This window comes from Paraburkholderia pallida (assembly GCF_004524855.1).
Lineage (GTDB): Bacteria > Pseudomonadota > Gammaproteobacteria > Burkholderiales > Burkholderiaceae > Paraburkholderia > Paraburkholderia oxyphila.
The window spans coordinates 228,851-286,521 of record NZ_CP038148.1; the positions used below are offsets into that span (position 1 = coordinate 228,851).

Here is a 57,671-nt window from a genome sequence, read left to right on the forward strand (position 1 = left end):
TGCGCCGAGCCGTCGAGCAGCGCGCCCGGCAAGCCGACGATCTCGTCGGCGCCGGAACGCAATTTCGCTTGCGGCTGCGAGCGGCCGGCGGCAGGCGCCGCCTGAGCGTGCGCGGCGGATTCAGCGGCTGACATGGCGTCGGCGCTCTCGAAGCGCTCGGCAAGATTCGGGGACATCGCTTTGTTCATGGCGAGGCCGATCAGAATGACGGGAATAAGCGCACGGCGTCAAACGACAGCCAGCGGGCCATGGTTCGGAGAGCAATCACGCGCTTTCGCGCTTGAGGGCGGACGGCACGAGGCCGCGCACTTCGCGGGCTGGAACATGGCTGACGTCTCCGATTTTTGCCCGCTGCAGCGTGCATCTCACGCGACCGTGGGCTTTTGTATGTGTGCAGCCGACAGCGCATTGCGTGCTCGTCTGAAGCGCATGGCGCGTCATGTCGGATGGATCGGATTGTAGGGCGGTTTTTCCGCGATCTCCAATATGTGAGTGCTCGTTCAAATATTGGGAATTTCACCCCTTGGCCGGATGGCTAACGGGGCCTGGAAACGCGTCGAGCGTTGATGTAATCGGGGGCGCAAAGCCACGTCCGTTCAGAAACTTGAGCCACATCACTCCCGGCGTGCGCCGGGCGGCTCAAACCTCTTGAGGACATATAAAATTTTATATAATCTCAGCAATGTAAAGCCGTTGGAGTTTCGCGGCAGTGCGTTAGCCGATCTCAAGCGTTTTCCCGAGAAGGCACGGCGCGAAGCCGGACGTCAGCTGCGCCGCATCCAGCACGGGCTCGAACCGCACGACTGGAAACCCGCGAATCCCGTGGGTCCTGGCGTGCGCGAGATTCGCATTCGCGACGAGCACGGTGCGTTTCGCGTGTTCTACGTGGCGAGCATTCGCCACGCCATCCACGTGCTGCACTGCTTCAGCAAGAAGACGGAAAAGACGGCGTTCACCGACCTTTCCCTCGCCAGGCAGCGTTACCGCGCGGCCCTAATACAGGAATCCGAACCGTGAAGATCCAACAATTCGACAGTGTCTGGGACGCCATCGAAGACACGCCCGAAGCCGCGCAAAACATGACGCTGCGCAGCGACCTGATGATCGCACTCGAGGAATACATCAAGCGCAACAAGATGAGCCAGGCGCAGGCGGCCCAGCTTTTCGGCGTGACGCAGCCGCGCGTGTCCGATCTCGTGCGCGGCAAGATCGAACTGTTTTCGCTCGACTCGCTCATCAACATGGCCGTGGCCGCCGGCATGAAGATCGAGTTGCGCATCACGCAAGGCACGCCACGCGGCGGCGACGCGAATAAAAAAACGGCCGCCAGATAGCCCGGCAGCCGTTTCTCCACAGCATCCACGAGGCGCTCGCACGCCCCAGCGCCAATCAAGGCCAGCCTTTACTTCCCGGCCGGCGCCTTGTACGCGACGCAATCGACCTCGACCTTGCAGTCCACCACCATGCTCGACTGCACGCAGGCGCGCGCCGGCGGATGCTCGCCGAAGTATTCGCGGAACACCTTGTTGAACGACTGGAAGTCGCGCGCGTCGTCGAGCCATACGCCACAGCGCACCACGTGCTCCGCGCCGTAGCCGGCTTCCTTCAGGATGGCGAAAAGATTCTGGATGGCCTTGTGCGACTGCTCGACGATACCGCCGTTGATCACCTCGCCGCCTTCCATCGGCGTCTGGCCCGAGACGTACAGCCAGCCGTCGGCTTCCACTGCGCGCGCGAACGGCAGATGTTGTCCGCCCTGGCCCTTGCCGCCTTCCGCTCCAATTCGTTTCATCGTTTGCTCCTTTGAGTTCGTGCGGCGCATGCGGCTTCGCGACTGACGCAGGAAACCGCGCACGCCTGGGGTCGAAATTGTATGTGCGTAAAAAAACCTGGCACGCTTTACCTAGAATGCCTGTGCATCGCGCGTGCCCCGCGCAACGAAGTGGCCCGCGCGCTCGCCCGTCGGCTGGCCGTCGCGGTACGAGAGCACGCCGTTCACCCACACCGCGTCGATGCCTTCGGCCACCTGCTGTGGCTTCTCGAAGGTCGCGGCGTCGCGCACCTTCGCCGGATCGAACAGCACGAGGTCGGCGTGCCAGCCCACATGAACCTCGCCGCGCTGTGTGAGGCCGAAGCGCCGCGCCGACAAGCCCGTCATCTTGCGCACCGCCTCTTCGAGCGGCAGCAGCGCCACGTCGCGCGCGTAGTGACCGAGCACCCGCGGGAACGCGCCCCACAGGCGCGGGTGCGGCAGCGGGTCGTTCGGCAGGCCGTCCGAGCCCACCATGGTCGCAGGATGCGAGAGGATGCGGCGCACGTCGTCCTCGGACATGTTGTGATAGACCGCGCCCGCCGGCTGCAAACGCTTGCCGGCCTCCTGCTGCGAGACGCCCCATTCGGCCGCGATGTCCTTGATGAGCTTGCCCGCCTGCTCGGGATGCGGCGTCGACCACGTGATCGTGATGTCGATGTCGCCCGTCACCTGCTTGAGGTCCAGCGTGGACGAGCTACGGCTGTACGGATAGCAGTCGCAGCCCACCGGCTGATACTTGCGCGCGCCTTCGAGCGACGCGAGCACTTCCGCGCTGCGCCCCCAGTTCGACGGCCCCGCGCACTTCAGATGCGAAATGACGACTGGCACGCGCGCGTGCTTGCCGATGTGGTACGCCTCGTCCATCGCTTCGAGGATGGCGTCGAACTCGGTGCGCATGTGCGTCGTGTAGAGCGCGCCGGCCGCGGCGAGCGGCTCGGCGAGCGAGGCGACCTCCTCGGTCGAGGCCGCGAAGGCGTTGCCATAGGCGAGCCCGGTGGAGAGCCCGAGCGCGCCGTGCGCGAGCGCCTCTTCGAGCTGCGCGCACATCGCTGCGATCTCGTCGCCGGTGGCGGCGCGCTTGAGATCGTCCATGTGGTTGTTGCGCAGCGCCGTATGGCCGATCAGCGCGCCCACGTTCACCGCGGGCCGCACCGCGTTCACGGCATCGACATAGGCGGCGAAGGTCGGGTACTGGAACGCATCGCGCTCGCCAAGCAAGTTCATCGGATCGGGCGGCTCGCCCTTGAGCGAGACCGGCGAAGCGCTGATCCCGCAATTGCCGACGATCACCGTCGTCACCCCCTGGCTGATCTTCGGCAGCATCTGCGGCGAGCGGATCACGTGCGTGTCGTCGTGCGTGTGCACGTCGATGAAACCCGGCGCGAGCGCGCGCCCGTTGGCCTCGATCACCTCCTCCGCGAGCCAGTTCGACAGATTGCCGATGGCGGCGATACGACCGTCGCGCAGTGCGACGTCGCGCTCGACACTCGGCGCGCCCGTGCCGTCGTAGAGCGTGGCGCCGAAGATCAGGGTGTCGGCAGCTTCCGGATGCGAATGCATGGCTTGTTCTCCTGTCGATCCGGAGTGTGTGCTCCGGTCCCGTCCAATGTTGTCGATCTGGTCGATCGGCTCGATTTGCTCAATCGCCGAGCGGTTGGCGCGCGCCCCCACGTCCGGCGATACCACGATGCGTGTCGAGCGTGAGCTTCATGCGGCGCAGCAATTCGCGGCTCGCTTCGGGCTGCGCGAGCGCAAGCTCCGTCACGAGCACGTCCAGCGCCATCATCATCGCGTAACGCGATGACGACGGCTTGTAAATGAAATCGGTCTCGCTCGCGACGATCGGCACGAGCCAGTCGGCAAGCGCGGCAAGCGGCGACGCCGGCGCGGTGAGCACCACCAGCTTCGCGCCATAGCCGCGCGCGATGCGGCACGCATCGAGCAACTCGGGCACGCGCCCGGTCACGGAAAGCGCAACCACTACGCAATCGGGCGAGAGCGTGCTCGCGACCATACGCTGCAGCAGGCTGTCCTGATACGACGCCACGGGTCGGCCGAGGCGCACGAGGCGAAAGCGCATTTCGTCGGCGAGCGCGCTGGAGCCGCCGCCCATGCCGAACACGTAGATCATGCGCGCCTGTGCCAGCGCAGCGGTGGCCTCGGCGAACGGCGCCTGGCGCAGCAGTTCGTGGTTGCGCGCGAGCGCGGCATGGATTTCGTCGTAGACCCGCGTGGCAAGCGCGTCTTCGGCTGGCGCCTGCGCGCCTTCTCCGTCATGCGCGTTGCCTCGCCCGCCGTTGCCCGCGCGCGCGCCGCCGCCATCGTCCGGCGCGGCGCGCAAGAAGCGCTCGCCCACGGCGGCCGCCTGAGCAAGCCGCAGCTTGAGCTCGCGCACGTCGTGGCAACCCACCGCCTTCGCGAAGCGCGTAACGGAGGCCACGCTCACACCCGCGCGCCGCGCCAGCTCGCCGATGCTCGCGCGCGCGGCGGCGGCGAGGTCGTCGAGAATCAGGGCCGCGACATCGCGCTCGGCCGGACGCAGATCCGGCACGCATTGCGCGATTCGGGCAACGATATCGAAACGACCCGGTTCGGCTGCGGAATTCATGAAGGGTGCAAAGTGCTTAACGTAGGGCTCAACCTGGGGCTCAGGGCAGCAAGCGGATGAACCAGCGTCGAAGCGCTGTTAATAAATAACATTTCCCGAAGAGATGGTACTTTGTGTACTATCTCCGAGTCAACGCCGAACCTGTGATACACGCGCAGTTTCCCTGCAGGCAGGCGCAATGGAGAGTAGATGGAGCGAACGGAAATGAAAGTTACAAACTATCAGAGTGCGACGATCGACCCGAACAGCAAGGGCCTCGGCAACCTGCCGGGCGCGAGCGTGCCGCTGGGGGACGCGTCGCGCCTCGAGTGGAATCTGCTCGCCGAGGACGTGAGTCTGCCGGCTGCGGTCCTCTACGCCGACCGCGTCGAGCATAACCTCAAATGGATGCAGGAGTTCGTCACGCGCTACGGCGTGAAGCTCGCACCGCACGGCAAGACCACGATGGCGCCGCAGCTCTTTCGCCGCCAGATCGACACGGGCGCGTGGGGCATCACGCTCGCCACGGCGCACCAGACGCGCGCCGCGTATCGCGGCGGCATCACGCGCGTGCTGATGGCGAACCAGCTCGTGGGCCGCCACAACATGACCATCATCGCCGAGCTGCTGAGCGATCCCGACTTCGAGTTCTTCTGCCTCGTGGATTCGGTCGAAGGCGTCGAGCAGCTCGGCGAATTCTTCCGCGCCTCGCGGCGCACGCTGCAGGTGCTGCTCGAACTGGGCGTGCCGCGCGGGCGCACCGGCGTGCGCGATCCGGATACGCGCCGCGCCGTGATCGACGCGATCGCGCGCTATCCCGACTCGCTCAAGCTCGCGGGCGTGGAGATCTACGAGGGCGTCCTCAAGGAAGAAAGCGAGGTGCGCACCTTCCTGCGCGACGCCCTCAACGTCACCGAGGAGCTCGCCGCGGCGGGCAAGTTTGCGCGCTCGCCGGCGCTGCTGTCGGGCGCGGGATCGGCATGGTACGACGTGGTGGCCGAGGAATTCGCGAAGGCCACGCAGGCAGGCAAGATCGACGTCGTGCTGCGCCCCGGCTGCTATCTGACCCACGACGTGGGCGTCTACAAGCAGGCGCAGTCGGAGATCCTCACGCGCAATCCGGTCGCGCGCGAGATGGGCGTGGCGCTCCTGCCGGCGCTGCAGTTGTGGGCCTGTGTGCAGTCGATTCCGGAGCCGGGCCGCGCGATCGTCGGCTTCGGCAAGCGCGACGCCGCGTTCGATGCGGGCTTTCCGGAGCCGAGCCGCCACTATCGTCCGTCGACCGGCGCGGGCAGCATGCCGCGCGAGATCGCCGCGAGCGAGGGCTGGGAAATCTTCCAGATGATGGATCAGCACGCCTATCTGCAGATCCCGGCCGGCGCGGACATCAAGGTCGGCGACATGATCGGCTTCGACATCTCGCACCCCTGCCTCACGTTCGACAAGTGGCGCCAGGTGCTGATGGTCGACGGGCAATATCGCGTGACGGAAGTGATCGAAACGTTCTTCTGATCGTTCTGCCGTTCGATCGACGGCCTATGCCACGCGGATGCGTACCGGCCAGGCGCTTGCAGCCTGGCCGTGCGCCATGCGCTTCCCTCGCCGGGGCGTTCTCTTTACGTCCCGTCCTTTGCTTCGGCGCTCGCAGCCATTTCGGCTTGCGCAGCCACCGCCACGCCGATGCGCTCCTCCATCATCCGCAACGCCCCCGAAAGCGCCGTGAGCGCGTCATCGGGCAGCGACATGGTCTGGTTCAGGAACGCGTTGCGCCGCGGCAGGCCCGCCTCGACGGCCTCGTGCCCCGCCGGCGTGAGCTGCACGTTGGTGATACGGTTGTCGCGCGCGTCCGTGCTGCGCGCGATCCAGCCGAGCGCCTCCAGCGACTTCAGTTGCCGCGTGAGCGCGCCCGGATCCACGCGCAGGCGCTCGACGAGCCGCTTCTGCGACGACTCGCCATTCTGGTCATGCAGCGCGAGCAAAATGCGCCAGCGCGGCAACGGATGCCCCACCTGCGCCTCGAACGCCGACATGAACGTGCGATAAGTGCGCCCGAATTGCTGGACGATCGCGATGCGGTCCTGTGTTTCCATGCTGTGTCTTCCTGCCTGTCTTCCTGTCTCTCGCAGCGTGCCTTGCGTGCCTCACTGCCTTTTTCTGCATATCGGGCCTTGACCGCGCAGCGCGGCGCTCGCGCTCAGTCGGCGTGAATCACGGTCTCGACCTTGCGCTGCAGCTTGATGGGCGGCACGCGGCGCGTGCGCCAGATCGACACGACCGCGATGACCGCGGCGACCGCAATGCCCAGATGAATCGCGCCCACCAGCGCCTCGCGCGCGGCTTCCAGCAGCGGCGCGCCATTGTGCCCGGCCTGCGCGAGTTCGCCAATGAGCGCGTGCTGCGCGTCGCGGTTGATGAGAATCTGCGGGTCCGAGAGCTGGGAGAACCAGTGCATCGCATGATCGGCATCCAGCGCCTTGTGCACGCCGCTCGTGTAGAGCTGCGTGACCATCGTGCCGGTCAGCGCCGTGCCGAACATCCCGCCGATCATGCGCAGCGATTGCAGCAGCGCCGTGGCAATGCCCAGATGCTCGCGGCCCGCGGTCTGCTGCGCGAATACCGTGAGATTGGGCATCACGAAGCCGAGCCCGAGGCCGCCCACGATCATGACCGCCATCAGCAGCGCGTGCGGCGTGTTGTGCGAGGCGAGCGCGACCGCGAAGCACGCGAACGCGAGCATCGCGAAACCGATGTAGAGCATCCGGTTCGGGTTGCGGATGCGCGAGACGATGCGCCCGTTCGCGATGCTGCCGATCGTGATGAACACCACGAGCGGCGTGATGACCATGCCAGCCTCGTTCGGCGTCATGCCGAAGCCGCCCTGGAACAGCAGCGGCGCATAGAACAGCAGCGAAAACATCGTGAAGCCGCCCAGCACCGCCAGTGTGAACAGCGCATTGAGGCTCGCGTTGCGGAACATGTCGACGGGCAGGATCGCCTGCGGGCAGCGCCGCTCCCAATGCCAGAGCGCCCAGCCCGCGGCCCCGGCCAGCGCGAGCAGTCCGAGTGCGGAAAACGTTATGCCGTGCTGCGGCAGCCGCTCGACGAACAGCTGCAGGCTGCCGAGCGTCACGGCGATGAGCAGCGCGCCGGGCCAGTCGAGCCGCATGCGCTCCTTGTGCGCCACATGGCGCAGATGCGGCAAGTAGCGCCAGACAAAGACGAGTGAAAGCAGCCCGACCGGCAGGTTCACGTAGAACACCGAGCGCCAGCCGCAGTACTGCGTGAGGAAGCCACCGAGCGAAGGCCCTACCGCATTGGCGATGCCGAACGCCGAGCTCATCAGCACCTGCCATTTCAGGCGCACGACCGAATCGGGAAAGAGATCGGGAATGCAGGCGAACGCGGTGCCCACCAGCATGCCGCCGCCGATGCCCTGCAGGCCGCGCGCGAGCACGAGGAACATCATGCTGTTGGCCGCGCCGCACAGGACCGAGGCCCCGGTGAAGACGACGATCGACGCGATCACGAAAGGCTTGCGCCCGTAATAGTCGCCGAGGCGCCCGAAAATAGGGACGGTGATGACCGAGGCTAGCAGATAGGACGTGGCAACCCACGCGTAAAGCTCGAAGCCGCGCAGTTCAGCGACGATGGTCGGCAGCGCGGTGCCGACGACGGTCTGGTCCAGCGCGACCAGCATGGTCACGAAGGAGATACCGAGCATCGCCATCAGCGATTCCCGGAACGGCAGCACCTGCCCGCTTGAGTGATGGGCGGCAGTATGGACGGCCATTTTTTGATCCCGCAACGATTGATACGTCAAAGAATTGAAATCATAGCACGGTGCGATCCTCTACACTGGGCGTCGAGCGGCAATTGCCGAAGCGTTTTTCCGGGAGATTTATGGGGTCACATACCGATTTTTCCGAAGCCGATCTTGCTGCGCTCAGGCGCGCGAAGTACGAGTTGGAAACGCCGCCGCTCGGCATGAAGCTCGCCGCGATCGTGGGCGCGCCGGTCGAGAAGCTGATCGCGAAGCTCCCCGGCGCGGCGAGCGACAAGGTCAACGACGCGACCCAGGCGGCGCTGCGCAAATGCCTGCAGATTGCGCTCAAGACACTCGGCAAACAGGCCGAGGGCACGCTGGAAATCGGCGGCGCGGGTGCTACTGGGGCAGCGGCGGGCTCGAAGCCAGGTGCCAGGCCGAGCAACCTGCTGCACAAGTTCGCGGTCGCCACGACGGGTGCGGCCGGGGGCGCGTTCGGCCTGTTCGCGCTGCCAGTCGAGCTCCCCGTCACGACGACGCTGATGTTCCGCTCGATCTGCGATATCGCGCGCAGCGAAGGCGAAGACCTCACAAACGCCGACACCCAGCTCCAATGCCTGACCGTATTCGGCATGGGCGGACGCTCGGCCGACGACGACGAAGCCGACTTCGGCTACTTCATCGTGCGTGGCGCGCTCGCGCAGGCGGTATCGAAAGCGTCATCGGAGATGGCGACCAAGGGTTTCGCTGCGCACAGCTCGACCGCATTGCTCAAGCTCATGCAAACCGTGGCCGCGCGTTTTTCCGTGCAGGTCAGCGAGCAGGTGGCCGCGAAGTCGATTCCGGCCATCGGTGCGGTGCTCGGCGCCATGGTGAACACGGTGTTTATCGATCACTTCCAGAACGTCGCGCACGGCCATTTCACCGTGCACAAGCTCGAGCGCCGCTATGGCGAGGCCGCAGTGCACGCGGCCTACGACGGGATCGACGTTGCGCTCGATTGAGCCGCGCGCTGCGCATTCGATTGCGCGTCCGACCCGGGACCCATCTGCCCATGCACGGACCGCTGCGAGCGGGCGCTGTCATCGGCGGTCGTCACGCGCTTCACGAAGTCCGCGGAGTCGTCGAGCGCACGCCGCGCCTCGGGCATGAACGGTGCGTAAATCGGCCAGACATGCGGCAGATCGCGCTCGATCCCGCACGCGACGCTCACGCCTGCCGCACGGGCGCGTTGCGCGACCCGGCGCGTATCGTCGAGCAGCGTCTCGGTGCTGCCCGCCAGCATGAAGAGCGGCGGCAAGCCGTGCAGGTCGGCGTAAAGCGGCGAGGCATAGGGATCGGTCGCGCTCGCCGTACCCAGGTAAAGCGGCGCAATGCGCGCGAACACGTCGCCGCAGAACATCGGGTCGCGGCCGTCGTTTTCGTGAATCGACGCGCCAGTGGCCGCCAGGTCGGTCCACGGCGAATAGAGCACGGCGCCGGCCGGCAGCGGATCGCCGGCGTCGCGCAAGGCAACGAGCGTAGCCAGCGCAAGCCCGCCGCCCGCCGAGTCGCCCGCGATCACGAGCGACTGCGCAGGCGCGCCGTCGGCCAGCAAGCGCCGGTAGGCGGCGAGCGCGTCGTCGAGCGCTGCCGGAAACGGATGCTCGGGCGCGAGACGGTAGTCGAGCGAAAAGAGGTCGGCCTCGGCGCGCGTGGCAAGGCCGAACGCGATCGCTCGATGCGTCTTCGGCGAGCAGAAGTAGTAGCCGCCGCCATGCAGATAGAGGATCGTGCGCGGCGCCCCGCCTTCGCGCACGATCCATTCGCCACTCAATGGAGCATTGGCGGCATCAGGAGCACCGGCAACGCGATACTGCTCGCGCAACTGCCAACCCTTGGGTACCGGAGGCAGCCACACGCGCTTTGCAGTTTGCGCGCGCACGCGTGCGACGTCGATGGGCTCGCGCGTCGCCGGAAGAAAGCGTCGGCGCAAGAACCAGCATATCAACCTGCCTTGCAGACTCATGGAGTTTGGGCTCCTCACACCGCGCTTTGCCTCGGACGCGCCGCAATCGACATGACGCGCCGCGCCCTCGCGCTCATCAAGCACTCACGCAGTGCTCAACCCCGGCGATACACAACGCGCCGGTGCTCAATTCGCCGGCAGCACCTGGCCGCGAATCTCGCCAGACGGATTCTGTTGCGTATGCACGTTGAAATACCACTGGCCACCCATCAGATCGGTAACCTGCTTTTCGTTGAGGGTAGCGGAACCCTTGATCGGGCTGGCGAGTTCACCCTTCGGAATCCCCACCTGTACGTTTGCGTTCTGGCCAACTGGCGCGGGACCGTGGAAATGCGCGGCCACCACCGGGCCCGACAGGCCTTCGTAAGTGATGGTCCAGTTCAGCGATTTCGTGGATGTGTCGAACGTCGCATTGAGCATGCCGTGCCCCTGGCTCACGCGCGGCGGCACTTCACTGGAAGGTTCAAGATCGGCCTTTAGCGCGACGGTGTCGGCGAACGCGGCGCTGGAAGCAAGGACACACAGAGCGAGAGCAAACTGCAGCGGACGAAACGCTTTCATGGGTTTTCTCCGTTTGTTGTGACGCGCTGCACCATCAGGCAACAGCCGCCTCGTCACATGCTAGAGCAAATCCGATAAAAGCGTCCGATACGACATGACCAACAGTAGCGAAGGCTTCAGGACGAAAAAATGACAGGCGAAAAAAAAGAGCGCCGGGAGCGGCGCTCTTAACCCAAGTACTACCTTCTACTACTTCACTTCTTGATTGATTGCGCGGCCCGACCTGCGCGGCCCGACCCGAAGCCGGGCCGCCCGCCTCATTAGAAGCGGTGACGGATACCCGTCGTGACGATGCCCTGGTTCTTCGACGACGAGAAGTTGTTCGAGCCCTGGTAGCCGACCTGCGTGATGCCGACAGCATTCTCGCCGGCACCCCACATGCCAACGCCTTCGAGATAGACGTCCGTGCGCTTCGAGAGCGCATAGTCGGCTTGCAGGGCGAACTGGTGCCAGTGCGCCGAGTTGCTGCCGTTCGCATCGAGCATCGAGCCGTTCGCGTTCGTGTACGTGTACATCGCGCCGATGCCGAGCGCCGGAGTCAGGTTGTAGCGCGCGTTGGCTTCGATGTTATTGAAGCGCACCGCGTGGCCGAACGAGTCGCTCAGACGCGACTGCGTGAACACGACGCCGCCAATCACCGGACCGTAGGTGTAGCTTGCGCCTGCGCCCCAGTTGCGCTGACGGTTGTTCACGCCGACACCGCCAATGACGCCATTGCCCGCACCGAACGCGCTGACGAGCGGTGCGCCCTGGACCGCACCGGTGCCGCCGGCATCCGCGCCACTGATCTGCGTGTAGGCCGCACCGAGGCGCAGACCTTCGAACGCGTAGCTCATACCGGCGCTATATGCGCGGTTGACCGCGAAGCCGTTGGCGTTGTTCGAGAACGCATAGAGGCCGCCGAACTGGAAGCCCGACAGATTCGGACTCGCGTACTTGACCGAGTTGTTGAGCGAGAACGTGCCGTTGAGATCGTCGTTGTCCATGAGGTGGGCCGTGTAGGTGCCACCCCAAGTGCCGACTGCCGTCAGCGGGCTGATGTAATCGATCATCGAGTCGAACTGACGACCGAATGTGAGCGTGCCGTAGTTCTGATGCGTGAGGCCGACAAACGACTGACGATTGAACAGGCCGCCATTCTGCTGGCCGTTCGCGACATTGAAGCCGCTTTCGAGGGTGAAGATCGTCTTCAGGCCGCCACCGAGATCTTCAACGCCGCGCAAGCCCCAACGGCTCGCCTGAATGTTGCCGCTCGTCAACGCGTAGTTGGCGTTGTTGTTCACGTTGGTCGTGTACGTAAAACCGGCATCGACGATACCGTAGAGCGTCACGCTGCTTTGCGCGTATGACGCCGATGCGAATGTCGCGGCGACTGCGGCCGCAATAGCGAGACTCTTTTTCATGGACTTCCTTCGATGCAAAGCCTTTCGGCAAAAAGTGGATGCCGCAGCCGGCGTCACGCCGGCTCGCTTGATCCCTCGGCACTGCAAACACAGCGCCGCATTGATATGCAGCCCAAAGTTTATGGTCGACACTTTCGAGGCAGCCATCCCGTGCAATGGCAAAAGCCTTTTCGAAGAAATCGAATGGCTTCAGCGGTACACCCCGCAATCGCTTGACCGTCAAAGCGTCCGCTCAATCTCGAATTCACGTGTACAGGCAAGGATCGCGCTATATCTCGATATAGCGTTGCCATGAGGCAACACCGTCAATTCGAGACAAATAGCGGTTTCGGAACTGTCTCATTCCCTGGGGCAATCCCTGTCGGTACTATCCGGCAATGCTCGCGCAGCATTCCTGCGTGGAGCGCCGTCCATGCGCGGGCGAACCTCGCCCCTACGCTGTAAATCCCGCCTGTTCCATGTCGATGCGTCCCAAAACCATGAATCAGCTCCAGGCGATGCGCGTGTTCGTGAGCGTTGCCGAACACGGCTCGTTCGGCCGCGCCGCGGCGAGCCTCAATCTTTCGAACGCCGTAGTCACGCGCTATGTCGCGCTGCTCGAGGCGCATCTCCATACGCGCCTCATCAACCGCAATACACGCAGTATTTCGCTTACCGAAGCAGGCAGCGCGTATGCCCAGGCATGCCGGCACATGCTCGAAGATCTCGACCGCGTCGAAGCGCAGATCGCACACGGCGTTTCTGTGCCCTCGGGCACACTGCGCGTGGTCGCGCACGCGTCGTTCTCGCTGCACGATCTCACACCACTGCTCAAGCAGTATCTCGCCGCATTCTCGCAAGTGAGACTCGCGCTCACGCTGCTGCACCGCCCCGTCGACTTGATCGAAGAAGGCTACGACGTCGGCATTGTGGCGCCACGCCAGGTGAGCGGCGGCACGCTGATCCGGCGTCCGCTCGTCACCATCACGCCGGTCGCGGTGGCGGCGCCGGCGTATCTCGACGGGCACTGCGTGCCCGAGCATCCGGGCGACCTCGTGCACCATACGCTGCTCGCACCGTCCACCGACATTCACGGCAACGAATGGCATTTCGCGAGCGCCGAAGGCGTACGCGAGCTGGTGCGGATCGAGCCGGCCTATGCCGTCAACAATTCAGTGATGCTCCGTCAGGCCGCGCTCACCGGCATGGGTATCACGATCCTCCCGGCGAGCCAGGTGGCCACGGATCTGGCGCAAGGTTCGCTCGTGCGTGTGCTTGCCGACTACGACATTCGCGATGCCGACAAGGAGCTCTCGCTGGTCTATCCAGGGCGGCGCCACGTGCCCGCGAAAACGCGCTCGTTCGTGGACTTCACGGTCGACTGGTTCCGCAATCAGGAAGCTTCTCGCCAGACGATTATCGACACTTCCGGTAATAATTAATTGATCGTTTTTGTCTCGATTTCTGACGGCGTGCGAACTATGCTTCTTTTTGCGAGAAGTGACTCTTCATCGAAGGGTCTCCAAGCTTGAACGCGGCTTCGGCCGCGTTTTTTTTCGCCTGCTGCTTACCCGCGGTTCGGGTGGCCCAACCTCGGGCCGCCAGCAGACCTTCGCGAACTCTCGTACTTTTCTGGCAAAACTGCCAGTTTCGCGTGCGCCTGGGACGCCTCAAGATGAATGCGCTTCAGGCGAGCAGCGCGGCCTGTTGCTCGATGCCGTCGAGCATCGCGTGACAGGTGCGTATGAGCGCAAACCCCTCCTCGCGCAATTGCTCCGGCGTATGACTGTTCATGTGACGACGCCAGGTTTCGAGCACCGTGAGCAGCGCCGGATAGTGCAGCACGCCCACCGCCCCCGCGAGCCGGTGATGCCATTCGCGCAGGCGCGCGATATCGACCTCCTCCAGCAGATCCGGCAGCGCGTCCAGATCGTCGCGCATCGCGCTGACGAACGAGCCCAGCAAGGTCTTCACTGTCGCCTCGCTGCCCCACACCTGGATCATATGCGCGAGGTCGAGCGGATCGGTCACGGCCGTCTCGCCGGCCTCGCCTACCTCGTCGGGCAGCGCAGCCGCGTCGCACGTCACGGCGCTCGTGGCCGGGTTCGGCACCGTGTGCTCGTGCGCCGTGCGAAGTGCGTTCTCTGCGCCGAACCAGCGCGCGAGCTGATCGCGCAGCGTCGCCACGCGCGTGGGCTTGATGAGGCAGTCGTCCATGCCCGCCTCACGACACAGGCGCAAGTTCTCGGGCGCCGTGTTCGCCGTAATGCCGAGAATCGGCAGGCGCAGCGCGCTGCCCGAGGCCTTGCTCATCTTGCGCACCTTGCCCGTCCCAGCCGCTTCGATCTCGCGCACGCGCCGTGCGAGGTCGTAGCCCGAGACGTTCGGCATATGGCAATCGGTGATCAGGCAACCGTAGTGTGCCTTCGCCAGCGCATCGAGCGCCTGTGCGCCATCGTCGACCACGTCGCACGCAAAGCCGAGCAACGCGAGTTGATGACGGATCAGCTCCTGATTCACGGGGTGATCCTCTGCGACGAGAATCAGGCGCCCTGCCGCGCGCTCCTTCTCGCGATCCGGCGCCGTGAGCGCGGTTTCCGCCGCGTGCGCGGGCCGCACCGCGACTGCGGGCAGGCCGGTGAGCGCCATCGCACACGCCGCGCCGAGACCCCGCCACGAAAGCGGGTTGACGCTCACCCGCACGCCGCTCTCCGCCACCCGGTAGCCACTCGGCTTGGGATTGTCCGTCAGGCGGATGACCGGCATGCCATGCCCGTCGAGCGCCCCCGCGAGCGCTTCCGCGACGAACACGAGATCGACGCCGCCGTGCGCCGCCAGCTTGCGCATCGCGGCCAGAACGCGCGGACCCGATTCGAGACGCGTCATCTTCATGCCGAGCGAAACGCCGAAATGCATGAGCGCGCCGGCAATGCGCGCATCGTCGCTGATCACGAGCGAGCGCTTGCCGCGCAAGGCGTTCGCGTGACCAGCCTGTGCTTCGAGCGGCAATTCGATATGCAGCGTGAGACGGGTGCCTCGCCCGACTTCGCTGTGCAGCTCGAGCGTGCCGCCCATCAAGGCCGCGAGCTTTCGGCTGATCGTCAGGCCGAGTCCCGTGCCGCCGAAGCGCCGCGTCGTAGAGGTCTCCGCCTGCACGAACGGTTCGAAGAGCTGGGCCTGCGCTTCGGGCGCGATGCCGATGCCCGTATCGGACACCGTAATGGCGACACGCTGGCGCGGTGGCTTGCCGCGCGGGACCGCAATGTCGCGCGCCGCCACCCTCACGCTCACTTCGCCATGCGGCGTGAACTTGATCGCGTTGCTGAGCAGATTGAACAGAATCTGCCTCAGGCGCACGCTGTCGCCGCGCAGCAGCGCCGCCACGCCGGCCTCGACGCCCACGCGCACCTTGAGCCCCTTCTCGTGCGCCCGGCCCGCGAGCAGGCCTACGGCGTTGTCGACGAGCTCGCGCATGTCGAACGGCTCGGACGCAATCACGAGGCGCCCGGCCTGAATCTTCGAGTAGTCGAGCAAATCGTCGAGGATCTGCAGCAGCGCGCCGGCCGACTCGTGCACCATGCCGACCATCTGCGTCTGATCGGGATTGAGGGGCGTGCGCTCGAGCACCTCCACGAGACCGAGCACACCGTTCATGGGCGTGCGGATCTCGTGGCTCATCATCGCGAGGAAGTCGTCCTTGGCGCGCGACGCGGCCTCGGCAAGGTCGCGTGCGCGCGCGAGCTCGTCGGCGCGTGCATGCTCGACGTTCGCATCCACGGCGTAGCCGCTCCAGACGACCGCGCCATCTTCCGTGCGGCGCGGCACGAACTCCGCGCGCACCCAGAGCAGCCCGGCCGCGCCGTGAAAGCGGAACTCGGTGTTCACCGGCATGAGCAGGCGCGCCGAGCGCTCGAGCGCCGTCGCAAGCCGCCCGCGGTCGTGCGGATTCACGCGCGCGAGGTCGAGCGAGTGCGCTCGCATGAGTTGCGTGACGGCGTCCCCGAGCAGGCGCTCCGTGTCGCCTCCGAGGTACGGAAACGCGTAACGGCCATCCGGACCACGCCGCAACTGGAACACGATCGCGGGCAGCGAACGCGTGACGTCCGAGAGCAGCCGCTCGGAGGCGCGCGCGCGCATTTCGGCGCGGCGAATCTCGGTGATGTCGATCATCGTGCCGAGCACGCACAAGGGCGCGCCGCGCGCATCGCGGCACAAGCGCGTCCAGAAAATGCCGTGGCGCTTCTCGCCGTCGGTTCCGGCCGTTCCGCTGGTGCACCCAGTGCCGCCGGGGCCATCGAACGCGAACTCGACGCGCTGGCCCTTGCCCTCTTCCACCGTTTTTCTATAGAGATCTTCCACGCGCTGGCTGTTTTCCTCGCCCCACGCCGCCACCGCGGCGCCGGTACGCCCAAGCACCTCGCTGCGCCGCACGCCGGTCATCTCTTCGTATGCGCGGTTGATCGCCAGATAACGATTTTCGAGGTCGCGCACGCCAAGCGGATACGGAATCATCTCCGTCATGGTGTCCTGCAGCTCGACCTGCTTCGCGAGCACCTGCTCGGCTCGCCGGCGCCGGCGCATTTCGCGCTGCAGGAGCACGTAGGCGCGCAGCGTGATCAGCAGCACCACGCCAAACGCGATCAGGAGCGGCAGAAGCCGCAGCGCATTCACGCTCCACCCGCCGCTACGCTCGGCGGCCACAGCGGTCCAGTGGTTGCGGATCTCTTGCTGCTCGACGGGTGACATCGCGTCGAGCGCGCGATCGATGAGCATCTTGAGCGGTGCCAGGTCGGTGCGCACCGCGAAGGCCGTCGCGCCATCCGTGCCGATCGCGCCCACCACCTTGAGCGTTTCGAGGTACTGGCGGCTGAGCGGTCCGTCGAGTGCGGCGGCATCGCCCACCAGCAAGTCGGCATCGTTGCGCTGGACCATCGCAAGCCCTTGCGCGAGCGTGGCGGCACGCAGCACGCGGACGGGCTGTGCCGCGCCAAACAGCACGTGCGCCGCCGGCGCATGCGGCGCCAGCACCACGCGGCGCTCGACGTAGTCGTTCAGGCTGCGCGCCATCGGCTCGTCGCGGCGGCCAACGATCACGAACGGATAGTGTTCGAAGGCCTGGGTATAGAGCGTGGTGTCGGGTAACCCGCTATCGTCCACCATGGTCGCGAGCAGCGCGAATTCGCCACGCTGGAACGCGCTGTCCGCGTCCGGCCAGTTGGTCACCGGCACGCGCTCGAACGTCACGCCCAGCTCGCGGCTCAGATAATCGAGGTAGTCGTTCGCCATGCCCGAGGTATATCCGCGGCGGCTCGCGTAGCTGAAGGGCAGCCAGCCCGCGTCGAAGCCAACCCGCAACGGCGGCAGCGAGCGCAGCCACGCGCGCTCGCCGGCGTCGAGATCGAACGGCGGCGAGCGCAACTGCGCACTGTGTCCCGCGCCCTCGCTGCCGTCGAGCCAGCGCGCGCGCAGCGCAGCCGCGACCGTCGGGCGCACGCCGCCTGCGGCCACGTTCAACTGATCTCGCAGCGCAACCTTGGAGACCGGCACCGCAAAGCGCAGCTCGCGCACCTTGATGCGCTCCTCGTAAGCGACGCGCAGCCCGCGGTAGACGTCATGGTGGATGAGCTGATAGCGCACGGCCGGCGCGAAACCGGCGTAGACATCGGCGCTGCCCTGCGCGACGGCGTGCATCGCAGCGGCCGTGTTCGTGAACGACAGAATCTCCGCTTGAGCAAAGCGCTCGCGCAATAACGGCTCGAGCACATAGCCGTTTTCGACGGCAATGCGCGCACGGTCAAAGCGGCGCGCCGTGGTGGCGATCGCCTCGTTGCCCACGCGCGTTACAAAGGCGACGTTGCCGCTCAGATAGGGCACGGTGAACGAGAGACAGCGCTCGCGCTGCGGTGCGCGCGCGAGGCTCATGACCACGTCGACTTCGGCCGCGCACGCGCCCGCGAGCAAGGCGCTCATATTGGGGTAGACGCGTGGCACGAGCCTCACCTGCGAGCCCACGACGAGCCGCAGGTAGTCGGCGCTGAAACCGCTCAGCGTATTGCCGTCGAGCACCTCGAGCGGCGGCCACCCTCCGGCGACAACACCGACGGTGAGCACCGGGGGAAAACCGCCCGAGTCGGCCGCCCGGGCTGCGGAAGCAGCCACCGGTCCGGATCGGGGCAGCGCGGACCCAGCCGGTGCGCCAGACTCGGCCGCCTGCGCTTGCCCCGCGTGCACGAGCGCGCCCGCCGTCACACAACCGAGGACGCACGCCAGCAGCACAAAACGGAGCCATTGCGCGAGCACCGGCGCAAGCGGGCGGCAGGTCCATGGCCAGACGCAACGAGAACGCAAAGACGAGCGGCGCGGCAAGCGTTGCGGCACACCTGGAGCAATCTGCGGGACGGGCAACGTCACTTTCATAAAGGCGTCGGGTGCGCCGCTCAAGCGTCGCCGAGCGCCCCCTCCGCGCTCACATTCGGACGCACGCGACGTCGGATCGACAGCCTGTGACAGACGCCCGCCATCATGCCGCCCAGCATCGGCGCCGCCCAGAAGAGCCAGAGCTGATCGAGCGCCCAGTCGCCGACAAACAGCGCGGGGCCCGTCGAGCGGGCCGGATTCATGCCGCCGTTGCTCACCGGAATCGCGATCAGGTAGATGGCCGCGAAGCACGCTCCCAGCGCGGCGGGCGCCGAAGCACGACGTTGCGGCGAACCCGACACGACGAGATGGACGAACACGAATGCGAACGTCATGATCGATTCGACGGCAAACACCGCGGCGAACGCGTACTCGGAAGGCGAATGCTCGTCGTAGCCATTGCTGCCGAAGTCGGAGACCACGAAGGCGAAGCCCGGCCGGCCGGACGCGACGGCGGCAAGCAGCGCCGCGCCCGCGAGCGCACCCGCGGTCTGCGCGGCGACATACGGTGCGACATCGCGAGGGGGAAAGCGGCCGGAAATGGCGTAGCCGATCGTGACAGCGGGATTGAAATGCGCGCTCGACACGCGCCCCGAAGCGTAATTCGCGACGGCGAGCGCAAGGCCGAAGGCGGCGGCCATGTCGAAGACGTTCCAGCCCTGCGCAGGCGCGCTTGCGTTGAGCGCGGCGCTCGCACAGCCCACGAACACGAGCCACGCCGTGCCTGCGCCTTCAACCGCCAAACGCCTACCAAGCTTCATCGCCTTGCCTCCGTGCCTTGCCGATGCGACGTGCGAACCGGTGCGCAACCCTATTGCGGGCCTACGTGCAGAGCGGTTCGCCAGCTATGTCAGAGGCGGGATCGAATGAGAGTCGCGCTGTCCGACAATTCGCGCGTCGAGTGAGAAATTATGATCAGAGGACTCTCATCGCTGGATAGGACAACTCTTAAAAGTCGGACAGCGTCGCAGGACGCAGTGCAAGAAATTCCTACAGACGACGCCATGCGCGACCGGTCGGATCCGCGCGAATGGCCTCGGGGAGTTGCGAGCGGCGCGCGCCAATGACCGCGGAGAAACAGACAGACCGCGTGCCCACCAGCCATGACGCGCGCGGCGCCTTCTTCAGGTCGTCTCGTCCTGGACGACGCCGCACTCGATCGCGAATCGATACAGCTCGATGTCACTGTTGAGCGAGAGCTTTTTCATGGCCGCGCACTTCTGCGCGCTGATGGTCTTGACGCTGCGCCCAAGCAGGCCGGCAATTTCGGTCACGCCGAGCCCCGCCGCATAGTGGGTGAAGACTTCGAACTCACGCCGCGACAACACTTGATGCACATGCGCGCGCCGCTGCGCGCGCGACGCCTTTTCCAGCAGATCGCGCACGACGGGGCCGACATATTGCTCGTGCGCCATTGCCGAGGCGATGGCGACGGGAATCAGGTCGATGCGGTCGCGCTTGCTCAGCACCGCCTCGACCTCGAGCTCGATCGCACTGTGCAGCGCCGCAGCATCGTTCTCCATGGTGAGCACGACGATGGGCTTGCCCACATGCTCGGTCTGGAAGCTGCGGATCGCGTCGTGCCCTTCCTCGCGTCCTTCGCCCGGCATGTAGAGGTCCATCAGCACGAGATCGAATTCATGCCGCGCGGCTTCCTGAAAAAGTTGCGCGACCGATTGCGCACGCGCGACGATCCGCACGTTCGGCAACGTGGCGATCAGGTTGTCGAGCGCGAACAGCACGAGCGGATGATCGTCCGCAACGATGACACGCACGGGTAGCGTCCTGTCGTCCACGTCTGGCAGCGCAAGCTCCTGCAGACTGCGCACGCCGCTCTCGCGGCCGAACCCGGACGTCAGGTGTGCTGGCCAGACACGGGCCTGAGTGGTCGACGGCGAGTTCATAGGAGTCCGTGGGCTCGCACGAAGGCGAAAAGGCCAGCATCGTTGTTCACGCCGAGCTTCGCCATGGCGTCGCGCTTCTGGCGGCTCACAGTACGCACGTCGCGATCGAGTGCGCGGGCAATTTCCGTGATCGTACGGCCATGAACGAACTGCCTGACCACTTCCGATTCGCGCGGCGACAGACGCGGCACGCGCGTGCTCTCCGGACGCTCCGCACCTGCGGCAGCCAGTTCAGCGAGGATCGGGGGGCTCACATAGCGCAGGCCGCTACCCGCGCCGCGCACCGCGCCAGTGAGCTCGTCGATGGGCTCGCTCTTGCGGATGAGCGCGGTGACACCCGTATCCATCACGGCGCGCAGGATCGCGACGTTCGTGATGCTGGTCAACACGACGATGCGGCATTGCACCCAGTCGCGGCACAGGCGCCGCACGAGATGCAAACCGTCTTCCGCATCGCCCGTGTCGCACGGCATGGTGAGGTCGGTCAGCACGATGTCGCACGGCACGCATTCGAGCGTGCGCAAGAGCGAGCTCGGGCCGGATGCTTCGCCGACGACCTCGATGTCTCCCGCAGCCTCGAGCGCCGAGCGAACGCCCAGTAAAACGAAGGGATGATCGTCGGCAAGGACGACTCGTAGTTTCAAGTTGGCTCTCTCTCGATGTGTAGGGATATCGGATCGGCCTATGCGTGCCCGATCTTTCAGCCGGGCTCACGAGGGCTTGTTGCGCGAAGCGTATTGCTTCTGGAGCCGTCATCTGAACATCGATTAAAGATTCCCTGAATCAGAGATTTCCGAAACGTCAAACCTCCTTTAACCGCAGATTTTGATTCAGTTATGCCAATCAAATCAGAGATTTCCTGAGCGTGTACACCGCGGACCTTATGGCATGTCGGACTATGCCGCAGGCCGCGACGGTCAAACGGTCGCCCCTGCACGCGCTTGCCGCTTTGGCTTGTGCGAAAGCAAGACGGTTTCGCCGGTGGCATCTGTCGGAGCTAACACGCGCGCAAATGCGGGCCACGCCAGCGCCGCACATGCGGCTGCGGCAAACCAGACGGCGGGCCAACCGGATACTGATAGCAACATCGGAATCGCCGAAGGCGCGAGCCAGAATGCGAGAAAGGCGCCGGTGTTGCCCATTGCAAGCGCCGTCCCCACGCGGCCATGTCCCGCGAGCGCGGCCAGCTCGGTGAAAGCGACGCCGTGCCACGCCGAAGCCGCGATGCCACCCAGCACGAGCAGCGCGACGAGCACGAAGCGGGCCTCGCCGAGCAGCGGGAGCGCATGCGCGGAGTGCGTCACGTGCGCAAACAGCGCTGTCGTTGCAGCAAGCAACGCGAACAGCGCAACGCTCAGCGCGACACACGCGCGCAGATACGCATTGCGATTGCCGCGCCGGTCGGTCCAACGCCCACTCCAGACGCGCATGCACGCCGCGCCCAATTGCACTGCCACGAGCGTCGCACCGGTCGCGGCGCAGCCTGCATGGCCGAAGTCGTACAGAAAGACGCTTGCGAACGAGATCACGGCGACTTGCGGCATGCACAGCGCCGCGATGCCGCCCACCATGCGCCAAACCTGAGCGCTGCGCAACGGCGACTGCGCGCGCGGCACGTCGTGCTGCCCCGCGCGCGCCGGCGCACTCACCGCGGAGGCTTCCGGCTCGCGCACCCAGCATATCGTGAGGAATACAGACAAAATGCACAACGCCGCGAGCGCGCCGTAGACCCATGCGAAACCTGCGTGTGCGGCCAATGCCGGCAGCAACAGTGCGCCGACGCCCGCGCCAGCCGGCACAGCGGTCTGCCGGATGCTCATCGCGAGGCCGCGCTCGCCGGGGCCGAACCAGGCCATGACCGCGCGCCCGCTCGAACCGTTGACGCTGCCGCCGAGCAAGCCGATGGCAAGGAAACCCGCCCCAAGCGCATGCGCGCCTGGCACGTGCGCCGCCTCGGGCACGCACCAGGCCGTCATGGCGACCAGCGCCGCCGCCGTCGAACCGAGCCCCGTGAGCAGCACGCGCCGGTCGCCCCATCGGTCGGTGAGCAGCCCCCAGGGCAATTCACTCAGGACGATCCCGAGTCCGAGCATGCCCAGCACCAGTCCGAGCGTGCCGGTATCGATACGGTAATCCGAGCGGATCCACACCGCCGTCGCCGGGATGCCAGAGAATGCCGCAGCGAAGCTGGCGTTCGCCGCCACACCGACACCCAGCACCTTCCAGCGATGCGACGCTCCCCGCTTCTTCGCGTCCCTCATGATGGCCTCCAGAAAAGGATTGACTGCGGCCATGCTACGAGCGCACCATCTATCGGAAAAGCGGGAATATTCAATCGATGTGATCGGAAACTCCGAAACATCGAGCCGCTATCGAAGAACCTTCGGCGGGGCCTCCTGTTAGGCAGCGTCGAGCATCTCTCCGCCGACAGCAACGGCACCGAACGTCACGATATGAACGCACGCGGACTCGACCTCGCGCAGTTGCGCACCTTTCTCGCCGTCAGGGAGGCAGGCAGCGTCTCGGGCGCCGCGGAGCGCGTATTTCTCTCGCAATCTTCGGTGAGCGAGCAGTTGAAGAAGCTGGAAGAGCGCATCGGCCAGCCGCTCTTCGTGCGCAGCAAGCAGGGCGTCGCGCCCACGCCGGCGGGCACGAAGCTCGTCGATCACGCGCGCCGCATCGTGGCGATGTGCGACGCCGCGTTCGACGACATGCTCGGGCGCTCGCTCGACGGCGAAGTGCGCCTCGCCATCACCGACTACTTCCGGCCGCACGACGTGGCCGCGATCATCCGGCGCTTCGCGAGCCAGCATCCGCGCCTGCGGCTGCATGTGACCGTGTTGCCGAGCGCCGTGATCGAGAGCAGCGCCGAAGACGACGCCTTCGACATCGGCCTTGCGCTGCGCATCGTGGAGACTCGCGGCAAGCGCAGCGGGGCAAAGGCCGACGCGCGCAGGAATCCGGCGATCCGGCGCGAGCCGTTGCTGTGGGTCAGTGCGCGCGAGACGCTGCGCGAGCATGCGGCGCTTGCGCCTCCCTGGCCACTCGTGCTGCTCCCCTCCACGTGCCAGTTGCAGCGCTATGTCGTGAAGCTGCTCGAGCGCGCGCGCATTCCGTATCTGATTTCACATTCGGCGTCGGGCGTCGCCGGTTTGCAGCTCGCGCTGCAAGCAGGTCTCGGGATTTCCTGTCTGAACGAATCGGCGCTTGGCGAGGGGCTCGTGGCCTGCCCTGCGTCGTTTGGTTTGCCCGCACTGCCGGCGGCGGAGTTCCACCTGCTGCCGGGGCGCCCAGGTGAGAGCGCGCACGTGACGAACGCGCGCGCAGCGCTCGCGGCATTGCTCGGCTAGCGGGCGGCACAGCGCACGTTGGTCCGACACGCTGTGCCTGCCGGTGCGCGATGCACTTGGACCATGCGTGCAAGCAGCCCGCGCAACGAGCCGCACGCCGCAGCACGCATCACCGTGCGCTCGTCAGCTCCGCGAAACGCAGCAGATCGACATTCCCGCCCGAGATCACGATGCCCACGCGCTTGCCGCGCACATCGACTTTGCGCTGCAGGACGGCCGCCGCAGCGAGGCAGCCCGTAGGCTCGACCACGAGCTTCATGCGGCTCGCGAAGAATTTCATCGTCTCGACGAGCTCCGCATCGCTGACCGTCACGATCTCGCTCACGCGCTCGCGGATCACCGCGAACGTATAGCCGCCCAGATGCTGTGTCTGGGCGCCGTCGGCGATCGTCTTCGGCGTGTCGATGTGGACGATCGAGCCCGCCTGCAAGCTCTGCTGGCCGTCGTTGCCCGCCTCGGGCTCGACGCCGATCACCGTGCAGCGCGGCGCGAGCGCATGCGCCGCCGTCGCGCACCCCGAGAGCAGGCCGCCGCCGCCGAGCGGCGTGAGCAGCACGTCGAGCTCGCCCGCGTCTTCGAACAGCTCCTTCGCCGCCGTGCCCTGCCCCGCCATCACATGCGGATGGTCGTAGGGCGGAATGAGCGTGAGGCCGCGCTCGGCTGCCAGCCGCTTGCCGAGCGCCTCGCGGTCCTCGGTGTAGCGGTCGTAGAACACGACTTCGCCGCCATAGCCGCGGGTCGCCTCTACCTTCACTGCGGGTGCGTCCTGCGGCATCACGATCACGGCCTTCACGCCCAGCAGTTGCGCCGACAGTGCGATGGCCTGCGCGTGATTGCCCGACGAGAACGTGATCACGCCGCCCGCCTTCTGCTCCGGCGTGAACTGCGCGATGGCGTTATAGGCGCCGCGGAACTTGAACGCGCCCATGCGCTGAAGGTTTTCGCATTTGAAGAACAACTCCGCGCCCGCGAGCGCATTCGCCGTGCGCGAGGTCATGACGGGGGTGCGGTGCGCGGCGCCGCGAATGCGCTCGTGCGCGGCGGCGACGTCATCGAAGGAGATCGGCAGTGTGCTCATGGTCGGTGCTCGCTGGGCAGGTAGGTGTAGACGGTCGAGCGCGCCACGCCGAGCGTGCGCGCCACTTCGGCCAACGCGTGGCGCAGGTTCAGAAGGCCGCTGTCGGCCAGCTCGCGCACCGCTTCGCGGCGCTGCGCGAGCGTCATGCCGATGGGCGTGGCATTGCGCGCGGCGGCAAAGCGCTCGAGCGCCGCGCGCACGCTCTCGCGCGCCTCGCCGCTGCCGCGCGGCCCCAGCGTTTCCGCTACGGGCGCGGCCGCGTCGGTCTGCATCAGTTGGCCGAAGCCCGCCGTGACCGCGCCCAGCAGCGACACATCCATGTTCAGGCAGATGGCCGCGACGTAGTCGCCCGCGCTGTTCTTCAGCCCGATGGACGTGCTCTTGGCCGGGCGCCCGTCGGGGAAGCGGTTCGGATAATTGGCCACGACTTCGGGAAAGCCGGAATCGGTGATGCGGGCGAGGCCCATTTCCGTGACTGCATCGCCAACCTCGCGGCCCGAAAGATTGTTCGAGATCGCGACGACCGAGTGCTCGGGCGCCGTGAGGTCGTGCAGCACCACCTCGACGAGCGGCGCGAGCGTCTGGCCGAGCGCCTCGACGATCTTGCGGCCCTCGCGCAGGAGAAGCTGGTTTTCGCTCGCGTGCGCGTCCGGGAGCGTGCTCTGGAGCGCTTTTGCATGTTTCGCCATGACTGACATTTTGACATTTGATGACGAAATGTCAATCGACGATTGCCGGCAATGCCGGGCGTGCCCTGCGATCGATGGGGCCGCGAAAACGCCGCAGCGTGGTATCGAAATGTGGCGTCAATGCGCGCCCATTAGTTTGAGGACGAGCAGCAAGAACTCGGAGAACCGCGGCTCCGGAAAGCCGGCAGCGGCCTGTGGAAAAGAAAAACCCCGCACCAGGGCGGGGTTTTTCTCTGCATTTCGCGGTTGCGAGGCTTTAGAACGGATCTGTTCCGTAAGTACCGTAAACTTTCCCGCTCGGCGCCCGCGCAGCAGGGCTCGAAACACTTTCCACAGGCCAGCGTCAGAAAAAAGCGAAACTTTGGTCCGACTTTGCCGGTCGGCGGTAGACCAAAAATTTACAACATCCATCCTTGGCATTCTGCCAAAGAAAGACTCAATCAATGGGCGAAGTAATGGAAGCAGGACGGAAACCGATAACGAGCAGCTTACTGGCGATCGCTACCTTCCGCCAGACCGCAAGGGTCGGCTATGACACTTCCCTCGTGCGCCCAACTTCTTGGTCGACACGCTGAAAGCAATTTGAAATTAATGCCAGTCGATGGCGTACGATGATTCTACAGCAAGAATCCGAAAGCGCCGCGATATTTGCGTGGAGCACCGCGATGAAGCCGACCCACATCTGCGCCGCCTGCGGCGCGCTTTTCACTCCGCTTGCACACATCCCTCATCAACGCTACTGCTCATCGAAGCCTTGCCAACTTGCCCGGCGGCGGACCTGGCAGCACGAACGCATGCGAACCGATTCTGACTACCGCGCGAATCAGGCTCGGGCCCAGGCCACCTGGCGCGCCCGACACCCCGACTATTGGCGGCGCTACCGCGAAACGCATCCGGCATGTCGTGATCGCAATCGCATGATGCAGCGCGAGCGCAACGCGCGGCGGAGCGTTGGACGCGTTGCAAAGATGGACGCGTCGCCTCCCTTCAGGCCACTCGCCTCAGGCTTCTACCTTCTCTGTGATGCACTCGAGGCTAGTATTGCAAAGATGGACGCGTGGACCGTGTATATCGCCGTCCTGTCTGCCCCCGGACTTCACCTGCGTGATTGCAAAGAGAGGACTTGATTGATATAGACGGGGCACCTGCTACGTTTACTTTAGGTTTGCTCGCATCAGCCTCGCCCGACATGTGGCACTGGCTGACGTCGAATCGAATCCGATTGCCATGACGGCGCCGGGCGGCGAGCGAGGAACCGTTGCCGGCTGGAGCAGGATCGTGGACATCGATCGCGCAAGAGAACCAGTCGCCACGCAGACCAATGTGGTACGCGCGGCCGAATACGTCCGTATGTCGACGGAGCATCAGCAGTACTCAACTGAGAACCAGCGCGACCGGATACGTGATTACGCTGCGCACCGCGGCTTCACGATTGTGCGCACCTACGCCGACGAGGGAAAAAGCGGCCTGCGCATCGACGGGCGACAGGCCCTACAGTCGCTCATCAAAGACGTGGAAAGCGGTGCTGCCGATTTTCAGGTGATCCTCGTCTACGACGTGAGTCGCTGGGGCAGATTCCAGGATGCGGATGAGAGCGCCTACTACGAATACATCTGCCGACGCGCAGGCATTCAGGTAGCTTACTGCGCCGAGCAGTTCGAAAACGATGGTTCGCCAGTGTCGACCATCGTCAAGGGCGTCAAGCGTGCCATGGCCGGCGAATACAGCCGTGAGTTGTCGGCGAAGGTGTTTGCCGGGCAATGCCGCCTCATCGAACTGGGTTTCCGGCAAGGCGGACCTGCAGGCTATGGCCTGCGCCGGATACTGGTCGATCAGCATGGGCTCATGAAGAGCGAACTGCAGCGCGGAGACCACAAGTCCCTGCAGACGGACCGGGTGATCTTGATGCCGGGCCCGGAGAACGAAGTGCGGACGGTCAACCTGATCTACCGCTGGTTCATCGACGATTCGCTGAACGAGTATGAAATTGCCGCACGTCTGAACGGCATGCATATCCAGACCGATCTCGATCGCGACTGGACGCGTGCGAGCGTACGGGAAGTACTGACCAACGAGAAGTACATCGGCAACAACATTTACAACCGCGTGTCATTCAAGCTAAAAAAGACCCGTGTTGTAAACCCGCCCGAAATGTGGATCCGCAAGGATGGAGCATTCGAGCCTGTTGTTCCGAGCGAAGCATTCTATACGGCGCAGGGCATCATGCGGGCGCGTGCAAGGCGCTATTCAAGCGAGGAGCTTATCGAGCGGCTGCGGAACCTGTACCGCAGCCGCGGCTTCCTCTCTGGCATTGTAATTGATGAAACGGAGGGCATGCCTTCTGCCTACGTCTATGCCTACCACTTTGGCAGTCTGATCCGTGCGTACCAGGCCGTCGGTTTTACCCCGGGTCGCGACTATCAATATATCGAGACTAACCGCTTCCTCCGGCAGCTACACCCCGGCATCGTTGCAGAGACCGAGACCCGGATTGCTGCGCTGGGTGGCATCGTCACGCGTGATCCAGCGACCGACATGCTCACGGTGAACTGCGAATTTACCGCGTGCATCGTTCTCTCGCGTTGTCAGGCACATGATTCTGGCAGGAATCACTGGAAGGTCCGGTTTGACACCAGCCTGCTGCCCGACATCACGGTGGCGGTTCGTCTAGACTGCAGCAACCAGGTCACCCTTGATTATTATCTGCTGCCGCGACTCGATTTCGGCCAGCCGCGCATTCACCTTGCCGACTGGAACTCCGTCGAGTTCGAGAGCTATCGTTTCGATACGCTCGACTATCTGTACGGCATGGCGCAGCGTGCCCGGCTGAGGAGAGCAGCATGAGCCAACAGGGGCGGCCTGCCGTAGTCCGGATGATCCCGGTTGATCAAATCGAGGTGATCAATCCACGCGAACGGAACAGTCGTGTTTTCGCAGAGATCGTCGATAACATTAAGGCGATTGGCTTGAAGAAGCCCATCGTCGTTACGCCGCGAGCGACCGCAAATGGAATCGAGCGGTATCTGCTTGTTTGCGGCGAGGGCCGGTTGAAAGCGTTCCGTGCACTCGGTGAATCGAACATTCCTGCGCTCGTTGTCAGCGTGAGTGATGAAGACGCCTTCATCATGAGCCTAACGGAGAACATCGCGCGTCGGCAATACCGCGCACTCGAGTTGCTCGCTGGTATCCGGGATCTGCAGGAACGCGGTTATGCGCCAAAGGCCATCGCGGAGAAAACCGGGCTGTCGACTCAATATGTGCAAGGAATCCTCATGCTGCTGCGCCACGGTGAGGAGCGGTTGGTTATCGCAGTCGAGAAGGGAAAGATTCCGTTGAATGCCGCGCTTTCAATTGTCGGCGCTGGTGACAGCGACGAGGCTATTCAGGCCGCCCTGCAGGACGCGTACGATTCCGGCAAGCTCCGAGGCCGGCAGCTCATGGACGCCCGACGGATCATTGAACGTCGCAAGGTTCTGGGCCGTATGGCTGGCCGTAATATGCCCCGTAAAGCCCCTGACGTCACGTCCTCCAGTCTCGTGCGAACCTATCAGCGCGAGGTTGGACGCCAGAAGGCGATGGTAAAGAAGGCCGAGTTCACCCAGCAGCGGCTTCTATTTGTGGTTGGTGCGCTCCGGCAGTTGTTCGCCGACGAGAATTTCGTCAACTTGCTGCGCGCGGAAGGTCTGGCGACATTGCCCAAGTATCTGGCAGAACGAGTGTGGCCAGGCGGGAGTGCAGCATGAACACCGTTGCACTTGGCTTCATTCCAGAACCGCTCGCGGTTCCGATAACGAATATTCTTCCATCCAAACGCCTATCCGCCGGCGCGCTGGCATCACGAAAATTCCGGCAGATCAAAAGCTCAATCGACGAAGTTGGAATGATCGAGCCTCTGTCGGTCACGGCTGCCGATCCCACATCGGGCCATCATGTTCTGCTCGACGGGCATCTTCGTCTCGCCGCGCTTCAGGACCTTGGGTTCGAAACAGCCTCCTGTCTGGTCGCAACAGATGACGAGAGCTACACCTTCAACAATCGCGTGAACCGCCTCTCAACCATTCAGGAGCATCACATGATCCATCGGGCTGTTGAGCGAGGCGTTTCACCGGAACGGCTGGCCAAGGCGCTTGCCGTTGACGTGTCTCTAATCTTGAAGAAGATCGCTTTGCTGGACGGGATTTGCGCCGAAGCCGTGGAACTACTCAAGGACCGCCAGTTTTCGCCGGAGCTGGTCCGCGCGCTTCGCAAGATGAAGCCGACGCGGCAGGTCGAATGCGTGGAGTTGATGACCGCAGCAAACAACCTGTCCGTGTCGTATGCCGAGTCGCTGCTTGTTGCGACACCAACCTCATTGCTTGTGGACGGCAAGAAGCCGCGAAAGCTGACTGGCATCGGCCCCGAGCAGATGGCAAAGATGGAGCGCGAGATGAGCAATCTTCAGGGACAGTACAAACTGGTCGAGCAGACCTACGGACAGGATGTACTCAACCTCGTGCTCGCAAAGGGGTATCTCGCGAGACTGCTCGAAAACGCCTCAGTGCACCAGTACCTGAAAATCCAACAAGTGGACGTGCTTGCTGAGTTCCAAGCGATTGTGGATACGATTGCTTTGGATCAGTCAGCACTTGAGGCTTCGACATAAGTGATTTAGCCGAAAGTCGATCTTGCCGTGAGCATTCTTGCCGTCTCGCTTCGTTCGTGCCTCGTGCCTTTTTTAAGCGACAGATGTAAGAGATCGGTTGAAGCGCCACGCGCGCGCCGGAAGCGCCTTCGCGCAGACGCAATAGCGTTGACTCGAAAACGACCGCCTCTGCCGAAACCGAACATATCTAAACCTGAGAGTGAATTCCCCCCTCAGGCCACACCTTGACACAGCTTATGCGCTCTCGGTCACCACGACAAGACTAAGCCTATCTGCGCTTGCCTGAACAGTTCTTGCCGGTTTGAACGCCTCCTGAAGCTTGCCAGTCCGTACGGCGATCTCAACGCCACCTGCAAGCTGCTGCCCATCACGTCTTCCGGTTCTAAGGGCGTTACACAAAACGTCCGCATCTATCTCCCCCGAGATTCCAGCTTTCTTCGCTTCGCTTTTGACCCAAAGCGCAATCATGATGCAAGCGTCATCCTGAAAACTTAGCGATTGACCATCCCGTGTAAGCTGAAAGATCTTCGCTGGCACTCGCCCCGCTCCAGGAACCGACGAATCGAGGAAAGCCACCTGTTGATCCGCAATTTGTGCACCGCGTAGAAACACCTTCGCGCTAATGGCCTGTGAGCGAACCATCGCTTGGGACGCTGGCCGCGTCATGTGGTTAGCAGACGCTAGCGTGAAATGCGACGCAATGTCCTGTCTAAGTCGACCGCAAACACGATATCTGAGGCGGTCCGCGTAACCAATAAATTCGTGGACCGACAGAGCCAACATTCGGCCTCGAAGCAATCGAAAATCGTACTCCTTTCCTTCAACTTTTAGCGCGCGAGCAACGAGATCTTGTGTCGTATATTCGGGCAGCGTGTGTGGCTTCAGCTCAATCGCTTCCACGACCGCAAATAGAACAGTACGATTTGATGATGGATCACGACTAGCACCATTCAGGTCACACTGCTGAGTGATATGTATCAGGCACTCGGCTCCTTGTCCGAAGCCTTCTCCGACGAGAAGTGCCCCAAAGGGTACTAATTCATTAAATTCCGCCGAAGCGGTCGCCGCCTCAACGTCCCACAAAGGGGTGGGATTTTCTAGGCCGGTCCACGTAAAACGCGACAGTAGCGTACCAAGATTAGCCGGATCTACAAACGGCGTAATGAAATGATGCGTGATCTTCGCAGGATTACCTTTTATTTGGTCCTTAAAACACACATCAAGCGCTGCAATTGCAGCCCGTACCTCCCGATCTGACTCAACGTGCCACATATATTCTCTCGCGAGAAGCTCGTTCAGATGGCCGTCGTAGGGGTCAAAGTCGGCCGACGCCTTGAAGTGAATCTCCTGCATGGCTGCCGCATCCAGATTCCAAATTGACCGTTCTGCACTTCGTCGAGCGTTATCCAATGCGGTCGTCCAGACTCGCATAAACGTCCGCATCCGATATGCGACGTCGCGCTGTCTCGACAACTGCTGATATGTAAGCCGGAGTCCTTCTACACCAAAGGATTCGGCATAGACATCAGCTTTCTTCATCACTAGTAGGCCTGCGGCACTTATCTTAGACTCCGAGCTGAATCTTCGTTGGTGCACGATCACTTCATCGTGACTTGACATGAAGATAATCGGCGGCAACGCTTGATCTGCAAAATCGTCGGCAAACTTCTTAAGATACTCGACAGCTTCATCGACTGGATTCGCACTTCCGGCAAGTACCAAATCGAGTATCACGAGCTCGCATTGCATCAGAACACCCCCTGCAGGCCGCGTGTCCTGAAATCTAACGTCGAATTCGGGCTGAGGATAGGCCTCTTGGATGCACGACTTGAGCAGCCGAATTTTCTCGTGTCGCGCGAGAAAATTCGCCAAAGGCCGATTTAGTGCATCTGTTGCGCGGTCTCTGAACGCCGCTGAAAGGATCACCTCTGACACAACAGCATCGGAGGTCAGGTATTGCCGAATCCGATTTATATCCCACTGCTGCCACTCTTTAGGATCCTTTACGATCTTCGCTATTTCCCATAGCTCATTGAATTCCGGGCCGTTTGGATCCTCTAGCAGCGCGGCGCATTCATGGCCAAGTTCGGAAAATCTCTCTCCCGCGAGTTCATCATCGACGACCACTACGCGTTTCGACCCAGCGGATCCGGAAGCAGCCGCCTCGGTCGATTTGACTTCAACGCTCGCGACAGCAGCGGTTTGCGACATGACTATTCCTTAGGCAGTTCTATTGTGAATGTTCTGAGTCGCCCATCATGGTCCGGCGTCTCGTTGAGATAAAGTTTTCCGCCGTGATACTCGACAAGCTCCGAGGCGATGTAAAGCCCTAGTCCTTTTCCCTTTCTCCGCGTCGTATAGTACGGTCTGAATATCTCCTTTGCGTACCGTGGATCGACTCCTGGGCCATTATCCGAGACATTGACGGTGAGTGCTTTTGAGTCGACCTCTATCTCGATCGCCCGCCCAGCATCACCTTCCCGCACTCCCTGTTGGAGCCAATAAACGGAGTTGCTCAAGAGATTTTCGAGTGCTTGAGCTATCAGACCTCGAACCATGTGAACCTCCACCTTTCTGTCAGGCGCGGCTCCATCTACCATTACGGTGCAGTCGATGTCGTGACGCTTGAACCGGTTCTTGAAGCCCGACGCAATATTCCGGATCTGAGTAACTGCGTCGTAATATTCTTTGCGATGCCTTCCCGCCGGACTCATCGCGTCCACCGAGCGGATACGCTTATTGGTGGCCACGATCTGCGTGCGTAGATTATCGATCACTGCGATCACGTCACGCTCACCCTTTTTCTTTTCAAGGTCTACCAGCAGTTCGCCAGTTCGCTCCGTGAGACGCGACAACTCATGTATAACAATGTCAACGACCTGCCCAATGTTTGCTAATTCGAGGAGCTCGACTCGTGTCTCACGTGCAAGCTGCAGTGAATTTTTGATGGATCTCACATAGTCCACCTGATCGCGTAGAGCCTCCCGAACCTCCGCCATTTTGCTCTTTTGCGCAGCCGGGACGGTCTTGCCAATTTCATCGATTGTTTTTAGTGTTTTCCTTAAGCTCTCTTCAGAGTGTCGCAACGACTCTTCAGTCGACTCTTCCGCTATCGCGATTCTCGTCTCCGCCTCTTTGGTCGCATTGATGTGACTTCTGAAATCCGAAACGATAATCTCGCCCAAAATATCTTTCAAAAGTTTTTGCTCCGGACACGAAATCAGCCGCTCCCGGTTCGCGGCATCAACCAAAAACGGATTGCGCCGTGATGAAATGCTTACACTTCCAACCGTCTGATATCGATTTAGCGTGAAACCTTTCGCTTTGAGCGCTCCGCTGTCCCACTCGAGCCAGTCGTCCTCCATTCCACCAGTCTGACCAACTCGGAAGCCATCGCGATATACCGCAAATCCCCCACACCACAGGTTGAGTTCGTCCGCTATTGTCTTTCGAGTTCGGTCCACATCGGCAGCACCAAGCATCTGCCGGTTAAACCAGAGGCAGTTCGCGGTGAATGGACCGAGGCGCTTTAGCGTTTCAACGGAACACCCGAGCTGGTTTGCAAGCTCCTTAGCTGTCCAACCCCGAATTTCAGGTGACGTGGCGTCACGCCAAGTTAGTGTGCGACGCAAGACCGCGGCACTCCCATCGACGGCAGCCGGATCAAATGAAATTACAGCCCTGAATTGCGCACATTTTTCAAGCCAGATTGGGATGGACGGTACAGGCTGTCGTTTCCCGTTGAGCAACACATCGACGGGGTAAGGTAACGTCGATTTAACAAACGGATCCTGGAGGCGCCGGAGGTATCGTTGAATGAAAGCTCCGACCTTCTCTGCATTCCAATGTGCCGCAAGATCACGTATCACGATCTGCGTACCCTGCTCATTGGATGGACCAAAGCCATCATCTTCGACCTTAACTTCGATATCACCAAGATAGGCATTTGGATCGTCAAACAGGGGCCAGTCAAACTCGATCTTGTTCCATTGTTGAGTCTCCCGTCGTTTCGAGCGGACAATTGCGCGAGCGCCCAGTCTCATCATTGACAGGCGCCCCACGCCTTTGTCGCCCAAGATGATCTGTCCTTCCTCAATATTTTTCTTAAGCAGGAATTTCGCTGGCGTACCGATTACAAGAAAACGGTCACGAAGATCGTCGGCGCTCATGCCGACACCCGTGTCCGCAACCTCGATAAAGTACTCCTGCCCAAGAAAGTTACCGATAAACTCGGCCAAATCAGGTGTGCCTCCAGCGTTCGCGCGAAATGCGGCGATCACCTCCGCACGCCTGTGAATATCCAAGTCTGGCGATATCGCCCTGTCGATCTGCTCTAATGCGCCACGAGTGGTTATCGCATTGGCATTCAGTTGATCCCGAAGAAACTCAAGGATCGAAGAATCGACGGGGCTATTGATCTTTACGGTGACCCGCGGAGATCGCGCATCAAAGGCATTCTTGATAAGCTCATTGAGCGCGACGTCATCCGACGTAATTAGTTCGGCGCCAAGCTGACGCAACGCGCGTGCTGCAATTCTAAAACTGGGTGGGGTAGTGTTCATTTCACACTCGGTGAATCACTTATCTTCAACACGCGATAGCGCTGTAGCTACTAATTCACTCTGCTCGAGTTGTCGGGCGCACAGAGATAGCTAGCTCGTGACCAATCAGTAACTCGACTTCCGGAAGGTGCGAAAAATCACTGCTGGCCTCATGATCGACAGCAGAAGAAATTGTTGGCACTTCCTTCATCCCCGGCGCCATCCCGAGACCGCGCGGTTCGTTGAAAGGCCAACACCAAATCTTTCACGCAAGTCCGAGCCAAGGAGCCAGACGATCCCAAGCAAGTGCCGCGAGCTCACGCCCTCGTTTGTCCACCGCAGCCAGATTCCATTCGTCTGGCACCGTGCTCAAAGTTCTGACGTGAGGAAGATATTCACCCCAATATATTGGGCCAGCTGTCTCAGACAGAACGATACCGTCGAGTTTGAGTTGCGTAATGACTGTTTCTGCTTCCTGCTGGCTACGCGCTGCGAGTGCGCCGTACAACGCGCGCTTCTGTTGCCATGGGCGATCACTCAGCGAGCCGTTAGCATTGAGCGGGACAAGGGTAAGATTTCCTAAGCGCTCGTACTGGTCATCACCATACAAATCGCTCGCCCACCCGTTTGCCTTTGAACGAGGTGCGATATGTTCAATCGTCAAATATTTCTTGCTGGTCCATGTTTCGAGCTTCAAGGTAGGATGCGATCCCTCCTTGCCATGAATCAGTTGCCCGAGTGGCCCTTCCACTGTGTCGTGGAAAGCGACGAGCAGGAAAAACCGGGCAAGCGTCGTATTCACATCGTAGAGCGGTTGAACAATTACTTTTTCAACCCACTCTTCCTTGCTTCCAAGGTTGATACCTCCATCGCCGCGGTCCGCCTTGAGGCGGCCCACCAGCGCCGCCTGAATGGCAGACGCCTTTGGCAAAGGAGTATCGCCGCGAAGGGCCCTCGCTAATTCCGGAACCCCAAACTCCTGCGCCCCCTTGCTCATCAAATCTCGATAGACAGAATCGATGCGATCGGTTGTAGTTCTGGACGCTCGCCACAGGATCGTAAATGCAGTTACGGCTCGGACCACACATGAAAATTCAGCGAGCGCAGCAGCGCGGTCTTCAGGGGCCGCAGCCGTCACCTCAGCGGCATATTGGGCCAACAACGGCGCAGTTATCGTATGGCCGATATCAACGAGGAATCGTAGGCATAGTGCGATGGGATCGGAAAGTGAAACGCCTGCCAACACTGGCTTCGAATCCCCATCGACCCAAACCGCGTCGAAGAAGCGCGAGAGATCTGCGAGATGCCGGATAAAAAGTTGCTGTTCCGGCCGCGTTTTGCACATGTCAAACGACTCACGCATGAAGCGCCGCTGCTCAGCCAGATTCTTCGACCGTTTCTCGCCCGTTTCTGCAAGAGCGAAAGCAACGAGGAGATCGGCAGAACGCTTCTGGCGCTCTTCAGCTTTCGACGCCTTTTTCAAATACGCAAAGGCAATGTCGAGCTGCTTCTTCTCCTCGGATGAGTTGTATTTCGCTAGCCCAACGGATTGGACAACCTTGGGCGTGAACGTCTCGAGTGCAGTCAGCGGCTGCCCTGTTGTATTTAACGCCTCGAACACGTCAAACGCAAAATCCTCGGTGGTCGCAGTAACTACGACCAGCGTGATTCGCTCAAGAGCAAAGCGTGCAAAGAAGAGAAGCGAAACAAGTCCGGTCGCAGCCTCCCACCAGTTTTTGGCCTTGGCATCATCGACCTCCAATTCCAGCTCCCCGGAATCGTCGACCATCAGCTCATGAGACTGCTGGCTCAGAATTGCCTCCAAGGCTTCCTGCATAGCGCTCGGAAATTCCTCACCGAACAGTGTCTCCTGCTTGCCTGCGTCGCGAACAATATCGAGCAGCCGCGGAAACTCCTCGTCGGACGGAAGCGCCTTCAGCTTCGCGCGCATCACTTTCATCAGTTTCAGTATGCGGCCATTCTCCGCAGACTTATCCGCCGATTTTTGAAGATGAGGCAGAAATTTCGTCCAATTAGGATCGCTTTGCTCGCGGAAGCTAACAAACTCGAACAGCAACCATGCGATCGGCGATCCATAGGCGGCCTTGTCTGAATCGTATGACCACGTATCGATGAAGGCCCGAATCATCTTCGGAAAGAAGCGGTACGCGCCCTCGCCATTGTTTTGCTTCTCCGCCAACATCTGGGAAAGCAAGCCACGCATATCATTGACACGCGTCTCAATCCATACCTTGGTCTCGTCACTGACGGTGACCTTCGACTTCCTGAGCTCGCTCCACTGGGTTTCAATCTCCAGGAGCAGGGCGAGGCACAACATCAGCAGCGTGGTCAGCCGTTGCTGACCATCGATGACTGTCATAACCTGGCCGTACACCTGATTTTTCACCAAGGGGTTGATCGTCGTCTTCTTGGCATCATTCATCGTGATGATTGTGCCGATGAATGTGATCGATTCGTCAGGTCGCTTCAGCAACGCATTGAGACCCTGTAATGTGTCATCAATAAGCCTTTCAACGTTCGATCTGTCCCACGCATAGTCACGTTGGTACGGCGGGATATACAGGCCTCGGCCGTTTTTGGAGACAAAATCGTAAAGACTTTCTGAATTGGCTTCGAATATTTTTTGAGCTGGACTGACCACCTGTCTACCCCCGCGATCTCAGTTCTTGTTACTTGTGGCAGACCAAGCAAGCGCCGCCACCCTCGTCTTCCAGAAAAAGATCATCAATGTCTACAGCTCCCTCGAGCTGCTGACGCAGCGGATTAGGCCGTCTTCGGGCCATTTCGCGCTGCTTGCGCAATTCGTAATCGGCTTGAATCTGTGCCATTCGCTCCGGCCGCTCCAGCTCTTCCAGAGATTCCCGTTGTGACCACGTAAATGGCGAGCCGTGCTCCAACGCAGTTTTCTCGTAAGCTTTCGCTGCTTCGAACGCATCGGGGTGAACCTGCTTAAGACGCACCCACTCGATCTTCTGCTGGAAAAAACAAAACGTGCAACCGCTGCGTGAGCGCCAGCTGTAGTATGCCGGCAAGCCGAGACCAGATGCCTCCAGAATCTCGACCACACCAGACTTATCGATCCCGTGTTCGCGAAACGGCAGGCGAACGTGCATGTTTTCGTGCTGGGCGACCATTCCCTCCCGGTGATCTTCGTCCGCGCGGATCGCCACATAGCTAATGACCGTGTCTCCGTCATTGAGCCACGGCCTTACCCAACGCTTAAATGGCTCGAGCTTGAGCTGGCGCGTACACCAACGCGTGTTTGGCGATGGAAGGAAATTATTGTACTGCCGAAGCCAAAAATCGAAGCCGCGGTTTGGATTTAGATATTCAATTGGTCGCCCGAGGAACCCCTCCAGTCGCCCAAGAAATTCGTAGACTTCCGGAAGCTCCTTTCCAGTGTCAGTAAAGAAATAGTGTATGTCGCGTTCCGGAAAGTGCTGTCGCATGAATATTGCCAGCGCTGCACTATCCTTCCCGCCAGACAATCCGAGCACGTGCCGTTCGGTCATCAGGCCACCTCCGTCTTCGACTGTTTCATCAACAGCGCACCCGCTTCAGCAAGCGCTGCCAACACGATTTCCGGCTTTTCCTTATGGACCGCAGCGAGAACACGCTTCACCAGATCGTCTACTGCAGGCACATCAAATTCGGACACGTCAACGGAACCAGTCACGTCGTTGCCATGACTGGCCCCAAACACCACACCGATTACCCGACGCGTCGATGGACGGCCCCGCAGAGTCGCCATTGCCTCAGCCCTACGAAATTCGATGGCCCAGTTGCTCAATTGCAAGATTGCCGCATCGATATCTCGATCGACCCAGTTGATGCTGGGTTTGCTCACGGCCAGACTGATCAGGCCCTCAATGGCTGCTTGTGAACCGTCAAACAGCTCGAGCCGGCCAGCAAATGCATCAAGGCGAAAGTCGCCAGTAATCCCTTTCACCGTTGTCGCACGCAAGTGAAGTGACTCCAGAGAGCGGCCTTCATGATCAAGTGCGGAGAGCAGAGCCTGGTTGACACTGCCCAGCATTTCCCCATAGGAGGTGGACAATTCATCCGTAACAGTTCGCAACTTCGCAATCAGCTCAGACGGCGCCGAGACCCGCAGAACGCTCGGCAGATCGGTGAAGAGCACTTTATGCGGATCATGCGCCCGAAGAAGCATGCCTCGAACTTCCTGCGATGAGGACGATATCGAAGTCGTTCGCTTCGTCCACTCCGGAAGATCGACCACCATACCAACCAGGGCTCGCGCAGCATCCAGAGGCCCCGCTTCGCGGCGCGACGACGCCTGCCCCACGCTTTCAGTGATCGCCTGAACGATCATCGCCTCATCCTGCGAAGCTTCCACAAATTGAAACTGAATGCTCTGCGGATCGAGCAACCACTCATCAATTACCGCTTCGGACAGGTCAGGAGTGAAGACGCCGCCGACATACATGGCAACAGATGATCTGCAGGCCAAAAACAACGCGAGTGCCAGTACGGGCATTACACCTGCACGCAGACCATAGGGCGGGGCGGCCCAGTACTCATAAATCTGCGCGAGTGTCCGCTTTGATCCGGATTCTGTCAGCCGGACCTGCGTCGCCCACCAGAGTGCTTCCATCGAAGCGCCTCTTGGGTTCGCATTCGGCGGCCCGAAACTCCACTGCCCATCTTCCCGACGGGCATGCAGCCCTGGCGCCTGGAGGAGGGAATAGTAAAGGCCGGCGTCCGCTGGATACCCGTCGTAGCCGAGATTCTCCCTGTCTGCATGGGTAATCATCCGATACAGCAGATCCTTTCTCGCTCGAACAGAGTTGCTTGACGGCTCCTCGCGATTAATCAACTCGCTCAGAATGTTTGGCGTCTTTGGGAAGACTCCCTGCGCGATCGATGATGCTATGACGGACAGGCTCACACCACGCTCGCGATTTTGCAGTTCCCCCTGTCTATACCACTTTGAAAGGGAAAACGCGTCAGCAAGCTCTTCTTCCAGCGCAGCTCTTACCGACTCCATCCGGCCGATGAGCTCACGCCGGGCGACAGCGTCACCCTCCAGCTCTGGGCGCGTGTTAAGGACGCGGTCAGACGCAGCCAGCTCCAGACTGAGTTCGGTTATGCGCTCCGCGTTGCCAGGCACACCTAGAATTGCGGATCCGTTCTGAATGGTGCCGCTGAGCTTTTGCGCCCGACTGTCCGCAGACCGCTCTGACTGACCAATTTCCGGCAGACATAGCCAGAAGCAGCCGACGGCCCCCTTCTCAGCGCCAAAGCGTTCGACGGCGCTCTCTACATTCGCTAGCCTGACAATGCGTCGGGTGAACCATCGCATTGTGCCCGTTTCGTGATATAGCCGTTTGGCGAGGATGGGCTGCAGATCGCTCAATGAGGCAATTTGCTCTAGCGGCGGTGCACCGATTTCCGCACGCGCCTGACTCATTGCACCTTCAATGTCGAAATCGCTCCCAGCGAATACACCATAGGCGCCGAGATGTTTGCGTTCGATCAGAATTTTGCGGTGAACCAACTCTTGCAGTGCGACATGAATCTCTTGAGGATCCGCGCCCTGTATAGAGACCGCGAGAACAGACTCCTCAGGCACCAGACCTGTGCCATTGCGAAACATCTCGATGAGTGCGACGGCCTTTACAAGGTCGACATGTACGGGACTGCCGCCTGCTTCGGCGCGATCAACGGCATCGCATGCCACCGCCCATCGATGGCTGTCTGGTGAAGCGAGGATTGCGGGCTCAAGGTTGGCTCGCAGATAGTCCCAGTATTGCGCGGGACCATACATCGACTCCCAACGATTCGGTTGACCATCGAGGAATTCGAGAAAGCCTAACGGTTCGCGCGAGGCCAGAAAGCCAAACGTGCTGCGCTCGTTCTGGCCAAACCTGCGCTTTGAAATAGGGCCCAAAAGGGCTGCTGTGACAGGATGTACTGGCCAGCAGCGCAAGAGCCCTTCGGCCAGACCGGCAGGTGCTCCCGGACGTCTGGTTCTGATCGCGGTTGCAATGGTATCGACGAAAGCTGAAGCGCTCCGACGGATAGCCTCGTCGCCCACCTGTATCGCTCTGCCGATGAGTTCAATGACTTCATCTGTAGCGGCAACAAGAGGAATGTCAACGAACCGCCCTTGAACCTTTGCCCAATCATCTTGCGCTTGCCGCCCAAGGCGCGCCGCGTAAGCATCGAACGGCTGATGAAGGATGCCGACCACAACCAGCTTGCCACTCGTCCGACTGGCTGCCTCTGCAAGCTCCTGGAAGAAGTAGACATCGTCGCCCCCGTGAGCGGACGCCTCGAGAAACTTCCCAAGTTCGTCGATGACGATCAGGACACCCTGCTTGTGAGTCTCCGCAGCCTCAACCAGATCGGCGATAACGTCAGACGCCTTTCGCTTTCCGACTTCTTCGCCCTTCGCTCGCGCGAGCGCCTGCCGCAGTTCCGAAATAACGCTCGCACGCTTTCCAACGACCGGCAAGACCATCCAGCCGTCGCCACGAGACGAAAACGCCTTCGCGACTGCACTATCGGCAGGCAACGCCAAGATTTGCCTCGCCTTTTCGCGTAGCTTGGCGTTCTGGCCGACAAGCGAGCACAACATCAATGCGAGGGAAGACTTGCCTCCACCGTACGGCCCTGTCCACGTGAAGGCTCTCTGCCTTGTATCGACGAGTTGGCGAGCCATGTTCTCCAACAGCGCCTTGGCAGTACCTTGGCAGACGTAACCAGACAGCGCGTCCTCTCGCCCGAAGTCCGTGTCCACGCGGACCGAACGAAGGAATTGCCGGGAAATAGTAACGGCGTCCGACAATTTCCGATCCGGAATCTCGTTATGCTTAGCGCTTCGCATAGGCGGCTCTCAATAGCTTCAGCTTTGTTCCCTCAATGTCATCCAGCGCGCGCCCCAATCGCGTGACCTGACGTATGCCTGCTTGCTCTGTCCACTGAATCTGCCCGTTACTCAACGACTCCAGAGCCGTAAGCCTCTCTGCAACTGAATTTTCATCCAGTTTGAACACGCGCCCCGGTGAACCGTAGTCGTGCGCGACCCGGTCGAAGGCCATCACTGAACCTGAGTGCTCAAGTCGCTGCCAATAGTCCAGCAATGCGAAAGCAAATACGCCGTCGGGGAGCGACCTCTTCAGTCCCCGACGAAATTCGAAAGAGCCCTTTGCGTTCTGCTGAATCAAACCGAGTTCACCAAGGAGCGGCTCACTCATTTCCTCGAGTGATTCGCCACCCACTTTGGGCACGTAGCTGCGTATGCAACATTCGACATCTCTCTTTAGCGTCGCGACGGACACTTTCAACTCTCGGTCCGCCGCAAGGCTGGAAATTAACTTTACGATATGTTCCCGGTCAAAGGTCTGCTGCACGACAAGATTGAACAGCACGTACCATGTCGTGGTCTTCTCGGGAGTAGAAGCAAGAAACCAATGCATGAGCCAGGTCGTCGCAGGCTTCTCGCAAAACGGATCGGCACCTGATGACGGGTCAAACAGAAAATTGGCGAGTCCGGTAGGTCCAAAACCTCCATCTCTTTCTTCAATAATCTTGCATGCCGTAGCCCAAAACCGGATGGCCGTTACCATGTTCTTTCCGACACCAAATCGGACGATCGAATCCTCGTCGGAAAACGTTGATTTCGATACCGGCGCATCATCTCCAGACACTGCGTCGTACGCCTTGCGCAGCCAAAGCTGACGCAAAGGAAAGGTCTCATGTCCGGAAAACTGCATCCGGGAGCTGTTTTTAAAGGTGTCCATGGGGTGATTCTAGCACCCGGACTGGACGATGCCACCAGTTCGCCGTGCGGGTCTTGCAGTGGCCTCCAGTTTGGCAAACTAAAAGCTATCGAATTATTGAAATTGATTTACAAAAACTATGCACTTGGAGGCCTGCTCTCGTCGGAAACCTTTGTGCAGCTTTTCACACGCGTGTTACAACAGCACCGGGGAATGTCCTGACGGGAATGAATCAGCCCGGACCGACCCGCGGCTATTGGGCAATGCGCTCCGGACAGTCAGCGAATCGCCGCCCGTTACCTCATGACCACTCGGTCCTGCGTAAAGCGGCGCAGCCCGCTTTGAGGAGAGTTTGATGAATCGACGCGCCGACACCGTAGGCAAGCGAGTAGGCTCAAGTCTGTACGTTCACCGCGATGCGGCGCTTGACATCGACTCACCGTCGATCGAGCTTTTCCGTGAGGCCCTCGCAGTCATCGCGCAAGCCGAGCCGAAATGGAACGTGGTCAGGTTATCCCTGACAGATCGGGAAGTTGCCTTCCTGGACTATCCCCTGTTCGAATCCGAGCCTTTTCCATGTCTTGCCTCAAGCTGCCTCGTGAAACTGGACCCGGAGCCTCAGTTCAACGTCCGCGATTTTCGCTCGTCCCTCAATCCGCCGATTCTCCACAGGAAGGAGCTCCTTCTCCATCCGGATGACACGCGACGCTGCCACTGGAGCCGCATCACCGCGGATGCGGAGGCAATCGGCCTTTTCGAAGAAAGTTGGAGAATCGGCCTTCGCCAAGATTGGCTTCAGCGAATAGCCGAAGCAGGATATAACCTGATCGGAGACACGTTTGTACCTTCGGGTAACCTTATCGATGAAGGCACTGCAGCCCCCGCGGATAGTCCACAGTCTGCCACCGTCGAGAGATATAGGACGGCACTGACCCGTTTAGGACTGTCAGCTCCGATGCAGGCACTAATCCGATTTGGACTTCTAACGAAAGACAAATCATTGTTCGACTATGGATGCGGAAAGGGCGACGACGTCGAAGGTCTAAACAGTGAAGGCTACAACGCAAGTGGATGGGATCCCCATTTTGCTCCAACGGCACCGCAAGTGCCGGGTGATCTCGTCAGCCTCGGATTCGTTCTGAACGTCATTGAGGATCGCGAGGAGCGTGACCGGACACTAAGCGACGCTTTTGGACTCGCGCGTATTGCGTTGTCTGTGGCTGTGATGACTGAGAGCGCATCAAGCAATCGAGGGCAACCCTATCGCGATGGCTATCTCACTTCGCGCCGAACGTTCCAGAGATACTTCTCACAGGCCGAATTGAAGTCGTATATCGAATCCGTGCTCCAACGCCCCGCTGTTCTGGTGGCGCCCGGAATTGCCTTTGTGTTTACCAGCGATCAGCTTGAGGAGCAATTTCGCCTGGACCGCCAACGCTCATCACGGGTCTATCTTCGGGTCGCGCAAAACCGTCGAACGACACCGCGCGTTCCTCAGCCTCGTATACAGGCATCGACTGCGCTCTACAGCGCAAACCAGAGCGAATTCAACCGCTTATGGACTAAGATGCTACAGCTTGGACGTGGACCAGCACCAGAAGAGGCCGAAGAGTTTGCCGACCTTATCAACGCATGCGGCTCACTCTCTAAAGCTGTTCGCCTGTGCGAGGCAAACAATGATCTGGCAGAGCTGGTACTAGCCCGACAAGAACGAATCGATGACCTGAGGGTCTATTTTGCGCTGCAGGCATTCCGTGACCGGGTCGCGCTAAAAATGCTGAACGTTTCTCTGAAGCAAGACGTAAGATATTTCTTTGGCTCATTAAGCTCTGCGCAGGCAGCCGGCGCTGAACTTCTCAGAACTATCGCTTCGCCTTCCGTCATCGCGGAAGCCTGCGAGCAGGCCGCTCAGAACGGGTTCGGCTACTACCCGGACAACCATTCTTTGCAGGTCCACACGTCGCTGGTAGAAGCACTTCCCACGGTCCTTCGGGCATATATTGGAGCGGCTGCGACCATCTATGGGGACGTCCGAAGTGCGGACCTAGTCAAGGTCCACGTCAGATCGGGAAAACTCACCCTACTTGAATTCGACGACTTCGACTCATCGCCAACTCCGCTGCTTCGGCGTCGCGTCAAGATACATCTTCGTACACAGCAGATCGATGTGTTCGAGTCTGGAGAAAACTACGAACCAACGCTCCTGCTTGGTAAATCGAAGTTTATCAACGAGGAATTCCCCGGATACTCGCAGCAGGTCGCTTTGGATGAGCAGCTCCTGTCTTTGTGCCGATCGCTGCCCGCACATGGGCCGACGAAATCACAGTTTGAACAGCTTCTACGCGACGAACGCATGGAACTATCCGGATTCGAGCTTCGACCCTCACAGGCCATCCCGAGCTTGGACGATGCTTGCGGCAGATGGTACACGTATCGAGACCTGACCCAGTGTAGCGAGACGGCTCAAAGCACCGGGATCGAAAACACGCCGCTTGTCCCGCAAAGCTACAACGCGCTGTTTGCACTCGTTAAAAATATCATCGACCCGGTGATCGATTATTTCGGTCGAATCGAGCTGACCCATGGCTTTTGCTCTCCGCAGTTAGCGCGTGCAATCAAGCGACAGGGCGTCGGCCGAATCGCGACAAACCTCGACCAGCACGCTGCCCACGAAATCAACGGCTCTGGGAATCTAATATGCTCGCGCGGGGGTGCCGCCGTAGATTTTCTGATTCACGACGAAAACATGTATGAAGTTGCCGAGTGGATCACGGCCAACCTGCCATTTGATCGCATCTATATCTATGGGACAGACCGTCCAATACACGTGTCATTCAGCCTCGAACCAGCAAAACAGGTCGTATTCGTAGATAGGAGCGGTGGAAAGGTACGGCCGCGGATCGTGCAAGACTTCTCTGCGCTTCCAAGGTGAGTCGCTAGCAACGTAATGTTCAGTGGCAAGCGATCGGGCGCTCCTGCGGTAAGGCAAAGTTCGCGATCGTATAACTCGGTGCGACCTCGCGCCGAGGCGGGCGCGTATTTCATCGTCGGTCCACTTGCCGAATTGACCGTCGAGCGCGGCCTCGTGCGACGTAAGAACAGCGCGGCATTGGGCACAGATACGCGACCATCTCTGGTACACACGATGCGCCGAACACAGCTGAAGTATCGGCTCCGAAGGTAAAGCTCATCCACAAGCCATATACGGAGGTAGGCCTAGACTCACCATGGATCAACAACGGCACACGTTCTAGCGCTAAATCAGTATCAATAGACGACGCGACGCCAATTTGAAGTAGACAGCGGAACTTCGTCGCAAAATCATGCCGTTTCGTCACCGTGCATGGCGCGGATGCGATCCCGGTGCTTGGCCAAGTAGGCACGTTGCGCGTCCGATGGCGTCGACGCCAGTCGCATGCCACCGTGGATGCCGAGCACGGCCCGTGCGTCTGCGTCTAGCCGCGGCGAAATCACGATTTCCCCATCGTCTCCAAACGCTATCAGGCCGACTTCAAACAACGCATCGAGGTTGGCCGTCAGCAATAGCCCGTTTTCGGGGTCTAGGCGAGCTTCCGGTGTTTCCGCACAATCCTTCCAGCGGTGAATGTGGGCAGCCCGCAGGACCTCCGGCGTAGCGATGCCAGTCACCAAACACCCGCCATGCAGCTGCATAAGTGCGGCACGAAAGCGCCCCTGACCGATGCGCGCCGTGACCTCGCGTCGGACCTCGGTTGACAGGTCGCTGCGCGCGGCGAGTGCCCCAAGTTCGAGGTCAAGCGGGTCTGGAGCAGTGCGTAAGACCGCACCTGCCTCCGAGATGGCGGCGAGATCCTGATCACTCAGCGCTGCGCCAGGCATCAACCCGAGCAAGGTGCCTGCGGGATAGCACGTGCCATCCAAAAGGATTTGTAGCGGATCGGCATCGTCGACACATTCAATTAACGCCGATGCAGCTCGGCGAAGGTCGTTGGCGCACCGCGGTGTGGTGCGCGCGCGCTCGGGCTTGTGGGCGCGCTCTACCGGGAAGCCTAGGGCTGTCAAATGTGCTCGATATCGGTCGTATTCGGACTTCGACAGGTCGTGGCTGATCGGCAATCCAGCAGCCGCGTATGCATTTAAGCGTAGCGCGCGCGGGCTGTACCATAGTCCGTCAATGCCGACCCGCCATTCAGTCGCATGCAGCTTCTCCGCAATGTGCTTTTGGGCAATGGCGTGCTCCATAAATTCGCGCATTGCCGCGGCTCCCGATTCGACGTGCTTTCGCTGCAGCCGCTCCAACTGGTTGGCGTTGGCCAACGGGAAGCCCAAAGCCTGCAGGTGTCGCCGCGCAGCTTTGCCAGCCAGTTGCTCGCTCGTCAGCGTGCCAAGTCCCGCCAGTTCGTGCGCCAGCGCTACGATAGCCTTGGTCGGGTACGTATGGCCGTTAATGACGACCCCATGTGGCGTCGTAGCCTTGAAGTGGGAGACACGCGTTCCTCCATTCCAATATAGGGCGGCTGCCTGGAGATGCGCCTTGGTCAGATTCTGTAGGGTCTCGGGATCACGTGGAGGGGCCATGATCAGTTTCGTTTCGACACCGGCCATTCGATTGACGACGACTAAGCGCATTTTCTTCACCCTGAGCAGCGACGTCTGTGCGCCAACCGACGAATGTACTACTACGCCACTGAAGGCTCACGCAATCGGGTGGCTGGTGAAGCGCGACAAACTCAGCATCGCGAAAGCCCGATAGCGCTGATCGTGACTCACCGTTCTTCGGAGAAAGGCTCCCAAAAGCTGACGAATAGCCGGCGCGTCGCGAGTAAATGACGCATTTCTGGTGGTGGCTTTCATCACCAACGTGATTCTCATGTTGACGCCAAAGCCAATTCGCCCCATAGGCCGCAGTTCGCGTGATCCGCAGCCGTGGTCTGTCGAGTCGTCGCTTCCCGCATTCCATACGACAGCACCTGATCCCATTCAGCTGTCTCCCAGGTTCCACTTGCAATCACGTTGTCTCCGCTGCACCTCGCGCCTTGCCGCGTTCGACAACCGAGTTTCACCCAGCCCGGCAATATGTGAAAATCGAGACTGTATCTGCGGCAGCAATTTGGAATGGGAGAAATAAGCGGTGCGCGAGGAATTATCGAACATCCTGCGGGAAAAATACCCGCTCATCTTCGCTGTCAACCCGCCAGCCGCCGACGCTCTGGATGACATGCCAACGGTATTCTCCATATGGGGATTCGAGTGCGGAGACGGCTGGTTCGATCTGATCGATGTGTTGTGCGCGAAGCTGCAGCTCACCACCAAGCACGGCGCACCGCAGGTCATCGTGGCGCAGGTCAAGGAAAAGTTCGGGACGCTGCGCTTCAGTGTCTCCGGCGCTGACGCGCGACAGCGCGCCATCATTGAACTGGCCGAGATGATGAGCGGCCGGTTGTGCGAAATATGCGGCCACCCCGGAGAAACGATCGACGCGGGTTGGCTGCAAACCCGATGTCCAAGCCACTCGATGAAAGCCTGACCCGTTACATCGAACAGCATGCGGATTCTGAACGAGCTAACGCCGATGTTCGTCGTGGATTACATGGAGCACTTCACCGTGCCGCGCGCTGCTGGACGAAAGCGGTAAGCGATCCCTCAATACAGCAAATCCGCTGTCTGAACTTGCGCCGGTCCTGGCCAGAAGTACGCAGTGTTGACAGAGGTTCGTCCTGGCGGGATCCTGTCTGGACGTCCGCTCCGCGAGCCGCATTCTGCGGGGTCCGTCGCCGGCCACCAGCAACTCAAGAAGGATCGGGCATGACCTCACATCGCAGTATCGATCAGACCGGCGAGCATACAGTCGATCCGTTGTCGGCGGCCATTGCAGCGGTGATGAACGGAACGGAATGGGTAACGGCACAAACAGTCGGCAAACGGCACGCCCCGGAAGCCGCCAATCCGTTTGAAGTGGCGAGCCGGTGGACGCAGGACGCCAGAATTTTCGCCATCGAACTGGCTGGCCAGACCTCGTACCCCGCCTACCTCTTTGACGACACCGGCCACCCGATCCCTGAGGTCGCAGAGATTCTGCGCGTCTTTGCAGGCTATCACCCGTTCCGGATTGCCTCCTGGTTCGAGTCGACCTGCAGCATGCTGCATGGCAGGCGTCCTCGCGAGGTCCTGGCGTCGGACGCCGCGGCAGTCGTGGCCGCCGCAAAGGATCATGTGGTGGGCCCGGTACATGGGTAGTTCTGAACACACCATGCCGCACTGCCCGGTTCATTCATGCCCGCATCCGCCTGATGAAAGATGTCGCCGGGGCATGCACGTCAGCTCGCCCCGTATTTCAACCGGCGGAACCCGACACACGCAGGCTCAACCCGCGCGTCACGTGCGCGTTGCGCCCTGACTGACTTCAGCGCTGGCCGTTGAGAAAGTCGAACCAGTCGTGCGCGTAGGCGCAACCGTGATCGGGAATGCCCGAGCCGGCAAGCTTCCGGTCGAAGAATGTCCGGGTCGGCTCGGGGATTTCATCCAGACGCACGTAGCGAAAGGCTGCTTCGTTCGTGTGAACCGTCACCTCCGGTTTCGCCGGTCGCGGCGGCAACGATTCGGTATCCTGATTCAGCGCAGCGGCAATGCCACGCGCAACGAGGTCCCACACGCTGGTCGCCCATCGCGGATAGCTGCGCACCACGGCACGCCCGCCGATCTCGCCCAGCACCGCATCTTTCAGAACGACGCCGTAATCCGCGCGTGCCCCGAACGGCGCCTCGCTCACCCGCGCGATATCCGCCGTCGCGATGACACACTTTCCGCTTTCGCGCCCACCGGGCAGCAACTCAATGGTGACTCGAAGCATCCGCCTCTCCCTCTCCTTTTGATAACCCCACCGTGAGCCCACCTGCGAAGCTGCTTCCAGCGCGTTCACCCCAGATGGCGCAAGGGCGGCGGGCAGCCTGCCCTTTTCCCGGTGCACGCGGGTCGGGTGCACCCGCCTGGCCCTGGCCGCAAGTCCGACCGGGATCAGCCCGAGGGCCCCCGCCGCGTTCACGCCGGCACCGTGCAATCTGCGGTGCATCCGGTCGCGGCATCCACTCACGATCCTGTTCACACACCGTCATTGCCTGCTCCCCCCTGCTCTTCACGGCGGCGAAAATCCCCCGGACGGAGGATTGGCCTGGCCAGGGCGTCCCGCATCCGGTCCAGAATCCGTCTGGCTGCCTCGTCGTCATCGTCCCAGCACGGGCTGGCATACACGGACGAGTAGCCCTCCGGCTCGCCATTCCGGTAGTACACCTCCCGGAATTCCCTCCATGTCTCACCACCCTCATGAAACTCCATGACCCGGTAGTTCCAGTGAAATTCCGGCGCCGGCTGCGTGGCGTCAGTCAATTGCCTACCGCCCCCAGCGTCCGCCGGCGCGGCAGCGATCGCCGCCTTCATCGACTCCGTGCCTGCGGCCTCACCCTCGTGCCGCACCGCGCCTTTCAGGGTCGTCGGCAACCCGTTGGCGCTGACCTGCTGTTCACGGACCGGCGTGAGCGCCGCAGGCCCGCGCAAGCCGGCATGGTCGGTGGGCGCATCCGGCGCATCGATGCACAGCCACTGGCCCAGCGTGTCCCGCACACAGCCCTGGCACAGGTCCAGACTGACACGTGCGCCATCGCCGAAAATTGAATCGAAGCCGCAGCGCCAGCCGAGCGACACCCTTTCGTACCACTCGGCGGGCTCGTCGGGCGTCATCCGCCGACCACAGCGGTCGCACGTGCAGACCGCGAGTTCCTCAATGACCTTGTCCCGGTATTCGCGCATGGCTACCCCTTTTCCAGACCCGTCGATCCGCGGACCCCGTCCGCAAAATTCCAGACAGGCGTGAGAGCGCCCGTGAGGACAGGCACCTGTGCGCCCCGTGGCGCGGCCGGACATGCGGTCCGGTGAGACCCGGCGCTGTCGGCCAGTCGCGCGGCGAACCCCTGGCCTTTGCTGCCAGTTACCGGCGCGGGGCCCGGCGATTGACGCGACCGCACAGGGCGCTTTCGCCAGGCGGCGCCCAATGGCACGGGCACATCCGGTGTGACGGGGACCGCTTCGTCATTGCCACTCATGAGGGCGGATCCAGACAGGTGTCGTGAAAGGAAGCGACCAATGCAGGCAAGGCATCGACGGCCGTTCAATGCGCTCACGTGGCGCTGCCATCGTGCACCCGAGGATGCGAGGCCGGCAACGCCAGCAGCTGGCCCGGCGCAAGCCGGAGTGCACGCGCCCAGGCGCGAAGTTGCTGCCCCGTGAGCGCTTTCGGAAATGCGCCCCGCTCCCACTGCAACAGCGTGGGGCGCGACACCCCGCAGGCCCGCGCGACTTCCGCAACCGACAGTCCAAGTTCCGCCCGCAGCCGCGCGGCGGGCGGGCCGACTGCCTCGCAGCAGGCCGCAGGAATACGCTCCGGAAGCCCGCCGGGCCCAGCCTGTGTACAGGCGCCTGCGTCGTCCATGAGGGCGGCAGGATCCGGCAACGGCTGCGCCTCGTGACTGAGGAGCCATCCTGGCGGAACCCGCAGAGCTGCTTCGAGCGCGTTCACCGCCGCCGTCGCAAGCGTGTCAGGCAACCTGCCCTTTTCCCAGTGCACGAAGGTCGAGTGCGCCAGATCCGCCAGGGCCGCAAGTTCGGCCTGGGTCAGCCCCGACGCCCTGCGGCGCTCGCGCAGGCGCTGCGCGATCTGTGGTGCATCGGCTCGCGGAATCCATACACGGCCCCCGGTCATCCTGGTCTCCTGCCTGAATACCTGCAAAGTTCATCGAAAGACTGCATGCGACCCACCGCAAGAACGCGGGTTTCCCGCGTCAATGTCCGCCACATTCAGCCGGCAAAGGCGTACGCATTCGCGCGCGCATCATGCAGCGCGTGGTGCTCGCCGCCATGCCGCGTGAAGTACGCGGCGCGCCGCTCCCGGTCGCACCGGCCCGCGATGTTCTCGAGCGTCCACCCGCGCGGCAGCGGACCAGCAAGCAGAAACCGCAGCAGGTTCAGGTCCGTTTCATAGTCGTAGCAGAGCACCGGGCCGGACGTCGCCGGGATGTCGGCAAGCCACGCATGCAGCGCCTCGCGTAGCCGGACAGACGGCATGGCCCGCTCCTCGAAGCGGCCGAGCTGCGGCAGCACCACCGCGCGGACGAAGTCGCTGCACAGCGCCGCATCGTAGTCGGTGCGCTCGCCGTAGAACTCATAGCCGTTCTCGCCCACGATGGCGAGGCTGATGAGCTGGCAGCGCTGGAAGTCCGTGAACTCGGTGTCGAGGAAGTAGCGGTTGTTCCAGCCGCTGTGTTCCCGGGGGGGAACCGGCCAGACCACCGCGCCGTGAAAGCGGGCATCCGTCATGATCGCGCGCGCCTCCCGCCGTCGTCCCGGCGTGCCGCCCCTCCGTCGCACCCCGCCTCCGGTTGCCAGGCGCGCGCGCCCACCGGTCCACCGTCGTCATCCAGTCGTTGAAGAACTACCATCTGGGATTCCCCTGCCTGACCGAAGCCATCCGGCCCATATACGTGCCTGCGTGTCGCCGCGCCCCGACTTTTCCTTCGAGTGGCGCATTCCATTTGCCTCAAGGCAGATCGCTGCCATCTGCCTGCCCGGCTCCGGCGGCACCATGCCGCTGCGGGCCGCTCCGGGCGGGTGCGGACGGGTGAGCAAGGTGCGGGCGGTGGCAGTGCAGCGGCCCGGCAAGCACCGTCACGTGCCCGGGAAACGACAGCGTGGCGGTGCGGGTCGCGTCGTCGCGGGTGGCGAGCGCGAAGCGCCGCAACCGCTCACGCAGCTGCGCCGAGCTCTCGTCCGGCGGCAATGCCGGCGGTTTCCTGTGCCTGCTCATGTCACCTCCCAAGGAGGCCGCACCGGCTGCGGCGACCGCACGCTGGCCGCGATAAGCGGCGGATTATCACGGCCAGCCGGCTTCCGGACGGTGCATCGCGCCGAGCCGGGACTGCAATTCAGCCAGAACGTGCGGCGCGCCAAAACCCCGCACGAGATCCGCCCGCACCTCAGTGATCGCGGCCCACGTCCGGCCAGCCGCTGGCATCGTCGTCGAGCGCGAGCGACGCCTCTGGCCGCAGCAGGCATACGTGACTCCTGACCTGCACGCCACGCGGCACGGACTGAAACCAGCCGGATCCATCCGGGCGCGGAAGGTCGCGCCGAACACGCGCCGGCGCGGTTCCGGCGGCAGACGGCGGGCCGCCTTGCGAACGCAACGGAACACGCGCACCCAGCTCATGGACAGCACGATGCGCAGCTCGCGGGCTCGAGGCATCAGGCAAGCAGCGCGGCGTGCTCGAACAGCGCATGGCCCGGCGGACTCGCGACGTATGGCCCGGTTTGCGGCCGGCGCCACACGTCCTCCGGATGCAGCACGCCATCGAAATCGAGATCCAGCACGACGCCTCCCCGCACGCGCAGCCGTATGTTCGTCTCCTCAACCTCGGTGCCCAGCCTCATTTCCGCAACTGCACCCATTTGCGAGCCGTGATCACGCAGAAGCCGCTGCAGCCGACGCCTTTGCGCGCCAGAGCCGTCTGCCGCGCGCGGGTTTCGTCGCCAGCGCGTACGGAACAGTTAAAGTTCCCCCGGCAGCCGTCGTGAAGCGGGTCACCGTCACCAACCGCTCGCCCTGACTGTACTGTTCGATCTCGGTGACCCCCACCCGAATCTCGTTCAGCGGATCGAGCCTCCAACGATCAACTTCGTGCGCGAATTTTGTGCTCAGCACTGCCGCGCCACGCAGAACAATATCTCCGGCAACGAACTGCTCAAGCGACGCAGCGGTTTCGCGCAGATCCAGCATCACGATCGTCGGGACGCCCCGCGAGCGCGCCCGCGATACCCTGAGAATCAGAACGTCTCGCGGCAGGAGTTGCTGGACCGCTGACCATACGTCTCTGCCCCGCAACCCGCCAAAAGGTACGTTCAATGCAGGCACACGGTTAATTTCACTCGTTACAAACATAAGACGCCAACCGATATCACTTGCTCGCAGGCACGAGCAAAATTTCGAAATTCATCAACAAGCGCTGCAAGCGGACTAGCCGCCCCGAAGCGTATCTGTTCGTCGTTTGTCGCAAAAACTAAACATCAAATGTCTAGCAACTGAACATTCCATGATGTTACCAGAAGCATCCGTTACGGACACGATTCATGTTGGTATGCAACATGAGGTGACGCGAGGGTGGCAGCGATTAACGAAGAGAAATTTGCAACAATGCTGGGGCGCGCGTTGGCAAAGGCGAGGAATGAATCAGGCCTGACGCAGGAAGAGGTCGCCAACAGGCTGGGCGTCGATCCCCAGACAATCAGCAGGCAGGAGCGTGGCGCAAATTGGCCAACGCTCCCGCGCCTCATCGCTTTTGCGAATCTCTATGCCATACCTGTCGCCACACTGCTGACGCCGCCGTCGTCGCATGCACAGGACTTAACAGGCAAATTGAACGAACAGTTAAGCAAGCTCGATGCAGAGGATCGAGCATGGGCGCTGCATCTGATGTCCGATGTCTGCGCCCGGCTTGCCAAGCCTCGGGCGCAGCGCAAGAGCTGAACCACGGCCTTGGGCGAACACCAATGATCCGCCGCCAGTGCAGCTCCTGCCAAAGATAACCCACCGCGAGATCCGCGAACCCAATGCTGTCGTCGTATTTGCGGTACCGACGCAATTCCAATGCTCGTACGCAAACGACTCGCATGCCGTGGGCGGCACGCTTTATCGAGCACGAGGCCCATTCGAGTTGATGACTTGCTCGTTAGCAAGATTAGGTTAGATTGAACGAGAGAAGGGCCCGACGATTCTGTTAGCGTGTCGCTATCGCAGCGGATCGATAAATGCTACTGGCTTGGCTGCTACGGCAGAATCGTCCGAATCAGGTCATTCTGGCGAAGGCTGGCCATCGGCAGCTGCAAGTTCAAGGCGGTCAACAGCCGCGATCATAACTTCACACCGAACAAGACCGCAAAGCGCTAGGAATAGATCGAGCAAAGCATCCAGCGTTACCTGGATGCGCTGGAAACAGCAGATCGCACGCAATCTGCGGAGGCGGAAGCAAAGACCGAACGACTACGGAAAAGGATTGGGACGCCAGACTGCTCCGGTTGCGACTGACGTGGGATCATGATTGTTAGCGACTCGGCATCCGGTTCGTTGTGATCGTCCTGTACGATCAACTGGCCACATACCCAGCGCGCGATACAGATGAGGCTCGCGTGCTCCCCTATTGCTTGATTCCCGCGTCGCTTACGTGAGACTTTTGCATCGATCAAACGCCATGAGAGCTTCACTCAGACTCGGTTTAAAGTGAAAGTACGACTCCGAGTTGCCGTTGATCACCTCGTCCCTGTATGGCGCATTCGACTTCATTTTCGCGTCAATCTCAAGTATGGCATCTGTGAACTGGAGAACACCATTGAGCGGATTGTGAATCTTGCTCAGGACGAAACTGTAAATGACTTTAAGCGGTGGATCGAGCCTAGCATGGAAGGACCCGAGATTGGTGGAACCGCCCCTTCAGCCATGCCCGTGCGAGACGCCGCCGCTGCAACCGATGTGCGTCCGCTACGCGATCAGGAAGGCGCCGCAGTACGCCAGGCCCTTGAGGCCTGTCGATACAACGTGACGCGCTGCGCATCACTACTGGGGATATCCAAGCCCGCACTTTACGCAAAAATCAAACGTTACCGAATCGTTCTTGAGCGACCGCTTTAATTGCTTAACAAAAGCCGCTGCAGGACTGTTGGCGGAGACCTCCAACATCTGACTCATTCCCTTACTTGCATGAATTGCCGGAAACCCATCCTCTCCCTCCGCTGGTAAAATCGCGCGCACCAATTTCGGGTCGCCACCCAGTAACCAGCCGCTCCTTCAACGAGAAAGGGCTCAGCGTGCAAGACACACCTACGATCGAGATCTCAGCATTCCTCGAAAAGCTGGCTCAGCTCGCCATTGACGAGCCGGAAACCGAAGTCAATTTTTTCTCCGTCGGGGGCAGCGGATACCTGGAGAACCCGACGTCCGACTTGCTCGCGCTTTTCATGGGGTGGGAGCCCTCCGCTCCCCGTTGGCTGGCACGGGCGCTCGTCACGCACCTTGCTCGACTCGGGCAGGCTGACGAACAGTTGTTCGCCGGTACCGACTGGTCCAAGGTGCGCGCGTCTCGCGAAGTTTCGGCTTGGGATGATGGCGGAGAATCGCACAAGCGCCTGGACCTCGTTGTCTCGGACGGCAATTTCGTGCTCGGCATCGAGAACAAGGTTTACGCCGCAGTTGACAACCCGTTCAGCGTCTACGACAAGCTGCTCAGGCAGAGGTCGCGCGGTGGGCCGATACTCAGGTGCATTCTTCACGCAACGCCTGACAGCCGGCCTCTTCCGCGAAATTGCAAATGGCCGGTGGTCAGCTATAGCGAGCTCGTCGAGGTCGCGCTTTCCCAGTATGGTGCGGACGTCGTCCTCAGCCCTGTAAGCAAATGGCAGGTTTTATATCGCGAGTTTCTGCTCCATCTGCGTCACCTTTCCCAACCTTCACCGATCTGGACCATGAACGAGGCCAACCTCACCTTCGCGCTCGAAAATCTTCCGAGCCTTATCAAGGCATCCGAACTTCTGGTCCAGTTGGAATCGGGTCTGCGTCGCGCGGGAACGACGGCAATTGAGCAGGTATTCCTGGATCAGGACGTTGAAACAACGATCCGGACAGGTGTGGCCAACTGGGCCGGGAACGAAAAGGTGCTCCGCTTCTTCCCTAAGGTTTGGGGAGGAGAATCACAGGTCGTGCTCGTCTATCTCCCAGACACGGAAAATGCGCGCAATGGCTCGATTCGCTTTTACGTTACCGCATACATTGACCGCAGCACAACGCGAGCAGACCTTGACAAAGTCGAGCGGCAATTCGGAGCTGCGACGAAGAAAAACTCACATGCATGGGTGCACGTGCCGGGTGAGAACTTGACGTGGTTCGAAAGCAATCGCCGGATCCTCGCGCTCAGCGCATGGGCGCGCGAGGAGTCGAAAGAGGGTGCCCTCGCGGCGCTCGCAGATCTGGCGATGTGGGTGCATCGCCACGTATTCAGCTGACCGAGGAACCTACCCCCGCACTATTTCAGGCGGGTCAATGCCCACTCACGGGCCTCGGCCTCGGCATCGACGCCCGCACGAGGCAGTTCCGGCGTACATCGTCAGCATTACCCAGGCGAAGCAGGACGTACTTCTCCGGAACATCTTCGCCGTTCGTTATCGTCATTCCGAACACAGCCAGACGCGGCCCGTCTACATCAACGGGAGCGTCCTTGCCGTGCATGCTGCCACCAATGTACATCCTCGTACACCGCCATTCTCGTCGAGGCGCGTCAGGAAACACCGAAGCGCCTTACGCAGGTCCGCCTTCGAAATGGTAATAACGTTGTCCGTAAAGCCACCTTTTCCCATTACCCGGCCTCAGTGGCGTTGTTCGAGATCAAGATATCCTGTCTCGCCCCTCGTCGACAGAATACTGATTGTCTGGTTCATCAAATCAATGATCTCTTCGGACCCGCTCTTTGCCGCCTCCGAGAAGATTGTCCGTATCGCGCTCTGCTGCACCATATAAGTATCCGGCCTGCATTCTGGATGATCAACCATCGCAGCCAGTATGCGCAGTGAACTCCCGACATCCTGGGTACAAACATTTGCCAACCACCCGACCACATCAAATCCGAAGGTTGGAATGAAGCCGGCATCAAGCATGGCAAGAAGCTGCTCCATGAGCCATGACGTTTCTAGGTGTGGATTGTTTACCCAGTGGCCGATTATCTCGAGCTCGTCCTCATATAAATCGCGGTTGGACTCCCTTTTCGCCGCAGCCAAGCGGGCTTCCCAATAGGCCAGCGCCCGGCTTCGATCCTTCTCGGAAAATTTATCGGGAGGCAGTTGCAAGTACTGCCCCACACTCCACATGACGTGCCGCCTAAGTGCTGCCGATGCATATTGCAGAAATTGAGCAAATAACCCGTGTTCAATTTGCAGTACGTCGTTCAGGTAAAGGATAAGCATATAGTCGCCGAACCTACGGAGACGGAACCGTATGTCGTCACCGCCTGCGTCGTGTGCACGCATCTGCCGCAACTCATCTGCATAGCACCACTGAAGTTCAGCATAAAGGCCGCTCACCGGACGGCCACCGTGGATCAGGTGTG

At 61.4% G+C, this 57,671-nt stretch carries 48 protein-coding genes and 1 pseudogene (2 of these 49 running past the window's edge); 17 read left to right on the forward strand and 32 right to left on the reverse strand.

The window, feature by feature from the left end:
- Positions 1 to 188, reverse strand: the 5' portion of a protein-coding gene (locus E1956_RS00950) for an IclR family transcriptional regulator (protein WP_134746624.1). It extends 787 nt beyond the left edge of the window; the window shows 188 of its 975 coding nt (coding positions 1-188); it begins with the start codon at positions 186 to 188; its stop codon lies beyond the left edge, outside the window.
- Between the two features lie 505 nt (positions 189 to 693).
- Here E1956_RS00950 and E1956_RS00955 point away from each other — a divergent pair.
- Together E1956_RS00955 and E1956_RS00960 are read left to right on the forward strand one after the other, a co-directional pair.
- Positions 694 to 1,017, forward strand: a complete 324-nt coding sequence (locus tag E1956_RS00955; protein ID WP_232071200.1) for a type II toxin-antitoxin system RelE/ParE family toxin — start codon at positions 694 to 696, stop codon at positions 1,015 to 1,017.
- Entirely contained in the window at positions 1,014 to 1,334 is a 321-nt protein-coding gene (locus E1956_RS00960; RefSeq protein WP_043283573.1) for a helix-turn-helix domain-containing protein, read from the forward strand. Before E1956_RS00955 ends, E1956_RS00960 begins: the two co-directional genes overlap by 4 nt.
- Before the next feature lie 68 nt (positions 1,335 to 1,402).
- On the opposite strand, the gene E1956_RS00965 is transcribed toward E1956_RS00960, so the two are convergent.
- The 3 genes from E1956_RS00965 to E1956_RS00975 all read right to left on the reverse strand — a co-directional run bounded on the left by E1956_RS00965 (position 1,403) and on the right by E1956_RS00975 (position 4,421).
- Complete coding sequence (locus tag E1956_RS00965; protein ID WP_028216230.1) at positions 1,403 to 1,792, reverse strand: RidA family protein; 390 nt, start codon at positions 1,790 to 1,792, stop codon at positions 1,403 to 1,405.
- Between the two features lie 111 nt (positions 1,793 to 1,903).
- Positions 1,904 to 3,373 (reverse strand): N-acyl-D-amino-acid deacylase family protein, encoded by a 1,470-nt coding sequence (locus tag E1956_RS00970; RefSeq protein WP_134746626.1) that lies wholly within the window; start codon positions 3,371 to 3,373, stop codon positions 1,904 to 1,906.
- A 79-nt stretch (positions 3,374 to 3,452) separates the two neighbouring features.
- Positions 3,453 to 4,421, reverse strand: coding sequence for a MurR/RpiR family transcriptional regulator (locus E1956_RS00975; RefSeq protein WP_134746628.1), 969 nt, complete (start codon positions 4,419 to 4,421; stop codon positions 3,453 to 3,455).
- Positions 4,422 to 4,625: 204 nt separating this feature from the next.
- Between E1956_RS00975 and E1956_RS00980 the strand changes: the two genes are divergently transcribed.
- The gene (locus tag E1956_RS00980) at positions 4,626 to 5,912 is read left to right on the forward strand and encodes an amino acid deaminase (RefSeq protein ID WP_134746630.1); all 1,287 of its coding nucleotides are present in this window, start codon (positions 4,626 to 4,628) and stop codon (positions 5,910 to 5,912) included.
- Between the two features lie 104 nt (positions 5,913 to 6,016).
- Here E1956_RS00980 and E1956_RS00985 read toward each other — a convergent pair whose 3' ends face one another.
- Both E1956_RS00985 and E1956_RS00990 read right to left on the reverse strand, forming a co-directional pair.
- A complete protein-coding gene (locus E1956_RS00985; protein ID WP_028216234.1) occupies positions 6,017 to 6,490 on the reverse strand; it encodes a MarR family winged helix-turn-helix transcriptional regulator in 474 nt (157 codons plus the stop codon).
- A gap of 104 nt (positions 6,491 to 6,594) precedes the next feature.
- On the reverse strand, positions 6,595 to 8,190 hold the full coding sequence (locus E1956_RS00990) for an MDR family MFS transporter (RefSeq protein ID WP_134746632.1): 1,596 nt from the start codon (positions 8,188 to 8,190) through the stop codon (positions 6,595 to 6,597).
- Between the two features lie 110 nt (positions 8,191 to 8,300).
- Between E1956_RS00990 and E1956_RS00995 the strand changes: the two genes are divergently transcribed.
- Positions 8,301 to 9,167, forward strand: coding sequence for an EcsC family protein (locus tag E1956_RS00995; RefSeq protein WP_134746634.1), 867 nt, complete (start codon positions 8,301 to 8,303; stop codon positions 9,165 to 9,167).
- On the opposite strand, the gene E1956_RS01000 is transcribed toward E1956_RS00995, so the two are convergent.
- From E1956_RS01000 to E1956_RS01010, 3 genes are all read right to left on the reverse strand, one after another.
- Positions 9,137 to 10,171, reverse strand: coding sequence for an alpha/beta hydrolase (locus E1956_RS01000; protein ID WP_134746636.1), 1,035 nt, complete (start codon positions 10,169 to 10,171; stop codon positions 9,137 to 9,139). The two genes, E1956_RS00995 and E1956_RS01000, sit on opposite strands and share 31 nt — an antisense overlap.
- Positions 10,172 to 10,297: 126 nt before the next feature.
- Positions 10,298 to 10,732: a CHRD domain-containing protein gene (locus E1956_RS01005; protein ID WP_134746638.1), complete on the reverse strand. Its 435-nt coding sequence runs from the start codon at positions 10,730 to 10,732 to the stop codon at positions 10,298 to 10,300.
- Between the two features lie 260 nt (positions 10,733 to 10,992).
- On the reverse strand, positions 10,993 to 12,135 hold the full coding sequence (locus E1956_RS01010; RefSeq protein WP_134746640.1) for a porin: 1,143 nt from the start codon (positions 12,133 to 12,135) through the stop codon (positions 10,993 to 10,995).
- Positions 12,136 to 12,614: 479 nt separating this feature from the next.
- Here E1956_RS01010 and E1956_RS01015 point away from each other — a divergent pair, with 479 nt between their 5' ends.
- Complete coding sequence (locus tag E1956_RS01015) at positions 12,615 to 13,556, forward strand: LysR family transcriptional regulator (protein WP_134746642.1); 942 nt, start codon at positions 12,615 to 12,617, stop codon at positions 13,554 to 13,556.
- Positions 13,557 to 13,800: 244 nt separating this feature from the next.
- On the opposite strand, the gene E1956_RS01020 is transcribed toward E1956_RS01015, so the two are convergent.
- The 5 genes from E1956_RS01020 to E1956_RS01040 form a co-directional block, all read right to left on the reverse strand.
- The gene (locus tag E1956_RS01020; RefSeq protein WP_134746644.1) at positions 13,801 to 18,531 is read right to left on the reverse strand and encodes an ATP-binding protein; all 4,731 of its coding nucleotides are present in this window, start codon (positions 18,529 to 18,531) and stop codon (positions 13,801 to 13,803) included.
- A 20-nt stretch (positions 18,532 to 18,551) separates the two neighbouring features.
- Positions 18,552 to 19,292: an aquaporin gene (locus E1956_RS01025; RefSeq protein WP_134746646.1), complete on the reverse strand. Its 741-nt coding sequence runs from the start codon at positions 19,290 to 19,292 to the stop codon at positions 18,552 to 18,554.
- Positions 19,293 to 19,655: 363 nt separating this feature from the next.
- Complete coding sequence (locus tag E1956_RS01030) at positions 19,656 to 20,336, reverse strand: response regulator (RefSeq protein WP_418789238.1); 681 nt, start codon at positions 20,334 to 20,336, stop codon at positions 19,656 to 19,658.
- 95 nt (positions 20,337 to 20,431) lie between these two features.
- Positions 20,432 to 21,079, reverse strand: a complete 648-nt coding sequence (locus E1956_RS01035; protein ID WP_134746650.1) for a response regulator — start codon at positions 21,077 to 21,079, stop codon at positions 20,432 to 20,434.
- A 273-nt stretch (positions 21,080 to 21,352) separates the two neighbouring features.
- Positions 21,353 to 22,696 carry an MFS transporter gene (locus E1956_RS01040; RefSeq protein WP_134746652.1) on the reverse strand — a complete coding sequence of 448 codons (1,344 nt, stop codon included), beginning with the start codon at positions 22,694 to 22,696 and terminating at the stop codon, positions 21,353 to 21,355.
- A 192-nt stretch (positions 22,697 to 22,888) separates the two neighbouring features.
- Between E1956_RS01040 and E1956_RS01045 the strand changes: the two genes are divergently transcribed.
- The gene (locus tag E1956_RS01045; protein ID WP_134746654.1) at positions 22,889 to 23,785 is read left to right on the forward strand and encodes a LysR family transcriptional regulator; all 897 of its coding nucleotides are present in this window, start codon (positions 22,889 to 22,891) and stop codon (positions 23,783 to 23,785) included.
- Positions 23,786 to 23,894: 109 nt separating this feature from the next.
- On the opposite strand, the gene E1956_RS01050 is transcribed toward E1956_RS01045, so the two are convergent.
- A complete protein-coding gene (locus E1956_RS01050) occupies positions 23,895 to 24,863 on the reverse strand; it encodes a threo-3-hydroxy-L-aspartate ammonia-lyase (RefSeq protein WP_134746656.1) in 969 nt (322 codons plus the stop codon).
- Positions 24,860 to 25,552 carry a helix-turn-helix transcriptional regulator gene (locus E1956_RS01055; protein WP_134746658.1) on the reverse strand — a complete coding sequence of 231 codons (693 nt, stop codon included), beginning with the start codon at positions 25,550 to 25,552 and terminating at the stop codon, positions 24,860 to 24,862. Before E1956_RS01055 ends, E1956_RS01050 begins: the two co-directional genes overlap by 4 nt.
- 665 nt (positions 25,553 to 26,217) lie before the next feature.
- Here E1956_RS01055 and E1956_RS01060 point away from each other — a divergent pair.
- The 4 genes from E1956_RS01060 (at position 26,218) to E1956_RS01075 (ending at position 30,194) form a co-directional block, all read left to right on the forward strand.
- Positions 26,218 to 26,679: a hypothetical protein gene (locus tag E1956_RS01060; protein ID WP_134746660.1), complete on the forward strand. Its 462-nt coding sequence runs from the start codon at positions 26,218 to 26,220 to the stop codon at positions 26,677 to 26,679.
- Between the two features lie 100 nt (positions 26,680 to 26,779).
- Positions 26,780 to 28,396 (forward strand): recombinase family protein, encoded by a 1,617-nt coding sequence (locus E1956_RS01065; protein WP_134750237.1) that lies wholly within the window; start codon positions 26,780 to 26,782, stop codon positions 28,394 to 28,396.
- Positions 28,393 to 29,295 carry a ParB/RepB/Spo0J family partition protein gene (locus E1956_RS01070; RefSeq protein ID WP_134746662.1) on the forward strand — a complete coding sequence of 301 codons (903 nt, stop codon included), beginning with the start codon at positions 28,393 to 28,395 and terminating at the stop codon, positions 29,293 to 29,295. Before E1956_RS01065 ends, E1956_RS01070 begins: the two co-directional genes overlap by 4 nt.
- Positions 29,292 to 30,194, forward strand: coding sequence for a plasmid partitioning protein RepB C-terminal domain-containing protein (locus E1956_RS01075; protein ID WP_134746664.1), 903 nt, complete (start codon positions 29,292 to 29,294; stop codon positions 30,192 to 30,194). Before E1956_RS01070 ends, E1956_RS01075 begins: the two co-directional genes overlap by 4 nt.
- Before the next feature lie 234 nt (positions 30,195 to 30,428).
- Here E1956_RS01075 and E1956_RS01080 read toward each other — a convergent pair whose 3' ends face one another.
- The 6 genes from E1956_RS01080 to E1956_RS01105 form a co-directional block, all read right to left on the reverse strand.
- Complete coding sequence (locus E1956_RS01080) at positions 30,429 to 32,405, reverse strand: hypothetical protein (RefSeq protein WP_134746666.1); 1,977 nt, start codon at positions 32,403 to 32,405, stop codon at positions 30,429 to 30,431.
- A gap of 2 nt (positions 32,406 to 32,407) precedes the next feature.
- Positions 32,408 to 34,756, reverse strand: coding sequence for a sensor histidine kinase (locus tag E1956_RS01085; protein WP_134746668.1), 2,349 nt, complete (start codon positions 34,754 to 34,756; stop codon positions 32,408 to 32,410).
- A gap of 244 nt (positions 34,757 to 35,000) precedes the next feature.
- Positions 35,001 to 37,397, reverse strand: coding sequence for a DUF262 domain-containing protein (locus tag E1956_RS01090; RefSeq protein ID WP_134746670.1), 2,397 nt, complete (start codon positions 37,395 to 37,397; stop codon positions 35,001 to 35,003).
- 28 nt (positions 37,398 to 37,425) lie between these two features.
- Positions 37,426 to 38,268 (reverse strand): phosphoadenosine phosphosulfate reductase family protein, encoded by an 843-nt coding sequence (locus E1956_RS01095; protein ID WP_134746672.1) that lies wholly within the window; start codon positions 38,266 to 38,268, stop codon positions 37,426 to 37,428.
- Entirely contained in the window at positions 38,268 to 41,606 is a 3,339-nt protein-coding gene (locus E1956_RS01100) for an ATP-binding protein (protein WP_134746674.1), read from the reverse strand. The genes E1956_RS01095 and E1956_RS01100 overlap by 1 nt, the downstream gene beginning before the upstream one ends.
- On the reverse strand, positions 41,593 to 42,522 hold the full coding sequence (locus tag E1956_RS01105; RefSeq protein WP_134746676.1) for a DUF4007 family protein: 930 nt from the start codon (positions 42,520 to 42,522) through the stop codon (positions 41,593 to 41,595). Before E1956_RS01105 ends, E1956_RS01100 begins: the two co-directional genes overlap by 14 nt.
- Positions 42,523 to 42,856: 334 nt before the next feature.
- Here E1956_RS01105 and E1956_RS01110 point away from each other — a divergent pair, with 334 nt between their 5' ends.
- Positions 42,857 to 45,433 carry a DNA phosphorothioation-associated putative methyltransferase gene (locus E1956_RS01110; RefSeq protein WP_134746678.1) on the forward strand — a complete coding sequence of 859 codons (2,577 nt, stop codon included), beginning with the start codon at positions 42,857 to 42,859 and terminating at the stop codon, positions 45,431 to 45,433.
- Between the two features lie 389 nt (positions 45,434 to 45,822).
- Here the strand turns inward: E1956_RS01110 and E1956_RS01115 are convergent, their stop codons facing one another.
- Together E1956_RS01115 and E1956_RS01120 are read right to left on the reverse strand one after the other, a co-directional pair.
- A complete protein-coding gene (locus tag E1956_RS01115; RefSeq protein ID WP_134746680.1) occupies positions 45,823 to 47,109 on the reverse strand; it encodes an HNH endonuclease in 1,287 nt (428 codons plus the stop codon).
- 66 nt (positions 47,110 to 47,175) lie between these two features.
- Positions 47,176 to 47,460: a hypothetical protein gene (locus tag E1956_RS01120; protein ID WP_134746683.1), complete on the reverse strand. Its 285-nt coding sequence runs from the start codon at positions 47,458 to 47,460 to the stop codon at positions 47,176 to 47,178.
- Between the two features lie 151 nt (positions 47,461 to 47,611).
- On the opposite strand from E1956_RS01120, the gene E1956_RS01125 reads away from it, so the two are divergent.
- Both E1956_RS01125 and E1956_RS01130 read left to right on the forward strand, forming a co-directional pair.
- A complete protein-coding gene (locus E1956_RS01125) occupies positions 47,612 to 48,007 on the forward strand; it encodes a hypothetical protein (protein WP_134746685.1) in 396 nt (131 codons plus the stop codon).
- A 278-nt stretch (positions 48,008 to 48,285) separates the two neighbouring features.
- A complete protein-coding gene (locus E1956_RS01130) occupies positions 48,286 to 48,717 on the forward strand; it encodes a hypothetical protein (RefSeq protein ID WP_134746687.1) in 432 nt (143 codons plus the stop codon).
- A gap of 166 nt (positions 48,718 to 48,883) precedes the next feature.
- Here the strand turns inward: E1956_RS01130 and E1956_RS46765 are convergent, their stop codons facing one another.
- The 7 genes from E1956_RS46765 to E1956_RS01165 form a co-directional block, all read right to left on the reverse strand.
- A complete protein-coding gene (locus E1956_RS46765; protein WP_232071203.1) occupies positions 48,884 to 49,582 on the reverse strand; it encodes a hypothetical protein in 699 nt (232 codons plus the stop codon).
- Entirely contained in the window at positions 49,579 to 50,283 is a 705-nt protein-coding gene (locus E1956_RS01140; protein ID WP_134746689.1) for a hypothetical protein, read from the reverse strand. The genes E1956_RS46765 and E1956_RS01140 overlap by 4 nt, the downstream gene beginning before the upstream one ends.
- 367 nt (positions 50,284 to 50,650) lie before the next feature.
- Entirely contained in the window at positions 50,651 to 51,232 is a 582-nt protein-coding gene (locus E1956_RS01145; protein WP_134746691.1) for a helix-turn-helix domain-containing protein, read from the reverse strand.
- A 95-nt stretch (positions 51,233 to 51,327) separates the two neighbouring features.
- Positions 51,328 to 51,846 carry a 3'-5' exonuclease family protein gene (locus E1956_RS01150; RefSeq protein ID WP_134746693.1) on the reverse strand — a complete coding sequence of 173 codons (519 nt, stop codon included), beginning with the start codon at positions 51,844 to 51,846 and terminating at the stop codon, positions 51,328 to 51,330.
- A gap of 220 nt (positions 51,847 to 52,066) precedes the next feature.
- Positions 52,067 to 52,333 carry a hypothetical protein gene (locus E1956_RS01155; RefSeq protein WP_134746695.1) on the reverse strand — a complete coding sequence of 89 codons (267 nt, stop codon included), beginning with the start codon at positions 52,331 to 52,333 and terminating at the stop codon, positions 52,067 to 52,069.
- A gap of 437 nt (positions 52,334 to 52,770) precedes the next feature.
- The gene (locus E1956_RS01160) at positions 52,771 to 52,956 is read right to left on the reverse strand and encodes a hypothetical protein (RefSeq protein WP_134746697.1); all 186 of its coding nucleotides are present in this window, start codon (positions 52,954 to 52,956) and stop codon (positions 52,771 to 52,773) included.
- Between the two features lie 31 nt (positions 52,957 to 52,987).
- Complete coding sequence (locus tag E1956_RS01165) at positions 52,988 to 53,302, reverse strand: hypothetical protein (protein WP_232071205.1); 315 nt, start codon at positions 53,300 to 53,302, stop codon at positions 52,988 to 52,990.
- Positions 53,303 to 53,683: 381 nt separating this feature from the next.
- On the opposite strand from E1956_RS01165, the gene E1956_RS01170 reads away from it, so the two are divergent.
- The 4 genes and pseudogenes from E1956_RS01170 to E1956_RS01185 all read left to right on the forward strand — a co-directional run bounded on the left by E1956_RS01170 (position 53,684) and on the right by E1956_RS01185 (position 56,574).
- Complete coding sequence (locus E1956_RS01170; protein ID WP_134746699.1) at positions 53,684 to 54,049, forward strand: helix-turn-helix domain-containing protein; 366 nt, start codon at positions 53,684 to 53,686, stop codon at positions 54,047 to 54,049.
- Between the two features lie 339 nt (positions 54,050 to 54,388).
- Positions 54,389 to 54,577: pseudogene (locus tag E1956_RS47940) on the forward strand (IS5/IS1182 family transposase); the annotation flags it as partial.
- 222 nt (positions 54,578 to 54,799) lie between these two features.
- Positions 54,800 to 55,207, forward strand: coding sequence for a helix-turn-helix domain-containing protein (locus E1956_RS46775; RefSeq protein WP_232071207.1), 408 nt, complete (start codon positions 54,800 to 54,802; stop codon positions 55,205 to 55,207).
- Between the two features lie 176 nt (positions 55,208 to 55,383).
- A complete protein-coding gene (locus tag E1956_RS01185) occupies positions 55,384 to 56,574 on the forward strand; it encodes a PDDEXK-like family protein (protein ID WP_167759954.1) in 1,191 nt (396 codons plus the stop codon).
- Positions 56,575 to 56,934: 360 nt separating this feature from the next.
- On the opposite strand, the gene E1956_RS01190 is transcribed toward E1956_RS01185, so the two are convergent.
- A protein-coding gene (locus tag E1956_RS01190) for a hypothetical protein (RefSeq protein ID WP_134746703.1) crosses the window boundary here: on the reverse strand, positions 56,935 to 57,671 show its 3' portion. 2,686 nt of this gene lie beyond the right edge of the window; the window shows 737 of its 3,423 coding nt (coding positions 2,687-3,423); its start codon lies off the right edge, out of view — the gene reads right to left on this strand; the stop codon is at positions 56,935 to 56,937.

Coding starts and splice junctions, on each gene's coding strand:
- E1956_RS00965 (WP_028216230.1), bottom strand. CDS start 1,792: ATGAAACGAATTGGAGCGGAAGGCGGCAAGGGCCAGGGCGGACAACAT.
- E1956_RS00970 (WP_134746626.1), bottom strand. CDS start 3,373: ATGCATTCGCATCCGGAAGCTGCCGACACCCTGATCTTCGGCGCCACG.
- E1956_RS00975 (WP_134746628.1), bottom strand. CDS start 4,421: ATGAATTCCGCAGCCGAACCGGGTCGTTTCGATATCGTTGCCCGAATC.
- E1956_RS00980 (WP_134746630.1), top strand. CDS start 4,626: ATGAAAGTTACAAACTATCAGAGTGCGACGATCGACCCGAACAGCAAG.
- E1956_RS00985 (WP_028216234.1), bottom strand. CDS start 6,490: ATGGAAACACAGGACCGCATCGCGATCGTCCAGCAATTCGGGCGCACT.
- E1956_RS00990 (WP_134746632.1), bottom strand. CDS start 8,190: ATGGCCGTCCATACTGCCGCCCATCACTCAAGCGGGCAGGTGCTGCCG.
- E1956_RS00995 (WP_134746634.1), top strand. CDS start 8,301: ATGGGGTCACATACCGATTTTTCCGAAGCCGATCTTGCTGCGCTCAGG.
- E1956_RS01000 (WP_134746636.1), bottom strand. CDS start 10,171: ATGAGTCTGCAAGGCAGGTTGATATGCTGGTTCTTGCGCCGACGCTTT.
- E1956_RS01005 (WP_134746638.1), bottom strand. CDS start 10,732: ATGAAAGCGTTTCGTCCGCTGCAGTTTGCTCTCGCTCTGTGTGTCCTT.
- E1956_RS01010 (WP_134746640.1), bottom strand. CDS start 12,135: ATGAAAAAGAGTCTCGCTATTGCGGCCGCAGTCGCCGCGACATTCGCA.
- E1956_RS01015 (WP_134746642.1), top strand. CDS start 12,615: ATGAATCAGCTCCAGGCGATGCGCGTGTTCGTGAGCGTTGCCGAACAC.
- E1956_RS01020 (WP_134746644.1), bottom strand. CDS start 18,531: ATGAAAGTGACGTTGCCCGTCCCGCAGATTGCTCCAGGTGTGCCGCAA.
- E1956_RS01025 (WP_134746646.1), bottom strand. CDS start 19,292: ATGAAGCTTGGTAGGCGTTTGGCGGTTGAAGGCGCAGGCACGGCGTGG.
- E1956_RS01040 (WP_134746652.1), bottom strand. CDS start 22,696: ATGAGGGACGCGAAGAAGCGGGGAGCGTCGCATCGCTGGAAGGTGCTG.
- E1956_RS01045 (WP_134746654.1), top strand. CDS start 22,889: ATGAACGCACGCGGACTCGACCTCGCGCAGTTGCGCACCTTTCTCGCC.
- E1956_RS01050 (WP_134746656.1), bottom strand. CDS start 24,863: ATGAGCACACTGCCGATCTCCTTCGATGACGTCGCCGCCGCGCACGAG.
- E1956_RS01055 (WP_134746658.1), bottom strand. CDS start 25,552: ATGGCGAAACATGCAAAAGCGCTCCAGAGCACGCTCCCGGACGCGCAC.
- E1956_RS01060 (WP_134746660.1), top strand. CDS start 26,218: ATGAAGCCGACCCACATCTGCGCCGCCTGCGGCGCGCTTTTCACTCCG.
- E1956_RS01065 (WP_134750237.1), top strand. CDS start 26,780: ATGACGGCGCCGGGCGGCGAGCGAGGAACCGTTGCCGGCTGGAGCAGG.
- E1956_RS01070 (WP_134746662.1), top strand. CDS start 28,393: ATGAGCCAACAGGGGCGGCCTGCCGTAGTCCGGATGATCCCGGTTGAT.
- E1956_RS01075 (WP_134746664.1), top strand. CDS start 29,292: ATGAACACCGTTGCACTTGGCTTCATTCCAGAACCGCTCGCGGTTCCG.
- E1956_RS01080 (WP_134746666.1), bottom strand. CDS start 32,405: ATGTCGCAAACCGCTGCTGTCGCGAGCGTTGAAGTCAAATCGACCGAG.
- E1956_RS01085 (WP_134746668.1), bottom strand. CDS start 34,756: ATGAACACTACCCCACCCAGTTTTAGAATTGCAGCACGCGCGTTGCGT.
- E1956_RS01095 (WP_134746672.1), bottom strand. CDS start 38,268: ATGACCGAACGGCACGTGCTCGGATTGTCTGGCGGGAAGGATAGTGCA.
- E1956_RS01100 (WP_134746674.1), bottom strand. CDS start 41,606: ATGCGAAGCGCTAAGCATAACGAGATTCCGGATCGGAAATTGTCGGAC.
- E1956_RS01105 (WP_134746676.1), bottom strand. CDS start 42,522: ATGGACACCTTTAAAAACAGCTCCCGGATGCAGTTTTCCGGACATGAG.
- E1956_RS01110 (WP_134746678.1), top strand. CDS start 42,857: ATGAATCGACGCGCCGACACCGTAGGCAAGCGAGTAGGCTCAAGTCTG.
- E1956_RS01115 (WP_134746680.1), bottom strand. CDS start 47,109: ATGCGCTTAGTCGTCGTCAATCGAATGGCCGGTGTCGAAACGAAACTG.
- E1956_RS01120 (WP_134746683.1), bottom strand. CDS start 47,460: ATGGGATCAGGTGCTGTCGTATGGAATGCGGGAAGCGACGACTCGACA.
- E1956_RS01130 (WP_134746687.1), top strand. CDS start 48,286: ATGACCTCACATCGCAGTATCGATCAGACCGGCGAGCATACAGTCGAT.
- E1956_RS01140 (WP_134746689.1), bottom strand. CDS start 50,283: ATGCGCGAATACCGGGACAAGGTCATTGAGGAACTCGCGGTCTGCACG.
- E1956_RS01145 (WP_134746691.1), bottom strand. CDS start 51,232: ATGACCGGGGGCCGTGTATGGATTCCGCGAGCCGATGCACCACAGATC.
- E1956_RS01150 (WP_134746693.1), bottom strand. CDS start 51,846: ATGACGGATGCCCGCTTTCACGGCGCGGTGGTCTGGCCGGTTCCCCCC.
- E1956_RS01155 (WP_134746695.1), bottom strand. CDS start 52,333: ATGAGCAGGCACAGGAAACCGCCGGCATTGCCGCCGGACGAGAGCTCG.
- E1956_RS01160 (WP_134746697.1), bottom strand. CDS start 52,956: ATGAGGCTGGGCACCGAGGTTGAGGAGACGAACATACGGCTGCGCGTG.
- E1956_RS01165 (WP_232071205.1), bottom strand. CDS start 53,302: ATGCTGGATCTGCGCGAAACCGCTGCGTCGCTTGAGCAGTTCGTTGCC.